Raw genomic sequence first — 57,671 nt, 5'->3', positions numbered from 1 at the left:
AAATGATGACGATTTTACAACTGCCGATGGAATTAATGGCTCATTAGAAGCTATCAATGTTTTAAAGAATGATAAATTAAATGGTCTTCCGGTAAATCCTGTGGATGTTATTCTAACAGCAGACAAGTTCCCGCAAGGAATTACCCTGAATCAGGACGGAACTATTGACGTTGCTCCAGGAACAAAAGGCGGCGATTATATTTTGACATATCAAATCTGTGAGAAAGCAAATCCAGGTAACTGCAGTTCAGCAACTGTCCGCATTTTTGTTGAAAAACCTTCAGTATCTCTTGTTATGAAAGTGAAACTCAACGATGAAAACGGAAACGGAAATGTTGAAGCAGGCGAAACTCTGACTTATACTTTCACAGTTACAAATACAGGAAATGCTACTCTAAATAATGTGCTAATTTCTGATATTCTTCCAGGAATTACGATTACGGGAGGTCCAATATCATTAGGTGTAGGGCAGAGTGATAGCTTGACATTTACTGGAACATATACTTTAACTCAGGCAGATATAAATGCTGGTCACTTAAGCAATCAAGCAACAGTTTCAGGAAGCACGCAGAGTGGCATTGTTGCGACAGACCAGTCTGATTCTGAGAACATAAACGGAGATAATCCGACAGTTATAGAGCTGAATGGCTGTAGCATAAAAATTTATAATGCTGTTTCTTTAAATGGCGATGGTATGAATGAGAGATTCTACATCAAAGGAATTGAGTGCTATCCAGACAATACAGTCCAGATTTACAACAGATGGGGAGTTCTGGTATTTGATAGAGATCATTACAACAATAATGATATTGTATTTAAAGGCTATTCAGAAGGAAGAACAACTGTAAAAGGATCAGAAGGACTGCCTGAAGGAACTTATTATTACATTCTGAAGTATAAAGACAGCGCTTCTAAACCAAAGCAGGAAGCAGGATATCTTTATCTGGCTAAATAATATTTCCATATAAACAAAAATGGCTCGGCCATGTCTGAGCCATTGTTTTAAAAATATATAAATGAAAAAAATAACTTTACTATTATTGTTTTGTTCAGCAGTTGGTTTTGCGCAGCAGGATGCGCAGTACACCCAATATATGCATAACACAATTAGCATTAATCCTGCTTATGCGGGTTCTAGGGGCGTTATGAGTATTTTCGGGCTTTACCGTACCCAATGGGTAGGACTCGATGGAGCTCCTGAAACAAGTACTTTGTCGTTAAATGCGCCAATTAACAGCAGCGGTTTAGGATTGGGCTTCTCTTTGGTTAATGATAAGATCGGCCCCACAAACGAAACTAACTTTTCAGCGGACATTTCCTATTCTATCCAGACATCGGCTGAAGCTAAATTATCTTTTGGTATCAAAGGATCAGCTAATGTTTTCAATCTGGATCCAAACAAGCTGACCATGGAAAACCAAGGCGATCAGCAGTTTTCGAATTTTAAAAATAAGTTTACTCCTAACATTGGAGCAGGGGTTTACTATCATTCTGACAAAGGATATGTAGGCTTGTCAGTTCCGAATTTTATTCAGACAAACCGTTACAATGATAATGATTATGCCATTTACAAAGAACGCATCAATTATTATTTAATAGCTGGATATGTATTTAATCTGGACCGTTACGAAGAGATTAAGTTCAAACCTGCAGCACTTCTTAAAATGGTCGATGGGTCGCCGCTCCAGTTGGATGTTTCCGCAAACTTTTTATTCAACGACAAGTTTGCAGCAGGTTTGTCTTATAGATGGAGTGCAGCTTTAAGTGCCATGGCTGGATTTCAGATCAGTAAAAGTTTGTACGTTGGATATGCTTATGACCATGAAACTACCCAGCTGAGGCATTATAATTCAGGCTCTCACGAGATCTTTCTGCGCTTTGAGTTCATGAAGGGCTATAACCGAATCACATCACCAAGATTTTTCTAATTATGGACTTTAAAAAAATACTGTACACGATTATGCTGTCTTTTTGCTTTTTGAGCGCTACAGCGCAGAAAGCACTATTAGAGAAGGCAGAAAAAGAATATAATAATTATGCCTATGCTGATGCTATAAACATTTATGAAAAGCTGGCAGCAAAAGGAGTTGAAGATGAAAAGATGTTCCAAAGATTAGGAAATGCTTATTATTTTAATGCAGAATTGCCTAAAGCAGCTCTGTGGTACGACAGACTTTTTGCCCTAAACCCAAATCAGGAGCCAGAATACCTATACCGTTATGCACAGTGCCTCAAATCAGCTGCCGATTATGCAAAGGCCGACAAAATTTTGGAGCAGTTCAATAAGAAGAATGCAACGGATAGTAGAGGAATTCTCTTTGAAAACAATAGAAATTATCTGGAACAGATACAGATGAGCTCTGGACGGTTTGAAATTTCTCCTGCGTCGGTAAACTCAGAGAGTTCAGACTTTGGAAGCGCCTTTTTAGGAAATAATCTAGTATTCAGTTCTGCAAGACAGATTGATAGTAAGGACGGAAAAACATTTAAGTGGACCAATAAGAATTTTACCAATTTATATATTGCCCCAATCAATCCTGACGCGAGTACAGGCAGTCCGATTCTGTTAATTAAAGAAATTAATTCTAAGTTTAACGAATCGACTCCTGTATTTACAAAAGACGGAAAGACGATGTATTTTACGAGAAACAATTATCTGGACGGAAAACGAGGTAAGGACGATAAAAATATTACGCTCCTAAAATTGTATAAAGCAAGTTTAATCGATGGGAAATGGACCAATATAGTGGAACTTCCTTTCAATAGCGACAAATATAGCACAGCGCACCCAGCCCTAAGTCTAGATGATAAAAAGCTATATTTTGCATCTGATATGCCGGGGACTCTAGGCCAGTCGGATTTGTTTTGCGTCCTGATCAGACCAGACGGATCATATGGCAAGCCGGAGAACCTCGGCCCTCAGATCAACACAGAGGGCAGAGAAACCTTTCCATTCATTTCAGATGACAATGAACTTTATTTTGCGACTGATGGGCGTCCGGGGCTTGGGGGACTTGATGTAGTGGTTTCAAAAATTCTTGAAAACGGAAGTTTTGACCAAGTTCAAAATATTGGAGAACCAATAAATACAAAGTTTGATGATTTTGCTTTTATTATAAATAGTACTAACCGTAAAGGATATTTCTCTTCAAATAGAAAAGGAAGCATGGGAAGTGATGATATTTACAGTTTTACAGAAACCAGAAAACTCGTTTGCGAGAGAACTCTGATCGGTACTATTTTTGACAGCAAGTCACAAATGCCTATTGAAGGAGCAACGGTTACGCTCCTTGACCAGAACAATCAGGCACTTGAAACAGCAGAAACAGGAAAAGACGGAAACTACAGCTTTAAAGTAAACTGCAGTAAAAAGTATTTTGTGACAGTGGTGCGAAAAATGTATCCTCGAAAAGAGAACGTTATTGCAATTGGCACTGCACTAGACAATAGATTAGATTTTACCCTAGAAAAAGAACAGATTGCAGCTATAGCGATTCCAGAGATAAAGACGGTTAAAGTAGGAACGGATCTTGCTAAAACACTGAACATCTCTATGATTTATTTTGATTTAGGAAAATGGAATATCACAGATCAGGCAGCCATTGAACTGGAAAAAATCTTGGCAGTTATGCAAGAATATCCAAATATGAAAATCGATATACGCTCGCATACTGACAGCCGTTCTTCTGCCCAATCTAATATGGTTTTATCAGACAAAAGAGCAAAATCTATTATGGCATGGTTCAAAACAAAAGGCATTGCCGCTGATCGCCTTAAAGGAAAAGGGTATGGTGAGAGCAGGCTTCTTAACAGATGCAAGGATGGGGTTAAATGTTCGGAGCAGGAGCATCTTAAAAACCGTAGAAGCGAATTTTTGATTTCTTCTATGTAATGGCATCAACGATAATGTAATTTAGGTGTCTGCATCATTATAGAAAAGATAGTACTATTGCAAAAATATGCTCTAAAGAGGGCAGATATAAAAAAAAGCAGGAATCATTTCCTGCTTTTTTTGTTTAAAATCGTATAGAATGAGATTGCAGAGATCTTTTTAATGAATACCTGTATATAATATTGAGACTTATACTTTTTTCAGCTCAGTAGGGGAGCAGCCAAACTGTTTTTTGAAGGCAAATGAAAAATGGGATAGATTCTCAAATCCTATTTCATAATAGACATCAGAGGGCTTCCTGTTTTTTTCAGTTAGCTGATAGTATGCGGCGTCCAATCTTTTCTTAGTAAGCCAACGCTGAGGTGTAAGACTAAAGGCTTTGTAGAAATCGCGTTTAAAGGTAGTTAAGCTTCTGCCGGTTAGATAGCCAAATTTTTCCAAAGGCATATTAAACATAAAATTTTTTTCCATAAAAGCGGCTAAGTCAATCTTGCCTGGCACTGCAAAGTCTGTCAGAATGGAGTCAATATCTGCGTTGATGGTTCTGAGGATCGAAATGGCTTCAGTGATTTTCAATGAAGCTATGTTTTCGGGAAAATTGTCCTGCATTTCAAAATAAGGAATGAGCGAAGCCATACAGCTTGAAAGCAGAGGATGACTTCCAAAGTCTAAGATGTGTGATTTGGAGGTCTTGGGTGCTGAATCTGCATGGCTGTAAAAATCTCTAAGTCTTTGAGTAGACAGATGCATGGCAACTGCCTTGTGCGGTAGACCGTCTTTAGGAATATTGATTATGGTGGCCAGCTGGTTTCGTGGCAGCAGAAAAGTGCTGCCCGCGCCAAATATAAAGCTTTGATCTGTTTGGATGATTTTTGTTTCCCCTGAGATTAGCCACACAAGTAGATGGTCATCAAAGGCAGCCTCTGTTTTAAAGAGTCTGCCTGTATAATTAGAAAGTTTTATTTCCCTTGTGATATAATTTACCTGATAATCCATAATGACTCTATGGTTTAAAGATACCAATTTTAGCTGATATTAAATGTTAGGCCCGTCATTTCTTCACTTAAAGTCCATAATTTTTCTGCATTTGCCTTATCCAGAGAATACGGTTTTATGCCGCCGATTATAGACGTGTCAGAACTTAAATCTGCGATGTCTGCATTTTCACAATATACCCCGCCAATGTTGTCAAGAAGTTTGCTGGTAGCTGCCCATACGGTTGTAGCTGCGCCTTGCTGAATGGTTTTTAAGGATGAGGCAACTTCTTGCAGGATGTTTCCCTGCGCATCACTGAATCCCAGTTTGTGAAATAGATCAGCAGGAGCTTCTCTTGCTAATTCTGTTTCGCCCACAGCTCCCGGACATAAGGCATAGACACGCACGTTATGATGTTCTGCCCTTTTGTCGAGTTCTATTGAAAAAAGGTTTACAGCTGTTTTGGATTGTCCGTATGCCTTTAAAGTCTCATATTCTCTGTTTAGGAAATTGGGGTCTAGGAAATCAAAATCTGAAAATTGATGGCCACTCGAAGAAACATTCACCACTCGGGCTCCCTCCGCTTTTTTGAGTGCTTCCCAAAGTCTGGCTGTAAGCTGAAAGACTGCAAGATAATTGGTTGCAAGCTGCGATTCGTATCCGCGGCGGTCTCTTCTTAAAGGCACCCACATAATTCCTGCATTGTTTATCAGCAAATGCAGTGGTTTGCCTGTAAGGAGAAACTTTTCAGCAAAAGCATCTATGGAGTGGGGGTTCATAAGATCCATTTCTTCAATCGTTACATTAGGTATCCCAACGAGATTTCTTGCGGCTTTTTTTATGTCTCTTGCAGGCACGACAACTTGAGCGCCTGCTTGGCAAAGCGTTTTGACAGTCTGCAGTCCGATCCCTGTATTTCCTCCTGTTACAATAGCGGTTTTTCCCTGAAGATCAATCCCTCTAATTACTTCCTGTGCTGTTGATGAAGCATTAAATCCTGAGCCTATGGCTTTTTGAAGTGCACCATAATAATTACTGTGTTCCATTTTAAATTTGTTTTTTAAATTTTATAATGGACAAAGTTAGCTTATGCCGCCTGTGCTCATTTTGTTTAAACGTCCGAATATATTTTGTTTAAAAGTCCAGATTTGAGCTGTTTGTATATCTTAGTTCTATTTAAAATTAACAGAAAAACATTAGTAAGCTGTAAAAGTCAAATAGTCTAAATTCATATTACCGTTTTCTATGATATGAAGTGTGAGTGTTTGTTGGCCTTTTTTAAGGGTTATGCTTCCTATATTGTCAGAGCTGCTCCAATGGTGCCACTGTCGCCAAGGCACGGGATCGCTATCATCATGTGTAGAAATTATTTTCATCTTTCCAGTGGCGTCCTTTCCATTGGCATCAATAGAGATGGCGCCGTCTCCATTAGCAGTGTAGAGAAGACCTATTTTATACCTGCCTGCTTTTTTTACCTCAACAGTGTATTTGAGCCATTCTGCAGGTTGTGTCCAGCCTACATAAAGCTGTTCTAGTTTTACTGGGATTTTGCTGTAGGAGCTATTGTCGATGCTGTCCGATTTGGTATACGAAATATCAACTCCTTCATTGATTCGGAATTCATTCAGAGGATTTCCATTTACAGGATTTAGTTTTCCGCTTCCATTATTGACACTGTCCAAATCAGAGTAAGCTATACCTTGACCGCCCAGATCATAGAATTCGCATTCTATTTTTCCGGGTATTTCCTGAGCTGCGTATGCATGGGATTCTCTGGCTGTCTGGCTACCTAAAAAAACATAAACGCTTAGCATTAACAGCCCTTTTTTTGGAGCATTTAGTTTTTGATACACAAGGCTTGTGAAGCAGTGGAAACGGTTCTTATTTGCATCTTTGATTTTTTCCATTATAGAATGTCTAGAAGTTGTTTTAATAAGATATTAGCAATCATATCGCTTAGATTCAGAAGGTTAGTTTTACTGAAAAGCTTTTGATATAAAATTAGCATTTTTTTCTTTCGAGAAAACATTGAAATCAATTCAACAGATCTTTCAGATCATGTATCGAGGTAAAAAAGTAAATGTTTTGACTAAACGATAGTCATTTTTAAGTAATAGAACAAACTTGTTTTTTACATTTTCAAAACGATTATTTGTTAAAATTTTTTGCTATATTAGTTGTTGATATTTAGATACTTAGGTGTATGTAGGAGCTTTACATTGTTTAAGTAGTCAAAACGAGCCAATAAATTAATTCAGTGATGCACCCAGATCAAATTTATAAATGGATTTCGTATGAAAAAAATTCTACTTATAATGCTGCTCTGCACAACTTTTGCTTTTGGACAGACAGTCGGTGATTACAGATCGGTAAATTCGGGAGACTGGCAAGCGCTTATCACTTGGGAGTATTATGATGGGAGCCAATGGGTGATACCTTCAGGAAAAGCTCCGCAGGGATATCCTGGTGAGTTTGATGGCACTCATAATGTTCACATTCAATTTAGTAAAAACATTGATATTTCAAGTGCAGGCATTACAACGAAACCTTTCAACCAATTACTCATTGATGGTGCTTTAATCTTAAACGGATCAAATGCCAATCCTTCCTTTGCCATTAATGCCAGCGAAATAATAGTAACCAAAAATCTTCAGCCCAAAGCCCACATTGAATTTATTAATCAGGCAAGTTTAAGGCTTCCTCAAAACAGCAGTCTTCAAGTTGACAAAGTAGGATTAACGGGAAATTGCGTTACAGATCAGGCACTGTTTATTGACTCTATAAAATATGCCATCTGCGATTATATAAATGACGATAGTCCTACAGGGTTAAACTTTTTAGATTTAATGAATACAGGAGGTTCTCTAACAGCGATCCCTACAGCCAATCCTACTGTATTCGTGGGGGAAACCATTTTTTTGAATGGAGAATATACTGGTGCTCCCGGAGATGATCTCAGTTTTCAATGGAGTATAACTGATCCTCTGGGTGATGTTGCTACTGCAAACATTCAAAATTTTTTAATTCCAAATGCATTGCCAGGGGTTTATACACTTAAATTTACCGCTTTTACCATCTACAGAGGACAATTTCGTGATATTGATTACAAACATTCTAAGACTATAGAAGTAACTGTAAGTAGAGGCCAATCACCGGATGCGCCAACAGCGATTGCAGGAACAGGTGCCACTTGTAGTGAAATAACCGCCAATTGGGAGGCTTCAGCCAGTGCGACAAAATATTATCTGGATGTGGCTACAGACATTAATTTCACCAATTTTGTAGCGGGTTATGATAATTTGGATGTTGGAAATGTGTTATCAAAAAAAGTTACGGGCCTTACGAATGGAACCACTTATTATTATCGTGTTTATGCCCAAAACGACAATGTTTTAAGTCCAAGATCGAACACTATAAATTATGCTACATTAACAACTCCCAACGGGTTATCTGCAACAGTTACAGCTCAGCCTACTTGCAGCGTGCCTACAGGAACTGTGACTTTAAACTCTTCTTACTTGGGAGATAGCCGTTATGAATACAATGCAGACGGCGGAGCGTATCAAAGCTCTAATGTGTTTACGGGATTGAAACCGGGAAATCATGTATTTACTGTTCGGTTTTTAGGTCAGGAGTCATGTGTTTCAGATCCGGCAACGGCTACTATAAACGAATCTCTCCAAATACCAATTGCAGATGCAGGAACTGATTTTACAAAAACGTGCAATTCTAACCCTTCAGGGAAACAGATTGGGGCAGTTCCAGTTGACGGAGTAACGTATAGCTGGAGTCCAACATTAGGTCTATCTGATGCTACAGTTGCTAATCCAATTGCTAACCCGACAGCTACAACCACTTATACTCTGACAGCTACTCAAATTGTTGGAGGATGTACGGCTACAGATACTGTTGTAGCTACCGTTGCCATTACTCCTCCAAATGCTATTGCTGGAAATGATTTTACAAAAAGCTGCACTTCCTTCGCAAATGGAAATAAAATTGGTTCTGCCTCAGAACTTGGAATTAGTTATAGTTGGACTCCAAGCGCGGGATTATCCGACAGTACCATTTCAGACCCAATTGCCAATCCTGACATCACCACAACTTATACGTTGACGGCAGTAAACACAGCAACAGGATGTGCTGTAACCGATGCTGTTTTGGTAACCGTAAATACTGAAAAACCTATTGCCAATGCTGGCATTGATTTTACTAAAACCTGTTCGGCGAACCAAAATGGAAAAGCTATTGGAGAACAAGCCATGCCCGACACGCAATATGTATGGAGCCCAGTAACAGGACTTTCAGCTGCTGATATAGCCAACCCAATAGCCAATCCGTCAGTTACCACTGTTTACACATTAGAAGCCATCAATATGACAAATGGCTGTAAAGCTACCGACACCGTTTTGGTAACGGTAGATCTAACAGCGCCTATTGCAAATGCAGGAACGCCTTTTGCCAAAACCTGTACGCAATTTAGCAGCGGTAAAGAAATTGGTTCACAGCCAGAACCCGAAACAGTTTATAGTTGGAGTCCGTCTGAGGGGTTATCAAGCACAACAATATCCAATCCTATAGCAAATCCTGCTGCTACCACAACTTATACGGTAAAAGCAACAAATAGCAGAACTGGCTGTATTGCTACGGATGATGTTACGGTAAGCGTATATTCGGCAATTCCAATTGCAGATGCAGGAACTGATTTTACCAAATCGTGTATTGCCAATAGTTCTGGGAGAATTATCGGGACTGATGCCTTAGCGGGAACTGTCTATAGCTGGAGTCCATTGGCAGGTTTATCAAATGCTAATATTTCTAGCCCAATAGCCAATCCGACAGAAACGACTCTTTACACGCTTACTGCAACCAATTTGGAAAGCGGCTGTACGGCTACAGACCAAGTAATTGTAACCGTCGATACCGCAGCACCTGAAGCAAACGCTGGTTTAGATTTTACAAAATCCTGTACGATAAACCCAACAGGAGCTTTAATTGGAGCTGCGCCAATAACTGGAGTGCTATATAATTGGAGTCCTTCGACAGGTCTATCTGATCCAACAATTTCAAATCCGACAGCAAATCCTAATGTGTCAACCATTTATACACTTACCACGACATCTACAATCAATGGCTGTACAAATTCAGATACTGTTTTAGTTACAGTCGATACAGATAATCCTATTGCAGATGCAGGAATTGATTTTACCAAAACCTGCACGTCCAATGTTTCTGGCAAAACTATAGGAGTTTCTCCTGTGGTAGGAAACACCTACAGTTGGAGTCCGGTGGCAGGGTTATCGAGTGCTAGTATTTCCAATCCAATAGCCAATCCGACTGCAACTACAGTTTATACTTTAACAGTAACAGGAATCAATGGATGCTCGGCGACTGACGAAATTGTGGTAACAGTCAACAACACCTCTCAAAGTTCAGGAGCTGCAGGAATTGACAAAACTATAAATTGCAATGTCCTGACGGCTAGTATTGGTTCTATTGCCGAAGCAGAAACTGCTTATAGCTGGAGTCCATCCACTGGATTATCGGATGCGTCAATCTCCAGCCCAATTGCATCTCCAACAGTAACCACTACATATACACTTACGGCAACCAATACTGTAAGCGGCTGCGAAACTAAGGATAGTGTGACGGTAACCGTTGACAATGAATTGCCTGCTACTCCGATACCTGTAATTGGATACCAGCCCAGCTGTATGATCCCTTCAGGAAAAATAATTTTAAACGGTCTGCCTTTGGGAAATTGGACAGTAACCGTTTACCGAAATAACTTAAGATTCTTATCTATACCGGGTTCAGGAAGCAGCATTTCCATGAGCAATTTTAGTCCTGCAACGTATTATTTTACAGTAACCGTGACAGAAACTGGATGTATTTCTGCCGCTACTGCTGATGTGGTAATCACACCTCAACCGCCTACACCATCTGTACCCGCAATTGGTGCTATCACTCAGCCTACTTGCGCTACTGGAGGATCTGTCGTTTTGAATGATTTACCCGCAACAGGAACTTGGACTTTACGGCAAAGCGGAACAAGCGATAACCAAATAACAGGATCGGGGAGCAGCACAACAGTTTCTGGATTGTTGCCTGGAACCTATCAATTTAAAGTGGTTTCAGATGCAGGCTGCGTTTCGGCCACGACGGCTGATGTGGTTATGAATGCTATTTCTTCGGGAGCTACGTTGGGCACAGTAATTCATCCAACCTGTACAGTTTCAACTGGAAGCGTCACTATCAACAATTTGCCAGCAACTGGATGGACCATTACCCAAACGGGACCAATTAACGCCACAATAACAGAACCATCGCCAAGTCCCACTACTTACATTGCATCAGCATTAACGGCAGGAGTCTATAATTTTGTATTGGACAGCGGCACAATATGTTTAGCGCAAGATGGCAATGTTACAATCAATGCTCAACCGTCGACACCATTGGCGCCAACGGCAACGATTACATCAAATCCTTCTTGTAGTGATAGTGAAACATCTATTTTAATTAGCAATCTGCCTTCAGGAAATTGGTCGCTTAATGTGTTTGACAGCACTTCGTCATTAATAGAAACGATTACGGGAACAGGAACAAGTTATAGCATAGTTGGCACATTCGTACCGGGCAATTATACTCTTGGTGTTACCAATGAACAGGGGTGTAATTCGGAAGCAAGTACTTCATTTACCATTATCGCGCAGCCATTGCCACTGGCTACACCTGCTATCGGCACAATAACACAACCCATTTGCGGTACTCCAACGGGAAGCGTTGTTATAAATGGATTGCCTGCATCAGGAACTTGGACACTCAATCAAAGTGGTACGGCTAATGCTTCATATTCAGGTTCAGGAACTTCTTTTACTGTTTCATCTTTGGCAGAAGGATCTTATAGTTTTACTGTTTCCGGAATTTCTGGCACTTGCAGTTCAGAAGCTTCTGTAACGGTAGCCATTGAGAAAGCTAAGATAGTGCCAGCAGCTCCGACAATCGTAAAAGTCACACAGTCAACCTGTAATTCCAATAGCGGAAGCATTGAATTGAGCGATTTGCCTTCGGGTTCTTGGACTATTTATGCCACGCCTTCCATTGGAGACGGAACGGGATTAAGCGGTTCGGGAACAACGGCGATTTTAACTGGAGTTCTTGTGGGAACCTATACCATTACGGTAAAAAACGATGATGATTGTCTGTCTGCATCTTCATTGCCAGTTACACTCAATCCGCAACCTATTTCTCCAGCAATTCCATTGTTAAGCATTCCTATACAGCCAACTTGTACAGTAGCCACAGGAAGTTTTACCATTACAAATTATGATTCCAGCAGCATTTATGTGGTGAGCCCAAATAGCGGAGTAACAATTTCTGGCAATACCATAACTGCTCCAAGAGGAAATTACACAGTTACAGCTACTCTGGCGGATTGCACTTCGAACGCATCGGCCGTTGCAGTCATAAACAAACAGCCTGAAACACCAAGCGCTCCAGTAATTGTCAGGGTAACACAGCCTACTTGTGAATCCAATATTAGCAGTATCGAATTAAGCGGTTTGCCAGTTGGTTCATGGACACTTTTTGCATCGCCCGCAATTGGGAACGGAACAGGACTAAACGGTTCTGGTACTACAGCAATTCTTACAGGCGCTCTTGCAGGCACATATACCCTTACGGTAAAAAAATCTGATGGCTGTAGCTCTTCTTCTTCTTTACCGTTTACTTTAAATGATCAACCGACAACTCCAGAAGTTCCTGTGTTAAGTGTTCCTATTCAGCCTAGCTGTACAGTGGCTACAGGAAGCTTCACCATTACCAATTACAATTCAAATTATACTTATGCTATACATCCGAATACTGGAGTTACACTCTCAGGAAATAATGTTACGGCCCCAAAAGGCAATTACACTGTGACAGCGACATTAGGAAACTGTACTTCAGGAATATCAGCTGAGGTCGAGATTTTGGAACAGCCCATGACTCCGTCTCCTCCAATTATAGGGAACATAGTCCATCCAAATTGTGATTCAAATAGAGGAAGTGTAGAAGTGAGCGGTTTGCCTTCTGGGGCATGGACACTCTACGCTTCTCCCGAAATAGTAGTTGGAAACCCAGGACAGGAAGGGGTAGGGCCAACTGCATTTTTCAGCAGTATGCCTCCGGGAAGCTATACATTAACAGTAAAAAATTCAGAAGGATGCATTTCTGAAAAATCCATTCTTTTTACTATTAATTCTCAACCCGTTACCCCTGACAAACCTGTGCTAAGCTCAGTTGCGCAGCCAACCTGTACAGTAAGCACGGGAAATTTTAGCATAACAAATTATGATGCAGATAACAGCTATACTGTTGTTCCAAACACAGGAGTTGTCATTTCTGGAAACCTAATCACGGCACCAGCTGGAAATTATACTGTATCTGCTACGCTGGGAAATTGCAGTTCAGTCCCGTCAGAAATGGTTACAATCAATTCGCAGCCAATTATGCCGACTCCTCCCATAATTGATTTTGTGACCCAAGCAACCTGCGAATCTAATTCAGGCAGTGTCGGCCTAAGCGGATTACCCACTGGAAGCTGGACTCTAACATCTTCAGGAGGCAGAACTTTGACGGGCATGGGAACAACAGCAATTTTAAGTGGAAATACTGTTCCAGGCACTTATACAATTACCGTTACTAACGCTGACGGCTGTATTTCAATGCCATCATCTCAAGTTGTTTTATATGCACAACCGAGCGTTCCAAATGCTCCTACAGTTGGTTCTATAATACAGCCAGACTGTATTGTAAACACGGGTACTGTTGTTATAAGCATTCCTGCTGAAGGAACTGGTTTTGAATACAATATTGACGGAGGTTTGTATCAGGCTTCGGCAACTTTTTCTAATATTCCCTCAGGAACCCATCAATTCAGCTGTCGTTCCATTACCGTGGGTTCCTGTATTTCAGATCCAACACTTGTGGAAATTAAAAAGCCATTATTTGTAAATCCCCCAATCATAAAAAACATTATTCAGCCTACTTGCAGCACAAACGGAAGCATTTTGTTAGAAGGACTTCCTGCTGGCAGCTGGACACTTTACCAAAGCGGCACTTCAACCGAAACAATACTGGGTTCGGGAAGCACTGCTACAATTTCAAATCTCAAAATAGGAACCTACAGCTATAGGGTTTTTGACGGAAGCTGTTTATCTAAAGCTACGCCCAATGTACTTTTAAAACCATTAGAATCTACAGCTTGGACAGGAGCAAAATGGACAAACGGTCTGCCTAGCATAGACAAGTACATTTATATGAAGGGTAATTATACTTTCAGCATTGATACGGAAATGTGCAAATGTCAGGCAATTACGGGTTTTATCGATGTCTCTGAAGGCATTACAATGGCATTGGCCAATGAACTTGAAGTATTGGACGGAGCAACCTTTAGTTTTGCCAACACATCTAGTTTAATTCAGAAAAATGAAGTGGCTAATATTGGAAAAATTATTTACAGCCGATTTACAACTCCTGTATTGCAATCCGATTATGTCTATTGGTCCTCCCCAGTAGAATCTCAGCAGCTGGGAATAGCATCTCCTAATACTCCTTCTGATAAATTTTTCTCATTTGATGCTAACGCTAATAATTGGAAAGAGGAAAAACCGACGGAACATATGAAAATTTCTAAAGGATACAGCATTGGCAGTCCGACAGGTTTTAATAAAGAAAACATTTATAGTTATCCAATCCATTTTAGAGGTATTCCGAACAACGGAACCATAACGACTGAAGGGATAGAGGCAGGTAAATCATATCTCATCGGAAACCCATATCCATCAGCGGTCAATGCCGATCAGTTTTTGGAAACCAATAGAACTGTTCTAAACGGAACCCTTTATTTTTGGTCTCACAACCCGCAAAGCGCAACTTTGCCAAACGCCTCCAATGACTATGCTTCTTACAATGCCACAGGAGGTGTTGGAATTGGCCCCAAAGATCCCGTTACCCATATTAATAATACGATTCCTAAGGGATTTATTACAGCGGGGCAATCCTTTTTTATTCAAGGAAAAGAAGGTGTTTTTGGAACCAATGCCAAGTTTGATAATACGATGCGAATTGGTGGCAACAATTCTCAATTTTTTAAATTCAATACCACAAAAAAAATCTCTGACCCAGTAGAAAAAAATAGAGTTTGGCTAAATGTTTACAATAATCAAGGGGCATTCAAACAAACTCTTGTTGGCTATATCACAGGGGCTACCAATGAATTTGACAGCACTTTTGACGGAGTTGTTTTTAATGGAAATAAATACATCGATTTTTACAGCATCAACCAGAGTAAAAATTTTGCCATACAGGGAAGAGCCCTGCCTTTTGACGTAAATGATACAGTGCTATTAGGCTTTAGCACAACAATCGGAGGCATCTTTGAAATTAGCATTGAACAAACAGAAGGATTGCTTGCCAATCAGGATATTTATTTGGAAGATAAAGAAGCCTTTGTTTTTTTCAATCTAAAAAAATCCCCATATCGATTTAATACTTCAAAAGGGACTTTCGATGACCGATTTGTATTGCATTATAAAAATGAAACCCCAAGTCAGGAAAAATTAGATCATCCTGTCATTGTTTCTATAAAAGATGGAATCATAAAAGTCAATTCTTTTTTTGAAGTGATTGATAAGCTCGAGATTTATGATATTTTGGGAAGGCTTATATACAAAAAGGAAAATGTAAATATCAGCGAATATTATATTATGGATTTCCATTCCAGCGATCAGCAATTGATTGTAAAAACGTTTCTAATGAATAAGGATATTGTTTCAACTAAAGTTATCTACACTTCGTACGGCTATTAGAGCAAGTCAAAAAATAATTTATAAATCTGGTTTTATACTTTTTGAAATGATTCATCTCATCAATCCAGGAAACCATCTTTGCAGACCTACAGCTATTTTGCCGTGGCCAGTGAAAATGTAATTTCGCTTTCGCTTTAAGATAGCCTTTACCATTACTTTTGCGGCTTTATCTGTAGGCCACATCAAATTTGCTGGCCGTGGATCTTGCTGTTCGGGATGCCAGACTCCATCATTGTCAGTTCGTGCAATTTCCGAAACTACAAATCCTGGGTGCAGCGTAGTGCAGCTCACGCCTGTACCCATTAATTCGACCTGCAAAGTCTGGCCAATAGAGTTTACAGCAGCTTTTGAAGCCCCGTATGCGCCTACATTAGGATTAGGAAGATATGCCGCTACACTAGCAACCAAACCTATTCTGCCTTTATTTTTCTTTAAATGCGGCAGTGCATATTTAACAGTGAGGGCGAGGCCGGTAACATTGCCCTGCAATTGTCTGTTCCAATCCTTAGCCGTCAATTTTTCGATGCTTCCAAAAACACCAAAACCAGCATTTGCGATAACTGCATCCAGTCGCGCCCAGTCTGTAATGATTTGCTGGACAGCTTTTTCAATAGCGGTTTCCTGCATAATATCACACGGAACGACCAATGCGATACCGCCTGTGAGTTTAATCTCTTCTGCCACTTTATCCAATAATTCTTTACGTCTTGAGGAAAGAACCACTTTATACCCTAATCTAGCCCATTCAAAGGCCAGTGCTTTCCCAATGCCAGAAGAAGCACCAGTGATCCAGATTACGTTTTCTTTGGGATTTGTCATTTTAAGCGTTTTTAGGAAGATGTTATTGTGTTGATATGTAAGTGTTTGCACTTTTATGGAGCAATGTAAAGCTACCTAAATTATGACAGATAGCTGTGATGAAAAATTATTTTTTTACTCTCATTTTATTTGGAACAATCGCACAAATTCATTGAAGATTTTGGAGAGCAAGAACTTTACTCTATTTATTTTCTGTAAATTTGGATGTATTTGCAGGAGAAAAACTGTACTGCCAATTTTAGAAAAACAACTTATCAATTATTTATTTTAGTATCATAAATGCATATTCTTTATCAAAGCCCAAAAATAATTATACGCGAATTTTTGCCTCAAGAGAAACAAACATTCTTAGATCTTTTCAAAGATGAGCAGGTTACACAATATCTTCCCGACACTTCACCCGAAAGGTATGTCGAAATGTTTAACGAATTGCTTGAAAATTATGAAAAGAAAAACCTTAGCCGATGGGCGATATTTAGTGCTGTAGATAATGGTTTTATAGGGATGTGTGTGGCCCGTATTTTTGTGCACAACACGAGCCAGGTAGAGATTGGGTATGTGCTTAGCAGAGAATATTGGGGCAAGGGTATTGCCACAGAAGTGTGTAAAGCCCTTACACAATATAGTTTTAGAGCTACAGAAACCAAAGAAGTTGTGGCCATAACAGATCTTGATAACACTGGATCACAAAATGTGCTGCAAAAAGTCGGATTTGTAAGATTAGACAATTTGGTGAGAAATGACGAAGAGCTTGCTTATTTTAAAATCGAAAGAATATAATTTTGCTCTTTTGAAGAATACTGTAAAGGCCTTCATAATCAATTTAAAAGTTAAAGCTTCAGATTTGTCTGAAGCTTTTTTATTTTCTCAATTTTCTTAGAAGTTTTTATATTGGTTGAATGCATTAATTCTTTTGAAATTTGTTTGCTGCTTCATCTTACAATTTTTTGGGTTCGAACAGTATTTTAATGCGCATTCTCCTTAATTCATCCGTTTTTTTCCCGCACTCATTGTTTTGTTGTTGAGTATGGAATAACACCGCCATACTTTTGCCTCATCAAACAACTAACATAAAAAAGAAATGAATAGAGAACTTACGTTTTTAAGAACATTTGCCGCAGTTACGGCTATTGGTGTAATTATGCTTGCGACATCTGCATTCAAAAAATCAGACAACCAAAGAGCGCTATAATAAAAACACCTTGGCGATCAAGTTAAAAGATGGCAAAACGCTTCTCAAAACAAGTCAAAGCCAAACCGCTGCATTTCGGGAATGGGTTGAGAAATAGGCAATGCTTGATAGAGAGTATATTTTTACCCTGTTTGGTGCCACACTGTATCTATCCAGTTGTTCTGCAGCTTTAGTCTGCTCGATAAATCGACAGGCAGAAACTGCATTTTTTTTAGGAATGTGTTTGCTTTATTTCTTGAATCAGAACAATCGGCTATAAAAAACAGCTCTTCTTTTTTCTGTTTTTCTGTAGTGTCCAAGTGCGAACTGCAAGGCATTGGACTGAAAAGTTTTACCACATTAGCGGCAGGAAATAGTGCCGCAGCAGTTTTGTATGCCATGGCATTGCTGATTCCCGAGAGAAGAGATTGGGGATCAGAAATGAGACCGCTGGTATGCAGTACGGTTTTTCCAGACATATCGGGCATTTTTCGGATCGTATCTTCCAGATTTTCCTTTGGCAGAAAAATTACTACCAAGTCAGGAGCAGCCGCTTCATTGAGAGAACCCAAGTGTATGTCTGTTCCCATTTTTTCGATACAGTCTCTTACAAGACTGCTGCCTTTTGGATTGTTTATAATAACCTTAAATCCTGCTTTTGTTGCCCTGTTGGCTAAATCTATGGTGAGACTGTTTATTCCTATGATTCCAATTTCCATAACTTTCTTCTTTGAATAATAGTAGGTCTATAAAAGGTAAATCTGACGCTATCAAATGATGTGGTAAAAAGTATGATTCGCAGAAAAATTTTGACATTTAAATTTATTGCAATTATTTGACCTGAGTTCAGGTGTTTTTACTTGTTTTAGATGTCAGTAAGTTTTATCTGTTTTTTTATTAAATTTTCAGCGTGATTTGCCAGTATTGAAGAAATCGATTAGGAGTGTTTTTTATGTAATGATTTGTAAATCAATAAATAAATAGGCTGAATAAATAAATTGGATTTAGTTAGGCAGGATTTAAAGACCGTATTTAGCATTTAGTGCAGAAAGTGATTCTTTTGGATAGGGCATAAAAAGGGAGGACGAAAACCAGGCCTGTAATTAAAATTGGCCTAGCTGCCAAACAGAAACCATGATACCAAATGTTTTCGTATGTGCCCCATGATGTTTGTCTATCGACAAATATTTGTGTGTCTATTATTAAGCACGATACTAATAAGACAAAAATAGTAACTGCTGTAGATAGAATGCGGTCACTTGTTATCGTAAAGAATGAAATAGTAAGGATAAAAATAAAAGATATGGGAGGCAATGACATTATAAACAAATCGATAAGAATATCACAATCAAGCCAGTTGCAAACTCTTGCTGAGTGATAATCCCAAAGGGCCCAGAAACCTTGTATCAGCACAGCCAGAACCATAAATACAAAATGGTAAAATAGTAAAATCCAATTTTGAAAAAACACTTTTTTCATATAGGCGCTTCCAATTACATTAACAGTTAATTATCTAGAAAAAATGTAAAAAATGTAAAAAAAGCAGCTCAAAAATGAGCTGCTGAATGTTCGCTCAAAAATGAGCTGTCTAAAATTTAGGGCAAAATTTTATCGACGTAAAGACGGACTTTCATTTGCCGAGTCCTCTCTTCTAATTTTTTTTAAGTCTTTAGAAATCAGCTTGATCTCATGTCTAACTGTTTTTTCTCTGCTGGCTACTTCCAAGTAGTAGATTCCGTCAGAGAATCCAGCTAAACTAATTGTTTTTAGAACATCTAGTTTGTTTACTGCTGATTCATAAATTAGATTGTACTGCTGATCGTAAATAGATAAAGATGTTTCTTCATCAGGAGTTAGGATAAAGCTGATCGCTTTTCCATTTCCAGTTTCAATCTTTAAAGTGCAGCCTTTTTCCCTATTGGAGGCGTAAGCAAAAGAAAACAGCAATAGGGTGGCTGTAAGCAAGAATATTTTAGTGGTATTTGTTATTATTTTCATTCTGGCGATTTATTCTCTGGTTAAATTTGTGGCGCAAAATTATATATAAATTAACAAGAATCAATATGTAAGATGTTGAATTGTAAATAATTGATTATCTCGGTTGAATTATTTGTAAAAAATTTAATGTTTAAGCGGTTTTTTTTGCATTTTATTTATTTTTGAGCGCATTCTACTGTATACTAAACTACTAGGGAAAAAGAAATAAGAATCTTCTTTCTCTTATTTGTGAGATAAAAAAATGCAGAAGTCTGCTTCTAAAGCTTCACAAATAAAAATTATTCGTTGCAATGAAAAAAAAACTCTCATAATCAGCTGCAAATTTGTGTAAATACCTAAGCTGCGACATCCTTGAAAGCAATTATAATTGGGAGGCTGCAAAAGCTTGATAATATTGATTTTATTAAATTATAGAATAATAGTACAGCGTTGCCGACAGAGACAATAGGATAAAAAAAGAACCAGCCTTAAGAATATCTTTAGACTGGTTCTCTGTTTTTTAAGCAGATAAGTGCGTTTATCCTAATATTTATAAAAAAAATGGTAAAGGGATCGGATTTTTATCTGTAATAAGGCAAAACCTGAAGATCATTGCCATATTCAATAAACATTTTTTGAGTTAGTTTAGCATCTGGCAAATTATTCTTTCTCATAAGCAGCTGGTAATCCTCTCCAATTTTAATCGAATCTCCTTTTTTAGCTGGCTTAAATTTTAAAAGCCAGTTTTTGAAATTCTGTGCCGAATCATAAGAATCAAATACAAGCTCATAAATATCGCTAGGCTCAATTAAGCTCTGAATCACTATGCGTGTCCTTTCTTCAGAAGGGGTTTGGTCTTCTCCCTTTTTAGAAATAGTGTAAAAATCAGGAGCAAAGTCTTTTCTTCTAAAAAGAACGATGTCTTTTTCTTCATCTTTACAGTTATAATATTCAATGACATCATCCCATTCATAAAAAGTTTCCGCACCTTTTTTCACGTGCCTGTATGCGTACGAGTATTTCAGTTTGGCTGTAATTGAATCAGGATAAGCCTGCATATCGGGAACCATAACAGTATAAGGCTCAGCTTTTAACTCTTCTTCTGAACTGTAAGTTCCGTTTGCTTTTTTGTAGTCTGATATTTTAAAGAGAATTTGTGGCATTTCATCAAATTTCATAGACAGATCAGTGGCAATATTTCCTGTGAGATCGATTTCACGCATTCCTTCTTGTTCTATATCAATGCTTTTTTCCTGCATTTTTCCGTTTAAGGCAACGTATCTGTATTTAACTTTCTGCACTTCATTTTTTGTAATTGTTCCTTTCACGCTCACATATGGTGTTGTGCCGCCAGATGCAGTAGTTTTAGAAGAACCGTCTGTTTTTTCGCTTGTTGTCGCTGTAGAAATCCCTGTACCTGCGGTAGCTTCTAAAGATTGATTAAAAGTCAGGTCTGCTACATCTGCAGAACCATACTCTGTAACAAACTTATTCCACTTTACAAATTTTAAGGGTATCGACTTTGGAATTGTCAGACTGAATTGCAAATATTCAATTCGGTCTGCGGAGGTGTACGGGGGATTGCTGTCTTTAATTTTTACAAAATCACGATTTTTTTTAACGCTGAAAATCATCTGAATATTTTTTGAAGTAAAATCAGAAGATGGTTTCTCGCTAGCTTTTAAATATTTTGTGTTTAATAGTGCGGTGAGCTTATCGGTGTCAGTGGATCTTAATGCAAAATTTTTAATCAGTTCAGCTTGTCCTTCCCCAGAAAGATCCCATAATGTTTTGCTATTGTCTACAGCAGTGGCAGGTTCTATTTTCAATCCGAAAATAGATAAATCCACACGTGATGCATTGTCCTCTTTAGAATCAGCAATAGATTTATATCTTTTAACTGTTGTGCATCCGGTAATCACGAAAAGCAAGCATAAGTAAAAATATCGCATAGAGTAATTTTTTTTAGATCAGGTTTTCTTTTTTAGCTGTTGTATAATCGCAATATACTTGGGCTGTACTTGAATTGGTGCTTTGCAAACATCGGATAGGGATATCTTTCACCAAAACGATATTTGAAGGAAATTTAAGGCTGCCCGTGCATTTAATGTTCATATTCGGAGTGTAGATATCGGAAGGATTCTTGTCAATGCAGGTTTTTTGGCCACCTGTAGTTTTAAATAGATAATACATATTAATTATTTTTAGGATTTAACGGTTTAAGATGAAAAGATTCTAAAAAATGCAATCGTATTTAGTTGCTGGTCAGGTAGTGCGCAGTATGCTGGCGAATAGATAAGAATACGTTTTTGCTGCTATCACAAATAGCTTTAGGATGAGGTAAAAATATAAAAATGGAATTAGATGCTTATAAGTACAAATACGGTTTTTTACGAATTTCCCTATTTTTTTTCTAAACGAATAAGAGAACCTCTCATCAAGTTTATTGCAACTATAATAACTGCAAAAGCCTGAAAATTACTTTACATATTGAAGCGATCATTTCAAATTAAGCTATAAATGGGAAGTTGTAAAAATTACAATCCGTGGGTCTAAAGATAACAATGCCCAGAGGCTTCTGCCTTACTTGCAGCCTATAATTTTATGGAATATCTTTGGGTTTTATGAGAGGAAATATCAAGAATTTCATGGCAAGCAGGCCAATAAGAAATCCTCCGCCCAATATTTTTAAAACGGTTATAAAACTGGTTTCGCATTTTCCTGATTTCGACAATCCAAATCCAGAAAAGCCGGGATTAAGAAATAAACACAATACGACAGAAATGGTAAGTAAGACACTCAACAATGTGAGAATTCCGTAAAACATTTTGCTTTTTGTCCAGTCATCGCCCAATTGTTTTTGCTGTCTTAAACAAAACAAAGCAACAAGAACCAATGCAGCAAAAAGTATTTCTGTAATTACAATGATTAAATCATCAGAAAACATTTTTTTGCTGTCCTCCTTGGTAAAATCGCAGGGATGATTAAAAAGCTTTTTGTACAATCCAATTTCCTGCAAGATTCTTCTTTTCCAAGAAGCCATTCTTCCTTCTTTTACAGGTGGTTTTAGTATCGTGGTTTTGACCTTTATGTACATGGTTTTGTCTATCAGGGCATTCCACATTTCTGGTCTTCCATCATCAGAACCCAGCCCCCATATGCCAATTCCTCCAACTCCTTTATTCAGAATAAAATCATATTTTTCGGAGATAGTCTGTACATCATCAAACCATAATTGGCTGATAGTGTCTTTTTTATTTTTGATGATATTTATTAATGCTCCATTGTTTTTATCATACAGCGGAGTATACTTATTGAGGTAATCTTTTACAATGGTATTGTAGAACTTAAACTCAGATCTTTTTGATTTATACTGCCACAGTATTCCGTCGTATGTCAGGCAGGCAATAACTTTTTTTGGAGAAATGTTTTTATTGAGGTAGCGGTCAATGCCAGCATCAAGACTGTAGTTAGAACCTTTAATAGGCGCTATAGGGCCATAATTGTTTTTCTTTGAAAAATCTATAATAAACCGATCCACATACGGATTTATTTCTTCTATGTCGTAATTATGATAAGCATCAATTACTGGAAGTGTGATGGTAAGCTGATAAGAACGATTTTCAGCTTTCAGCTTTTTGTGAAACAGGCTTATGAATTCAATAAAATTAGCACGGTTTCCTTCTCCAAAATTTTCAAAGAAAATGTTGATTCCATCCGCTTTTTTTTCTTTTAAGAGAAATTTTGTTTCGCTAATGAGGCGCAATTGAGAGTCGGTGTTTTTAAGAAACGCATCTAAACTTTTTTGGCTTTTATCATAGACGCACAAAATCACCTTGCACCCTTCTTTTTTGGCTTTGGTTACTACTTCTGCCGTATCCCAATTGTTGATCGTTTTGTAGCCTCCTGTTTTTCCATTTAGCTCATACCCATAATAGATTAAAGTATTTAATGCTTTGTAGTTGTAATTGAGATAATATTTATTCATCCAGTATGGATGAAACCCATATACTTCGCTGTTTCGGGCTACTTGCTCAGTTATGGTTTTTACGGGGACGTTATTTACTTTTATGGTCGTTATAATGCCGTACGGGTATTGTAGTAAATCGCGTATTTCCTTTATTTTAGCCTGCCTTTTTTCTTCTTCTTTTTCCAGATCAATTTTTTTTTGAACCATCGGAAGAAGTTTATCGACTAGATTATTGATGTCAATGTTTGAAATTTTGGTCGAATCTACAGAATTTGTAAAATCAAGAAACAGACTGTCGATTTGTTTCTGTATAGTGCTTATCGGTACATTATTGTTGGTAACATACGTGTTGTGTATTGTGGTATCTCTTGGCTGTTCGGGTTTTTGAAGCCTATTGATAATCGCTATGACACGTTTTTCTTCGCCTTTTCTAAAATTGGCTCTGAATTTAAAAGCATCAGTAATTTTTTTAATCAGCGACTTTTTTACTTTGGCAGAATCTGCTGCGATCTCAGTGCTTACTTTTTTCTTATCAGTAGGAGCAGTGCTTTTTTCTTGAGCAAAAGAAATTGCACAAGAAAAGGAGCAAAACACGACAAGTATTATATAAATAAGACGCATTGTTGGACCAAAATGTTAAGGATTTGTTTGTTGATGAATTTTTAAAATTTTCCAAAAATACACTTTAATCTGATTGAAAATTTGTAGTTATGTTATTTTTTTTATAATAAATTAACACGAAATTATTTAAACAACTGTAAAACAGTGTTTTATGTGTTTTTAATGTTATTTGTAAATAAAAGATTATATATTTTTGCGTAAAAAAATTTTTTTTTTGAAAAAGAAATACTACGTTTGCTGAAATTTCGCATTGTATGTATTTGATTTGTAATGTATTATAAAATTCAAAAAAAATGCTATGATTTATCAAGCTCTATCGTGTCTCGCAGAAGAATTAAACAGCTTCTTTAAACTCAAATTGAGCATCGCCGAAGAAAAAGTGATACTATCCGGATTAATTAATGCCGATGGTACAATTGCAATTCCAGGAGAAAATAAGATAGTCATTACACTTGTTAACCTAGAAAAAGAAACATTACAAAAATTACCCTCAAAAGCAGTAACAAACTCTTTTGGAAACCAAAATGCACCTCTGCAAATTAATATTTACGTTTTATTCTCCGCCTATTTTAGCAGTAACAATTATGAAGAGTCACTGCGTTTTATATCGTTTATAATGGCCTATTTTCAAGGCAAAAATGTTTTTACCCAAAGCAATACACCCAATATGGATCCTAAAATGGAGAAATTGAGCATTGAGATTGTAGATTTGAGTATGGATGCATTAAGCAATCTATGGTCATTGTTGGGCGCTAAATATATGCCATCAGTTTTATACAAAGTTCGTATGCTGCATTTTGACGAATCGGTAATAAGAGAGTTTAGACCTGGCATATCAAAAATTGACAATCAAAGTAAAACTAATTAAGAGACAAAGTGATTGCTGAATACGAAATATTAACACAAGTAGAATTTAAGCATCGCTATTTTTTAGACAATAAATTAGAATGTTTTAGCATACAGCCAGATCCTAACACACAGCATTTTTTTTTGAGATCGGGGCTTCTTTTTAAGCCATTCAACAATGGTTTTAAATTGTTTTTTAATTCATTCAATAGTCAGGAAACCATCAAAAGAAGTGACATTCTGGACGATTTTGTTTTGCGGTTTCACATCGTATTAAACGATCCGTATTTTTTTAATTATACCGATTGTGGAATAAAAAAATGGGATTCTGACCTTTACCACTTTAATAATTTCAGAGGGACAAAAGATAGATTTAGTATTAAAAATTTACATAATGAAGAATTTGTATCAGTCGAAGATACTGTTGAGGAAAGTGCGTTTGGGCAAAAGTTTTTAAGAAAACCGTTTGGAATTATAGAGCTGCAATTGCGATATGATTTGCAAACAGCATATGTGTTGCATTTTAGAGAGATAGAAAGTTATTGGCGTTATATAATTGTTGGTGATCATTTTAAAAATTTGTCTCAATTAGCAATTATAGGAAAAGATGTTGCATTTGAAGGTCCTGGAAATATTACGCTTCCTGATAATCGGGAAGGATTAAGTTTTGTTTCTGTGTTGCCAATTGGCCATAAACAAAGGCCTGACCAGTATTTTAAATTAGTTGATCATTATAAAGAAGAGGAAAGCACATTTAATGTTTTAATTAATGCGCTTCCGGTTCCAGATACAAGGCATATATCGTCAATAATCGAGAATAAAAACGATAAAAAGTATTATTCAGAAATTTTTATTTACTAAACAAAAACACATATTTATGATAAACAACCCTATGACCCCCGGTGTTTATATTGATGAGAAGAACGCTTTTCCTAGTTCTGCAGTATCAGTAGAAACAGCTATTCCTGTCTTTATCGGCTATACAGAAAAAGCCGTGTGGAATGGCAAATCATTAGTAAATGTTCCAACCAGAGTTACCTCATTTGCAGAATATGTAGAGCGTTTTGGTGGAGGATTTAAAGCAAAATTTAAAATTGCGGATGCTAATCCAGCTATCAAACAAGAAACCTTTTCGCTTGACGGGAAAAACAAAGTAGTCGAAATAAACAAAGACAATACGCTGTATTTGTTTAATTCTATTCGCTTGTTTTATGCCAATGGAGGAGGCCCTTGTTATATCTTAACTGTCGATACTTTTAAAGATAAGGCAACATTAGAAATAAAGGCTGACGACTTTTTGGGTTCTACAACAAAATTGGATCCTTTTGAAATTCTAAAAAAAGAGTTTGAGCCTACGCTTATAGTGGTTCCAGATGCAATTGCGTTAGGCGAAGCGTGCTACAATTCAATTTACACCAAAATTTTAAGCCATTGCGCAGCCATGCAAAGCCGTTTTGGACTTTTTGATTTGGTAAAGCAATTGCCTTCTGAAGATACTACGCCAATCGTTAAAAGTTTTCGCGAAGGCATCGGAATGAATGATTTAAAATACGGAGCAGCTTATTATCCGTGGCTTAAATCGGGAGTTGTGCAGCCTGGCGAAGTAACTTTTGAAAACTTGGATGATAGCATCGATCTAGCGACTATTTTGCCGAAAAAAGAAGAAGCCGCTTTGAATATCATTAAAATATACAAAACTGCAATAGAAGCCGCAGAAGACAATCCGCCTGCTGTATACAAAGCAATAAAGGATGTTGAAAAGGCAGAAAAAGCATTTGAAGATGCCAAATTTTTGGAAGCCAACACCAAAAAAATAGCTATCGATAAAGCAAAAGCAGATTTGGCAGCGGCACAAAATGCTGATCCTGCAGATGATGCTAAGGTTAAAGAAGCCGAAAAAGCTTTGGCAGATTTAGTCGATAATACCGATCAAAGTGATGCATTAAAAGAACTAGATAAAGCAAAATCTGATGCAGAAGAGGCTTTGGCTGCGGCCAAAACAACGGCCGTAAAAGCATTAGAAACTGCAAAAGCAGAATTGGAAACCGCTAAAAATGCAGAACCAGTTGATGCTGATAAGGTTAAAGCTGCTGAGAAAAAAGTAGCAAATGCAACTAATGATCTTTCAGAAAAAGTAATTTTTCCTTCGGATAATGATAAACTAAATTATCATCAATCACTAAAAGCTACCAGTCCAACATACACTAACATCCTTGAAGAAATCAGATCAAAATTGAATGAGCTTCCGCCAAGTGCTGCAATGGCTGGTATTTATACCGCTGTAGACAGTAGCCGCGGTGTTTGGAAATCTCCAGCAAATGTATCTGTGAGTATGGTAAACGCTCCATCGGTAAACATTTCAAACGAGCAGCAAGAGAGTCTGAATGTTGATGTTGTGGCAGGAAAATCAATTAATGTTATCCGTACTTTTCCAGGAATCGGAACTTTAGTTTGGGGTGCCAGAACTTTAGATGGCAATAGTCAGGATTGGCGCTACATTAATGTTAGAAGAACTTTAATCATGATCGAGCAATCTTTAAAACTAGCAGCACGATCTTATGTATTTGAACCTAATGATGCCAATACATGGGTAACGGTAAAAAGCATGATGTCTAATTTCTTGACTAATTTATGGAAACAAGGCGCTTTGGCAGGAGCAGTTCCTGAGCAGGCGTTTGATGTTCAGATTGGTTTGGGGTCTACCATGACACCTACAGATATTCTAGACGGAAAAATGCTAATTACAGTAAAAGTGGCAATTGTACGTCCTGCGGAGTTCATTATTATAACATTCCAGCAGCAAATGCAGCAATCTTAAATTAAACTATAATCAATTAAAAAATATTTATTATGGCAGACGATGGTTCAACACAATCAGCGGCCACCTGGCCTTTAGTTAAATTTTCATTTCAAGTAAAATGGGATGATGCCGAACTAATTTTTCAGGAGGTAACAGGTTTATCATCAGAAACACAGGTGATAGAATATCGCGGAGGCAGCAGTAAGGTATACTCTACCGTAAAGATGCCGGGAATACAAAAATTTGGAAATGTGACTTTAAAAAAAGGAATGTTTTTAGGTGATAAGGCTTTATGGGATAAGTACAATATTATTGCCATGAATACTTACAAAAGATCGACTATTACCATAAGCTTGCTGGACGAGAAAAATGAAGTAGCGATGAGCTGGACTTTGGCGAATGCTTTTCCAGTAAAAATTACGGTTACGGATATGAAATCTGACGGTAATGAAGTAGCAGTAGAATCTATTGAATTGGCACATGAAAAATTAACGATAGTGAAATAATTAAATGGCATACGTAGCTAAAACACCACCATTTTTTCCTGCAGCATTTTCTTTTAAGGTAAATGTTGTAGGAATTACTGGTGTTTACGAGGGCAGTTTTCAGGAAGTCACAGGGCTTGGAGCCAAATTGGGAGTTGAAACCATAAAAGAAGGCGGCGAGAACCGATTCGAACATCGTTTGCCAAATCCTGTCAAATATGATAATTTAATTTTAAAAAGAGGAATGGTATTAAATTCGGGCCTCATTACGTGGGCACGAAATTCTATCGAGTCTTTTAATTTTATTACAAAAACCGTAATTGTCAATTTATTAGACGAGACTAGCGCTCCAATTGCTTCATGGTCATTTAATGCTGCCTATCCTGTTGCTTTAAAAATATCCGATTTAAAAGCTCAGGATAATGCTATTGTTATAGAAACTCTCGAGTTGTCGTACAGTTATTTTACGAGGATTTTTTAATTATAATTATCTAAAACTTAGGCTATGCCAATTGAAATTCGTGAATTAGTTATAAAAGTCAATATCGTTGAAGATAACAAAACAGCAGACGCTGTAGAAACTCAAAATTTATCTGATCTGAAAAGACAGATTATAAAGGAGTGTACAGAAAGGGTTATTGCGAAACTAGAAAAAAAATCGGAGCGATAATATGGCATTACTCAAACTTAAAATTGAAGCTTTTTCTGATCCCGAATGCACAAGTTCTGTAGGCGATCCTATAGAAGCCATGTTTAACCCAAATACGTATACCCGTAAATATAAGGCGCAGTATAATGCTCCAAAAGTTATCGGACAAAACGATAGAACGCTTATTTTTCAGGCATTAGTCGGAAACGATATGACCTTAAAATTAATTGCCGATGGTACTGGTGTTGTGCCATTGCCCAAAGGAGTTTTGGATGTTGACGATTATATTAAAAAAATTAAACAGCTTACCTATTCTTATAATGGTTTAAAGCACAGGCCCAATTACCTCACTATAGTATGGGGAAGTTTGTCTATGATTTGTGTCTGCAAAGGATTAAATGTTAGCTATAATTTATTTAAAGAAGACGGTACAGCGCTTCGAGCTTCTATTGAGCTTATGTTATCGGGAACGACTGATTTTGTTACGGTAGCTAAAGAAGCCAAAAAGAGTTCGCCTGACTTAACGCACATGAGAACAGTGAAAGCAGGAGATACTTTGCCCTTAATGACTTTTAGAATATACGGAGACAGTTCCTATTATATGGAAGTTGCCAAAATAAATAATCTAACCAGTATAAATGCGATAAAACCAGGAGATCAGTTGTATTTTCCCCCAATAAAAAAATAATAATAAATGCCAGCAAAATCACCATTAGATATTTCTGATCCTACCTTAAGGCTGACGATTAAAGCAAATGGAAGCCCAATAAAAGATTCGTACCCTGTAGAATCTGTATACATTACACATGAATTAAACAGAATATCATATGCTGAAATTAGTCTTATTGACGGAACAGTAGAATCTGCTGATTTTCCTATTAGCGATAGCGCCGATCTGATTCCGGGCAATACAATTGAAATTACAGCAGGTTACGGATCAGATGCCGAAACATCTATTTTTAAGGGGGTAATTGTAAAACAAGCGATCCGTATAAATGATGGAGAGCCTTTTGCCTTAATTATTACCTGCAAACATAAAGCAGTTACGATGTGCTACAATAAAACGGAAGCACAATTTAGCAGTAAAACTGATAGTGCAATTATGAATTCCATTGCCAGCAATTACGGCGTTACTGCAACGGTTGACAGTACAACGGCCGTTTCTGAAGCCATGTTCCAAAAACTAGCTACAGATTGGGATTTTGTTTTGGCGCGTGCAGATTTTAATGGTTTTGTTATTGCATTAGATGGCGACGAAATGACAATCGGTAAACCAAAAGTTGACGGGGATGCTGTGCTTCGCATTGGTTTTGGAGAATCTATTCTTTCCTTTGATGCAGAATTATCGGCAGAGAAACAGCCTACAGCTTTGCAGGTAAGCAGTTGGGATATTAAACAGCAAAGTCTATTGGTGTCGAACGCAGCCGAGCCTTCTCTCAATGCACAAGGAAATTTGAGCGCTAAAACATTATCGGGCCAGCTAAATCAAAAAGAATTAAAGCTCACTTCAAATACGCCGCTTACAAATGAAGATTTAACGGTTTGGGGAAATTCAAGTTTATTAAAAATCAGATTGGCCGCCATAAGAGGAGTGGTCAGTTTTATAGGCAATGGAACAGTAAAGCCAAACACTGTAATTGAATTGGCAGGAGTAGGAGACCGTTTTAACGGAAATGCCTATGTGACAATGGTGAATCACGTTTTAGAGAGCGGCAACTGGACGACCAAAGTAAAATTTGGACTTGACGAAAAGTTTGCCTACGAAAATAAAGATTTCGCTTATCCTAATGCATCTGGTCAGCTTCCGCCCATTAACGGTTTACAGGTTGCTACAGTAAAAAAAATATTTGGAGACCCAGATTCTCAATTCCGCATTTTGATCACATTGCCAAGCAATGCTGAAAATCAAGACGGAATATGGGCCAGAATGGCCAATTTTCATGCGACAAATAAGGCAGGAGCAGGTTTTTTGCCAGAAGTTGGAGATGAAGTCATAATTGGATTTTTAGAAAATGATCCGCGTTACCCAGTTATTTTGGGATCGTTATACAGCACTGCCAAAACCGCAGCAGCAACCGCAGCAGACAATAACAATTATATCAAAACGATTATCACAAAAAGTCAGCTCAAAATGACATTTGATGATGAGAAAAAGATATTGAAGTTAGAAACGCCGGCAGGAAATTATATCACTTTTAGCGATGATGCCAAATCTATAGAAATTAAAGATCAGCACAGCAATTCAATAACAATGGACTCCAATGGCATTTCTGTGCAAAGTTCTAAAGACATTGTTCTAGATGCAAAAGGAAAAATTTCGTTAACAGCCGTGCAGAATGTTGAGATTGAGGCTCAGATGGATGTAAAAATGACGGGTTTAAACATAAACAATAATGCCAACATAGGATTTGTGGCTAAAGGAGCCGCTACAGCAGAATTATCTGCCAGCGGACAAACCACCGTAAAAGGTGCAATAGTAATGATAAATTAACTTTAAATGTAAAAAAATATGGGAGCTCCAGCCGCTAGAATAACAGATATGCATACTTGTCCAATGGTAACGCCAGGACTGCCGCCAATACCGCACGTAGGCGGACCAATTGTAGCAGGTGCTCCAACCGTTTTAATAGGTTCTTTGCCTGCTGCTCGAGTAGGCGATATGCTCGTATGCGTAGGACCGCCTGACAGTATTGTAAAAGGTTCATCGACAGTACTTATTTGTGGTATGCCTGCCGCTCGTATGGGCGATACGACCGCACATGGAGGCTCGATTGTTTTGGGTTTGCCAACCGTTTTGATAGGAGGATAAGCAATGGAATTAAAATCATTTTTAGGAACAGGATGGAAATTTCCTCCTTCATTTAGCAAAGAAACTAAAAATGTAACATTAGTCTCAGACGAAACCGATATTGCAGAAAGTCTCCATATTTTATTGAGCACAGATCCAGGAGAAAGATTAATGAGACCTGAGTATGGCTGCAATCTTCGAAAATTTATGTTTGAGCGTCATGACGCATCTTTTGTTACAGGTTTGAACAATACCATTAGCAAGGCAATTTTAAATTTTGAAGCGCGTGTCGATTTTATTGATGCCAAAGTAGTAACCCGCAACGAATTGGACGGAGTGCTGCATATCGAAGTCAATTATAAAATCATTATAACAAACACTAGACACAATATTGTATTTCCCTTTTACCTTCTTGAGGGGACTAATTTATAGTAAAGAATATGAACAGCGAAATATTTATGACATCAAATCAAGGGCTTAGCCAGGCACAGCGAATGCTTGATACTTTGATGCCTGATTATTTTAAAATTGATTCGCGGGATATTCCTGAAATGATCAGTTACATTCATAAAATTTCAGCTCAGTTTAATTATTACAATGCGCAAACCAATGAGATAGATGGAACTTGGGAAGATTTTCTGTATAATGATCCTTATCTCGCTGCCCTCTTAATCAGCAGAATAGATGTTGTCGATTTAAGCAGTCAGTTTGGCGCCATTAAAAAAACAATTGAGCATGACAGCCACAGTAACCTATTATCTGAGCGATTGGACAAATTGACTCGATTGATAGACTTTTTATTTGATGTAATTGCCCAATTAACAAAACTCCAGCATCTATTGAATGCTTTGCCTTTCCCGAATGATTTAGGAGAGTTATTGATCAATATTCAATCAACTCATAAAGAATCAGCCAATTTAAAAAACTTTTGCGAAGAGGCTTCTTTAGTATTTATCAGCTTCAAAAACCCTGACCCGCATCCGAAATTATCGGGACTTAAAAAAAAAGAAGAGGTCAGTTTGCCAATGCTTTTAGAAAGCTCTAACAAGGAAAAAATAAATGGATCTATCCGCTATTTATCTGCTTTGTTTGAATCTGTCATTGCAAAATTCAATAATTTAGTGCGAGCATCAAGATCCTATATTTCAAGAAATAGCATACTAGAAGCCCAATTTTTGCCGCAGATCGCGCTATTAATTGGTTTTTTGGATTTGTATAAGTCAGCGCAAGTAAAAATTAATGATTTTAATCGCAGGCATCTTGAGTATTATTATAAAAATGTTTTAGAGCTAAAGCCCAAAAAAGGACATCGCGATCAGCTTAACATCATTATCGAACCGGAAATAGGAGTAAAGCGATTAGAAATTTCGCCTTCAGAATTATTGATAGCAGAAATTCCGAATGAAGAACAGCCTATAATTTATGAGTTAAGCAATCCTATTACGTTGTCTGCAGCCACAATAGTGGAGACCAAAACTATTTTTGTCAGCCAGTTTGCCCAAGTTGCTTCTAAGAAACTTGACATCAGTAATATAATTGAAAATCAGGTTTATCAAGCTTCTCCAAAGGTTTTTTCGGTAGCCGATTATCAAAAAAACAAAGATAGTTATATTTCGTGGCCATGTCTTGGCGAAGATCAGCAGGGAAAGCTCGGTAATATGCGAACGATGGATAATGCGAATTTAGGCATATACGTAGCATCACCGCTCTTGTACTTGCCCGAAGGAGAAAGAACCATTAACATAAAATTCAAATTAGAGACAAAAAGTTTTGAAGCTATGTATGAGTACTTTTCATCGTACAGAGACACTATTAATGACAACAAATATTACTACGGCAAGAATATAAATGAATCTGAAAAAAGTGCAAAAACGATTGAAACGATTATCTACGAGCTTTTATCAAGCGCATTTGTCATAACCTATACTTCAACAAAAGGCTGGGAAAACATAAAAAAATATTTTGTAAAGTTTCATGCACCGCCCAATGGAGCCGAATCAATAGAGATTATTTTGAAATTAAATGCTATTGAAGAACCCATTGACAATTACAATCAGGGAGTTCATAATCTCAATTTTGATTCTAAGTTTCCAATTGTTCGCATAGGGCTCAACAATTTCAGCAAACATTATGCTTATAGTTTTCTGCAAGATATAGTAATAGAACGCATTACAATTAAAAGCGAAGTAAAAGGATTCCGTTCGCTGCTCTTGCAAAACAGTATCGGTTTGGTAAGTCCAACGAGCCCTTTTCAAATATTTGGTCCGCAGCCAATCTTAGGATCGTTTTTGGATATCAAGAATACCAATGTTTTTAATCGATATTTAACTGATTTTTCTATAAACATCAGCTGGTTGAACTTGCCTCGAGACTACGGAGGATTTGAAACTTACTATAAAGAATATCCAGATCCTTTTAGGAACAATTCTTTTAAGGTCAGCATTAAGGCGCTAAAAACGCAGAATTTATATTTGAATACCAAAAATCAGCAGCAAAAAGAATTGTTTGCCATTAACAGCAATGGATTCTTAAGTGATTTTACGGTAATCGATAAGATAGATTTTAGCAAGCTTGATTTTATTAATGAACCATCGCTGGTAGCTTCCGACAACAATAATCCGTTTGCTGTAGATGGAACTTTAAGGCTAGAGCTTTCTTCTCCGCAGGAAACATTTGGACAAGAAGTTTTTACTAAAATTTTTCCCGAAGCGGTTATGAGCCAGGCTAAAAAAAAAGCATTAAAGCAAGCTTTGCCCAATCAGCCTATTATTCCAATTATAAAATCAATTGCAATAGATTATACGCTTGAATATTCAGAAATTCTGGATGGAGCGGCAAATCGTGAAAACTGTAAAATTCAGCTGATTCATGATTACCCGTTTGGATATGATTACATCTATCCCAACAAGTATAAAAAGCAGACTAAGTTTATGCCTGAATTTTTGGATTACGATAATTTATGCATTGGTTTAAAGGATGTTGAGCCAAAATCTGAACTGAACCTTTTGTTTAAATTCGAAGATTCCAGCTTTCATTATACGTTGCAAAAAACAGAATTGATATGGAGCTATCTTAAAAACAATACTTGGATTCCTTTTTCAGACAAAGACATTATTTTTGATACAACTAATGATTTTATGGGATCTGGAATTATTAGGCTTTTTGCGCCATCCAGCATCCCGTCGGGAAATACCATTATGAATCCAGATTTATTTTGGATTAAAGCAACAACGGTAGATGGCGTGGCCACTAAACCAAATTTATTAGGCATTGCTTGCAATGGCGTGGTTGCGACAAGAAAATATCTGCCCGAAAATTATACGAAGAAAACCGTTTCTATTCCCCCTTATTCAATTAAGGGATTTGAAAAAACAATAAAAGGCGTTAGCGCTTTATGGCAATTGTTTAGCTCCATTAATGGCGAACCGCCAGAAAGCACAGATAAGTTCTACACGAGAGTAAGCGAAAGGCTGAGACACAAACAAAGGCCTGTTCAAAACCGAGATATTGAGCAAGTTGTATTAGAAAATTTTCCAGAAATAATGATGGTAAAATGTTTTAATACAGAAATAGAAGGGTATGAAATTGTAGAAGGAACAAATTTACATTTGGTATTGATTCCGAAAGAATCGAGGAACAACCACCCTTTTAAAGATGTGCCGAGAGTAAGCTTGTTGACATTATTTGATGTAAAGTCATTTCTCGACAAAATCATTTCTCCCTTTATAACGATAGAAGTAGGAAATCCTATTTACGAAAGGGTAAAAGTAGTCTGCGAAGTTGTTTTGACCGATAAGGCGAAAGAGGATTCTGGGAATTATGTGCGTAAGCTGAACAAAGACATTAATAATTATATAGCGCCTTGGCTTTATGACAAATACGATGATTTTAAAATAGGAAACCGTATCTACAAATCAGATTTGCTGCTGTTTATCAAAACACGTCCTTATATTGAGTATGTAACCGGATTTTCATTGATTCATTTTTATAAAGAAAGGCAATCGTCAAATGATGTGCTGGTTTCAAGAGTAGTTGATAGCGCTTTGTATGATATAAAATACATCGAATGTTCTTCTCCAGCTTCGGTATTTGTGCCTTCAGAGTACCATATGCTAAAGGTGTTGGACAAACCGATCCATAAAACGGCAGTGCCGCTTGGTATTGCCGATTTCTTAGTGGGCGACGAACTTTTAATAGAAGAAGATCCGGGCATTAATACGCCAGACAATGATGCCTCAGATACTGAATATGACGATGATGATGAACTTTTTAATTTTATTATTAATCCTAACATTTAAAGAATATGGCAGATAACGATATAAAAAAATTACACGGAAGAGCCGAGTTAATAGAATACTTTAGAAATGGAAGAATTCCGAACGAAACTCATTTTAAATCACTGATCGATTCTGTAATTATTCAGCACGATGATGGAATATCCAAAGACGAGGAAAACGGTTATAGCATAACTTCTTTAGGAACATCGTCCAGATTAATTACTTTTTACAAAAACATTGACCGTTTAGAGCCTTTTTTTTATGTTGAAAAAGATTTGCTGGACAAGCCGAGCCTTAAATTCCGATCAGATACATTAAAATCTGAGGCAACAGATGAAGAGAAATCATTTTACTTTCATAACGACGGAAGTTTAGGAATTGGGAATAAAAGTAAAAATAACTTTAAGCTGGATGTAAATGGTTTTACCGCTTCTAAAGGAAGAACGGGAACTTACAACAAAAACAAAGAAATTCCCGCCGATGGTGAATGGCACGACATCACTCCTGAGTTGGATAATTGCCAAGCATTTGAAATTGTGGCACGCGCAGGAATAAAACACTCCGGAAGATTTTCTATCATGCACGCTATAGCGCTAAGCACATTTGGAAAATCACGGTCTAAAATTAGAAAAACCCGTGCTTATTATGGATCATTTTGGTCGATTTGGAACAAATTGAACTTACGCTGGCATGGCACCACGCATAATTACAAACTGCAAATGCGTTCGAATTCGAATTTTGGTTCTGGTGCAATGATATACTACACCATTTGTGAACTTTGGGATGATGAACTTTTTGTGCCTGCCAATTGCTATTATCCGAAGAAACAAGATAGTTTTATTGATAAGGAGAATCAGAATAAGAGAATTTAATTGCGACATCAGAATACTGAATACATAAAAACATGATTGAACCTCGGTTTATAAATAAAAACATAGATCCTACATCTGATTTTGAAGTTATTTTAAAACAGGCAATAGATTTAGTGCAGCGACTAACAGGGCATCTATGGACAGACTATAATATTCATGATCCGGGCATTACCCTTTTGGAGCAGTTGTGTTTTGCACTAACCGATTTGCATTATAAGGCAAATTTAAGCACCGAAGATATCCTAACCAATAGCAGAGGGCTGATAAACAGGAACCAGCACGCCTTTTTTGAAAAAGAACATATTTTGACGTGCAATCCTGTAACGGTTAGTGACTTTAGAAAAGTTATTTTAGACAAAGTAAAGGAAGTAAACAACATCATGTTTAATCCAGTTCTTTCTGTGCACGGCAGCCATTACATAAAAGGGCTTTATAGAATTGTAGTAAGAGCCAATGAAACCATAACCAATCAGTTTGTTACCGATAAAGAAGCGGAAGAAAAGTTTAAAGAAAAGATTAGAAAACTAACGCTCTCCAAACGCAATATTTGTGAAGATATAATGGGAGATGTCATTATCTTAAAATGTCAAAATATAGCCATTCATGCAAATATTAGCATTAAATACACCTCAGCTCCCGAAGAAATATTGCTTAGAATCTACAATAAGATCGAATCTTTGCTAAACCCTAAAATCCGATTTTATTCTAAATCCGAACTGCTGGACATGGGATATGCTATCGAACAGATTTACGACGGCCCCTTATTAACCAACGGAATACTATTAGAAAAAGATTTAAAACCTATTGCTACAGAAATAGATCCGATAGATGTTACCAATACCATAACGGTGCTGGATGGTGTTAGTTACATTCAAAATCTAACCATAGAGAATCTTGACGATTGCGATACTGAAGAAACAGCTTCTGATGAAAATGATGTAACAGAAAAAACAGATAGTTTGCCGTTTCGGTTAAAGAAAGATCATTTTGCTTATTTAGATAAAGATACTTTTTTAAAAAACGTAAAATTATATTCAGACGACTATCGCATTCCGATCAATGAAGCGCTTTTTTTAGAGTTGTATGAGCACAGAGAGCCTTTAAAAACTCAAATAAAAAAAGAGTATGCAGACAAAAAACACAGCCGTGATATTAAAGCAGGCACTTACAAAGACGTGGGAACTTACTATTCGATACAAAATTACTTTCCCGCTGTCTATGGCATAGGCGCAAACGGATTATCTAAATCTGAAACAAAAGAGCGTAAAGCAGTTGCCAAACAGCTCAAAGCCTATTTGCTTTTTTTTGAACAGATACTCGCAAATTATTCGGCGCAATTGGCAAATTTAGGAAACCTGTATGCGACCGACTTAAGCAGAAAGAATCAGAAGTCATATTATACCCAAGATCTTTATGCGGTTCCTGATATTCGAGAGATATTAAAAGAATACAATCAGAATGGTGATAATCGCGCTTCGTTTGTAAATGAAATGAAGTGGGAAAATTTTCAAAGCGATGAAGACAATGGCTACATGAAAGCCTTGTTAAGCGCTGTAGAGACGCCAGAAATCTACATAGACAGAAAGAATAAAATATTAGACCATTTACTGGGACGATTTAATCGTAAACTCAGCATTTATCCTATACTGCAGTATTTTAATAGTTATATTGGAGGAAGCAATTTGGAGCGCGATACCTTTGTGCTGCAGTGGAAAGCTAATGTTTTAAACCATTTGCTCCATATCGATCAAGGCAAAATTAAAGGTTACGACTATTCGTCTCAGGTTAACCTAATGTCTGGTTTTGAATATAAAATATCCTTGTACCTCAATATCAACCATCTGGAATACCCTAGTTTAACAAAGTTTAAATCAAGGAAAGAAAGTCTCATGCGACGAAGACTGACAGATGTTTTTAACAATGCAGACAAAAAATATATCATTACGCCAGTGAAACCAGAACCAGCCGCCGAGCAGGAGCAGGAAATAGATATTGTCGAATTTAATGATGAGAATCTTGCTGTAGTAAGCAATGTGATAGAAAATATAGAAGGAGCCGAAAACTTAGAGATAGACAGCATAAATCAATCCTATATATTCAATTCGCAGACTATTTCGGTCTTAGAGTTCGGAATTATGAAGGAGAACTACAAAATAATTCCTAAAGATGGCAAATACATCATTATATACAAACCGCCTCAAAAAGATAGTATAAGCCCAGAAGAAAAATGGCAGGCAATTGGCAGCTATAAAATAAAAAGCATGGCAATGAATGCCTTGAATGATGTAATAGAATCCTTAAAGAGACTAAGCATAGAGTCCGAAGGGTTTCATCTGGTCGAACATTTATTGATGCGCCCCAAACTAGATCAGCCTAATTTTGGATTCAGCTATTATGAAAGCGAAGACAGCATACTTTTTAAAAATGATGAATGGACTAGTTTTGAAGAAAGAGAGAGACGCTTGACAAAACTAAAAAATGCAGTAAAAAACCTAGGAAAGAAAACGCCAGGAGACGATTTTGATTTTAAAGTTAAATTTCTTGACGACGAAGAATTTACTCTTGTCAATACAGCCATATTCAGTAAAAAAAGTCAAGATTTTGACGGAGATCTTAAAAAGGTCATAGCTGAAATCCATAAAATGCAGGAAAATAAAATTTTCAGATATCCGTGCATCGAACTTCTTGCAAAACTATCAGGCAATGGAGTGGTTAATGAAAATTTTTACAGTTTAAAAGCCACTATTGTTTTGCCTGCATGGCCAGCCCGTTTTCAGGATAAGGAATTTAAAATGTTTGCTGAGGATTTGATAAAAGCAATTGCACCGGGCTATCTGACTTTAAATTTTAAATGGCTGGGCATTTCGAGAATGCAAAAGTTTGAAGCGCTTTATTTTGAATGGCTCGACGCAATAAAAACTGATGCAGATCCTCAGGCGAGATTAGCATCATGTGAGGCTTTAACAAATTGGCTGCGGGAAACGAATATCAATAAGCAGAAATAAAAACATATTTTTAAATGAACCCCCAGAAACACATCATACAGCAGCAAGTTGTTGAGGTAGATTTTTATGATAAATCTGCCACACAAGATGTGTTTGCACAATTCAGCCGACTCTTTAAAACGAAACTGGGAGATATTACCAACACACTTTTAGACAATACGGTAAATGCTCATAATTTTATTAAGATAGACCAGCTAGAATTAAACATTGGCACATTAACCTATCCGTTTACCGATGATGAATTTGCCGATCTCTATGAGCAGGCATTAGAAAAAGCGCTGTTTGATTATGCTACTCTGCATAACATCAGCAATAGCGGTTCAGCAATAGAAAACAATCAAAATGTTCAAAATTTTCTAATAAGCTGTATGGAGCTGCTGCATTTTTTTTTGAGCAATGGCGTATTGCCGTGGTGGGCGAGCGGGGAGGTGTTTACACAGCCTGACAAAACTTTTTTGAAGCTGTTTAAAGAAAATCCTGAACAGCTAAGAGGTTTAATTCTTAAAACAGGAGTAGAAGAGCAAGTCAGAAAACGTTTGGCGCAACAGTTTAATGATGAGATTATCAAAAACATTATCACTCTTCTAATACCGCTGCAGGCCAATTTTATCAGCCGCTATTTTGATAATGTAGTGAAGATTCAAAAGCAGAAAGAGATTATAAAAACGCCACAGAAAGCATTTGGACAAGCATTATGGTATTTTATTCTGACCTACCTGCTAGTAGATATGGGAGGACATTTTGAACGCAGGTTTTTTGTAAAAAGAACATTATCGCAAATGGCCTCTCACTTTAATGTATCGTACGAGAGCATTTTAAAATTATTGGCAGATGCCATTGAAACCAATCCAGAATTAATACGGTCAGATAAAAATTTCACGATATATATAAAAGAGCTTAGAGAAGAAGTAAGAACTGGTTTGGAAATAAACGAATCCTTTGATTTTGAGAAGCATTTAGAAGAAGAAAAGGCAAAAAATCAGTTTGAAGCACTGCATTATTATTTCTTTTTTGGGTCATTGCCTTTAGAGTACGGTTATTACACACCTCAAAAAATCAGTTTGCTGCTAGATGCCATCATCCAAAAGCATCCAGAAGAATTGATCAATATATTTAGCAGACAGCACAACATAACACAATTTACAGAACGACTAATGGCGGTGGCGCCAGAAAGTGCTTTACTGGCTATAATACGCATTATGCAACCTGCAAACGCTGATTTTATCATTAACTATTACCAAACTACCGTAAAAATTCAAAACAAAAAAAATCTCATAAAAACCAATGAGCGAGAGCTGAAAAAAGCAATCTTAAAATTTATTTTTTCTTTTCTTTTGACTTCGCATAGCAGTTTGTTTAGCGCTAAAATGTTTGTAGAAAATAATATTAAAAAGCTCGCACAACATTATAATATAGATTATCAGACCTTATTGCTATTGATGGCGCAGGGTATGGCAGAAGCTCATGCTATTGTAAAAGACCAATCTTCGCTATTTTTTATTTTCACCGAAATTTTGGGCGAAATGCGAACTGGCTCAGTAAACAAACTGGTTGAAGAGGACATGGTTACAGAACTGAGAAAGGAAGGAAGAAACATAACAAAAAACAGAAAAGAAAAGATAGATGCAAAATACGCTGATAACCTTGTATTGCAAGATTTATTTTTGTTTTGGTTTACGCAGGGCACTATACCGTGGTGGGCAAAAGAGCAAAAAATAACAGTTACAGCCGAATTATTTCAGGAACTGGTAAACAAAGAACCAACCATTGCTTTATTGGTTATGAAGCAAGCTGCGCATCTGGGCTTTAAAAAGCAGGAAATACTGAATAGCATATCTAAATCGGTATTGCAGCTTTTGGAAAAGCTTCCAGAGAATGAAAACGTTTTTAAAATATGGAGTGAATTCCAGAAACTGGAAGCAATTTCTGAAATGGGTATTTCGGCAGACCTTTTGCGCGGTGTTTTGCTAAAGTCAATACTCGAAACGTACCATCAGTTGCAGTTTAATTCTTTCGATGTGCAGCTTTTTTATGCAATCTTGATTAACTTCCTTAAAAAAACGGCAAGAGTGCCTGAAGAAAAAATAGAGCAATTCTTTGCAGCTCAATTCAAAGAAAATAAATTGTCTTATCTGAAAAACGTTATAAAAGACGCTGTTCAAGAAAAAGACAGTCCATTTGATATTGATAAATCGGTTTTGTTTCTAGATAGAAATGCGTTATCTGCTGCCAGCGATCTAGAGAAAAATTACCAATTTTCATTTGATGAGTTTAAGCTGTTGACAAAATCAAACGATATGCTTAAAATGTCATTGAGTAAACTGGTCAATAGAGCCTATGAAATTCTAAAATATTACCTGCTGCATAACAAACTTCCCGATGATATAAAGATTGACGACCAATTGGTAATGGCAAATTTTATCGAGAGACTGGCAATCGTAATTTTTGAACAGGATCAGAATTTGCTGCACAACCTGATGCGTCAGGATAATGCGTCGGCTGAAGCGAAAATATCGCTACACAACAATTTCTCAAAACATAGCAGTCAGCAGGGACGAAATATTGCAAATTTGCTTGGCGAATACGAAGAGAAGGATTTTTTAATCTATATAAAACAAATCTGGAAACAAGATCAGGCTTTTGCCAATTTTACTGAAATAATTCATTTTATTAAACATCAAAGCAGTGATCTTGCACAGCAGCAATTGCATAAACAAGTGCTGCAATTGGGGAATGCCAGTTTGCATTATGCGGGCATATATAAAGGAGCAGAATTTGCGGCCATGATAAAATCATTGGCAGACAACACATTTTATGAGCTCATCACCAAACATATTTATATTTTGAACATAGCGGTTAAAGACTCTTTTGAACGGGAAAAGCTGTTATTATATTTTAGAGAGTTTGGCTTTTATTGGGTAGCGCAAAAAAACGCAGAAAATGTAAATCTGTTTTTTTATAGATTTCTGGCATTTTTGAGTCATAAAAAAAACTGGGACATCAAACATCTCTATCAACAGCTTGCAAATGTTTCAGAAGATATAAAACTGCTTAATAATGTCTCGCTGCAAAATGTAGTTTCAACTATGCAAAAAGAGGCGCAAACTTATCTGGCACAATATAAATACAGGCAAGAAATTTTGAACAATGTTAAAGATGAGGTTTTAAAACAGCTAAATATGGAGAACAACGCCACAGCAATGGAAGAAAAGAAACCGGATGCAATAATGGATCAGGATGAAACTATAAAATTAAAAGAAGGAGAGAAGGTTTATATCGAAAATGCAGGACTGGTTTTGCTGCATCCGTTTTTGAGCACCTTGTTTGATCGTACCGGTTTAGTGAAAAATGGCGAATTTGTAAATGATGAAGCCAAATTTAGAGCCCCGCATTTATTGCAATATCTTGTTAATTTCGAACAGGAAAGTCCAGAACACGCCTTACTGCTTAATAAAATTTTATGCGGTATAGAGTATCAAGAAGCAGTAGCATCGGGCATTGTTTTAACCGAATTAGAAATGAATACCGCCAATGAACTGCTTTATGTGGTAACGCAGCACTGGGAAAAATTAAAGAATACTTCGATTAGCGGACTTCAGGAAAGTTTTTTGCAGCGCAGCGGTTCTTTATGTTTATCCAGTGAAGGATGGACTCTGGTAGTAGAGAACAAAGCTTATGATGTATTGCTGCAAACACTCCCTTGGGGATTAAGTTTTATTAAAAATTCATGGATGACCGAACCAATATTTGTAGAATGGAGCTAGACACCTTAAAACAAAACGCAGAGACGCTTACAGCAGAATTACAATGGTTAGAAGAGATTATCAGCGTAAGCATGAAATTGTACTGGAATGAAGAATGCAATTATAAAAGCATTGCAGAAATACTTCCTCCAGATTTATCGGGGAATGATTCTCCATACGCTGGAATTTTAAAGCACTATCAGATAAATTTTTCAGAACGCGTGGTTTTATTGCTCGCTTTGGCAACGCACATACAGCCCAAATTGCTGGATGTTTTCCTAATTAAAAATGCCGCTTATGATAAAGGTTTTACAGAATTTGGAGGTTTAAAAGGCCAAAATTTTGGAGGCTTTATACCAACAGGAGAGACAGCAGCTTTTTTATTGGCTTCTAATGATCTTGAAAAACGTTTTAGAATTTCGGAGCTATTCTCTGATACTCATAAATTTAAAAAGTTTAATATTTTAAGCCTTGAACCCAGTCCTGCAAACGAACCTTTTTTAAGTGGCGCGCTGACGCTGTCATTAGAATATTTGAGCTATTTTACTAAAGGAACTTCGCATAAACCTGATTTTAATGCCAGTTTTCCAGCCAAAAGAATCACAACTCAAGCAGTATGGGAAGATTTGGTTATCGAGCATACCACGATGACAGAAGTAATGGAAATTAAGGATTGGATCGTATACGGACCAACACTGCTGAACGATTGGGGCTTGCATAAAAAAATTAAACCAGGGTACAGATCTTTGTTTTATGGACCGCCGGGAACAGGTAAGACAATGACGGCTTCATTATTAGGGAAGTCAACCGGATTAGAAGTCTATCGAATTGATTTGTCTATGGTGGTCTCTAAATATATTGGGGAAACGGAGAAAAACCTGTCCAATATTTTTGATCAGGCCGAACATAAAAACTGGATTTTGTTTTTTGATGAAGCCGATGCGCTTTTTGGCAAACGTACCCAAACGAGCAGTTCAAACGATAGATATGCCAATCAGGAAGTATCGTATTTGCTGCAGCGTATCGAAGACTTTCCGGGGGTTGTTATTTTGGCAACCAACCTCAAAGCCAATCTTGACGAAGCCTTCAGCCGACGTTTTCAATCGATGATTCATTTTCCAATGCCAAGCCCGCCTCAGCGAAAAAAGCTATGGGAAAAAGCTTTTGCTGAAAAGATTGTTTTAGATAGTGATGTTAATCTCGACGAAATTGCCCAAAAGTTTGAACTAGCAGGCGGAGCCATAATAAACGTACTTCGATATGTATCGCTAATAGCCATAAAACGAGGAGACAGCAAGGTTGCAAAAAAAGACATTATAAGCAGTATTAGAAAAGAATTTGGCAAAGAAGGAAAGATAGTGCAGTAGATGCAAAATCGTGCAGTGGTTTTGTTTCCCGCTTGCGATATTTCCTTTTCTAATTATGCTTAACCTCAAAATTTAGTTAGAAAAATTAAAAGTCTTGCAGCTCGACTTCTGCCATGCTGCTTTTAGAACTATGGTAATGAGGAAGAGGATTAGTGACTCTAATGATTAATCGATTCGCATTTCCGCCATTGATGTGATGATAACTTCCATCGACATTCAATATTGAAAAAGGAAAACCTAAAAAGTCTGAGATTAACATTGGAGTCATATCGCCGCCAAGATTGAAAAATGAACCTGGCTTCTTAATTTGCATCACCAGCTGTTCTTGCGAGATGCCTGTAACAAATCCAGAATACTTGTGATAATGCGAGTTAAGGTAATTTCCTAACTCCCTTCGGAAAAGATCTACACTGCCAATTGGTGCGCCTAGATATTTTAAGGCATTAAAAAGACAATCGCCATTTGGATCAATCCAGACAGCTTCGCGTCCTAATGTTAGTAATCTATCTCTTTGGATATCTGTCGGTCTATAGGAGCGTTCTCTTCTTTCTTCTATCGCTTCAATTCCATTTTTAGAAGTTTTGAGATCGAGTTCTTTGTTCATCGGGCGAAACTCTTGGAGTTCCATAGTTAAACCGTTAAACACTTTGTAATGAAATGGCCTGTATTCAACTCCGTATTTTCTAGCGACATCCATTACTTCATGATAGGTATGGATAGGGGTTAATGACTGATTGTATTGGGCAGCCCAATAAGCAAAGATACCTTGTGCCAAAGCATCAAGTTCTGATTCTCCTTTTGAGTGCAATTCTCTTCCTTCCGGATTATCATTCAAAGCCAGCGTGCAAAGTTCTAGCATTCTCGCAGTTGTCATCGATCTTCCAGCTTCAATAGGAACGCCATTGGCTCTGGCAAGTACAGTAACAGGGTCATATTCATCGCGCGTACCTACGTTGTGTCTTCCTTTTGATCGCTTATTTAGTTTATCCGTATCAGAGGGCTTAAAGCTAGCCTTTAAATCAAGTCCCATTAAAATAGAGTCTCGGAGCCTTTCCAATGCCGTTTCTGGCGGGCGTCTTTTATAAGCCATGGCTTTAGAAAGTTTTTCGCCTTTTTTTCCAGAATATCTATCTGATAGCTCTCTAGATTTTGGGTCAAGCTCATCTTCAACAGGCTCATCAAAATCAACCAGCTCTATTTCGTCAAGATCTCTTTCAGACATTCTGGTTTTAAATGAATTAAGTTCAACCTCGTATATTTTCAAAATGAAATGTTTAGATGCTTTCCATGCAGAACCCCCAGGACCGTGATCTGACTTTGTCATCATGGGCACCATTTCATAAAGTTCTCCGTTCTCATTCACTCCAATTTGGTTATAGGCTTCTTTTTTTACCTCTGGAGCAATAACTTTTCCAAATTTTTGAAATATACTTCCAGCGCCTTGATCAGACGTGATTTCCATTAAGTCATGCAATATTTCTATATTATCGATAACGGAAAGACCAGAAGTTACAAGCAAAGCATCAAAATCTCTCGAAACAGAACTGCTTCCCGAAAAGTTATACGAACCCCCCAGTTTGAATTTCATTTTAAAAGTGGCCAATGCGCTTCCAGTGCTGCTATATTGCCTAACGATCCATTGCATTAGGGTAATTCTTAATGAGTTTAATTTTTGGGCGATCTCATCATTTCTTATGATTTGAGATCCAAGCTCTACCTCAAATTCTTGATTTTCTTTAAGATGCGGATCTAATTCATAACCTACCGCCAGTGCCAGCTCAAAATAATCGTCAAATTCTTTCCATTCGGCTTTGTTTCCTCTCACACCTGTTATTTTACTCGATACACTTTCAGATATTACTGCCATTCCAACTCCTGAAGCAGCTGCCCATCTGGCAACAATTTCCGCCACTTTCTTCGTATTATTGATGAGAAGAAGCGGTATTCCTCGTTGAAATGCAACATATGATGGATTGTTGAGAAGAGGTTTTTCAGCATTTTCCCAAATTGTCATTATTTTGACAGCTTCCTCAATAATTTTACTGACAATAAAGTCTACAGCATCTTCCTCAACAATCACTGGGCCTATTTTTAAATAGCGCTGCACGGCAGCATTTTGCGAAGATGAGGTTGTAGACTTCAGTTGATTTGCCGAAGTATTGTTGGCGCTTAAGTTTAAAGCGTTTTGCCCCATCACATCTGCTTCATTCTCCAACCCAGCATCATCATTCACATTTACATTGCCTTTCATCTGTAAGGTAGGCTGTACACGACCTTGCTTTTGCTGCACGACGTGCCAAGCTTCATGAGGCAAATGCTTTTCTTGCCCAGATGCAATATGGATATCAGTTCCCTGCGCATAAGCGTGTGCCTGCAATTGCGCTGGTTTGTCAGAGTTGTAATGGACCTTTACGTCATCCATACTATAACCCGAAAGGTTTTCAATGCCAGATTTTAGATTGTCGGGCAAGCCAGTGCTGTTTTCTTTTTTTTGTATGGGTAAAGCAAATTTGCCTTGCAGCGGTTCTTCTTCCTCAATACTTTGTTTTTGCACCGGAATAGGTTTCATCTGTAGTTCTTCCTCAACATCTTTCTTCTGTATAGACAAGGGAGAATTAGCGATAGCTTGCAATTGCAAAGCTTGTGTTACCTGTTCACTGTTATTTGCGGTATTTTGCAGTTGCATTTGAACAGCAGCTGCAGGATCTAGGCTAGAAAAGTCCGAAGTAAGATTATCGTTGTTTTTCTTTTGAGTAACGTTTAATGCCTTTTTATTTTTATTTTCCTGTTCTTTATTAACGTAAGAATTCATAATTTGCTTTTAAAAGTTTGATTATTGAGTCTATATGAAATTCCAGTATAATTTTATTAAAAATATTTTTTACGGATAAGCATATTCATAGGTATAACGGTAACTGAGATAGAAGATTGATCAAAATTAAGCATCTCTTTCTTTAGTTTAACATTTTTAGGTTTAGTTATAAAAGACCGTGGCATAACGCTTTCCCTTATGTTCCAACCTCACCTCAAGTTTTAATTTTATACCTGACCCTTTTGTAGTGGCATTTATACGCTCGATAAGTTTATTATTTATAGCATCCTGATCTTTAAAATCTATGACATCTGTATCGGTATATGGATATTTATTTGCAGGATGGTCATTATGAACCGTCAGCAGAAGGCTAGTATACTTGCCTGTTGCTTCTCTTTTTTGCAGCTGAGCCAATCCCTCTTGTACAAGTTTTGCCACATTTTGCTGACCTGCCGTTGTACAAGTTTTCAACTCGGTTGCTCGTCGATCTGAAGCAATCTGCCCATCGCTATGCTGTCCTACTTCGAGTGATTGCATATCAGGTTCTTTATCTGTGTCTTGTCCTAATCTTGCCAGAATCCATCTTGATAAAGTTGATCCTACAATTGTGTGATCATTTGTTTTTTGCGCTTCATATAAATTAGCTTGTGCTTTATTGTAATAATTTGCGGCCCAAGCCTTAAGCCCTCCGGCCATTTCTATAACTTCTGCAGGCAAAGCGGGATGACTTGTTTTATTGTTGTCAACGAAATAAATTTTTTCAGCATATTCAGTGACCCCTGCCAATACGCTTTTGGCGTATCCTTCTGTGTTTTGAATGTCTCCTTTAGCCTCAACGATATCTTCGTTTACTCCACGCTGTGCCACATTAGATACTGGACTAGCGTATTTGCGGTCTTCCTGAGAAAAATTCGATCTTTCTATTTCATAGCTTTGAGTAACGTCAACACCAGTTGTCACAGCCTTTGCACCCATCACATCCGCTTCATTCTCCAAACCTGCATCATCATTTACGTTCACATTGCCTTTCATTTGAAGAGTAGGCTGTACACGTCCTTGTTTTTGCTGCACGACGTGCCAAGCTTCGTGAGGCAAATGCTTTTCTTGCCCAGATGCGATATGGATGTCAGTTCCCTGCGCATAAGCGTGTGCCTGCAATTGCGCTGGTTTGTCAGAGTTGTAATGAACCTTTACGTCGTCCATGCTATAACCCGAAAGGTTTTCAATTCCAGATTTTAGATTGTCAGGCAGGCCGGTGTTGTTTTCTTTTTTTTGTATTGGTGAGGCAAATTTGCCTTGCAGGGGCTCCTCCTCTTCAATGCCTTTTTTCTGAATAGGAATAGCCTTTTTTTGCAGCGGTTCTTCTTCCTCAATACTTTGCCTTTGTACAGGAATGTCTTTTTTTTGCAAGGGGTCTTCTTCTTCAATAGTTTGTCTTTGGACGGGAATAGATTTCATCTGAAGTTCTTCCTCTTCAATGCCTTTTTTCTGTATAGCCGAGGAAGAATTAGTATTGGCCATTTCCTGCAATTGCACTGCGTATTTTACCTGTTCGCTCTTGTTTGCGATTTCCTGCAATTGAATTTGAGCTGTTGAAGAGATGTCTGTGTGAGTTAGAGCAGTATTCTTCTTCTTTTGAGTGGCCGTATGTGGTGTAGTTTGTTTTTTGTTTTGCTGTATTTTATCGGAGTAAGAATTCATAGTCTACTTTTTTAGCTTTACTATTCTTTAAGCAATCTCAATACTGATGGAAATTTGTGTGAACAGATGTTAACTATGTCAAATATAGTGTATTATGATTGATTTGTATAGGAAAATTACAACAAAATGAAAACTATTTTTATGATTGATAAACTCTTTTTAACGTTTTTGAGTGATCGGAGAATTTTTTTAGTGCGTTCTTTTGTATTGATTTGTGTTTCGGATTTTGAAATGATATTTGTTTGATATATTTTTTATAAATTTCACAATCCATTTAGTATTTCTGTTGAGGTTTTTTAGCACAGAAAAACTTTAGAGAAAAATCAATTCCCTTAGTTATGAGCAAATCTGAAAAAAGCCGTTCTGTATCGGTAATTGGCATACAGGAGTTTAGAGAAGGTCAGCTTGCCGGCAGGGAAGAGATTTTGTTTAATGAACTGCATGGAGAAAGAATTATAGAAAAACCTCATTCTCACGATTTCTTTATCATCAGCCTTTTTGACCAAGCCCAAGGGCTGCATTCCATCGATTCTGTAGATTATCCTATTGGCAATTTTCAAGTTCATGTATTATTTCCGGGACAGATGCACAAGTGGGATATTAAGGCAGGTACAATTGGTTATCAGCTTATGATAGAACGTACATTTTTTGAAAAATTTGCTCCCTATTTTAGATTTTCTTTTACCAATTATCAAAATCATCCGGTGATACAATTGTCGGCTGCTGCTTTTGAAATGCTGCAATATGAATTTGATGCAATCAAAAACGAACTCAAACGGGAAGATTCCTTAGAAAACCTTATTAATGCACGCGCGGCAGTGATAGCCTCTATAATAAGCAGAGAAGCAGAAAATGCTTTTACAGAATTTAAAGTTTATCAGTCCAATGCGCGATTGGCCGCTTTTAATATGCTGATAGACGAGTTTTTTAAACAGGAGAAGTTTGTGGCATTTTACGCTGCTAAACTAAACGTCTCAGCCAATTATCTTAATATTCTTTGCAAAAAGCATTTGAAAATATCTGCCACACAGCTCATACAGCAGCGCGTAGAGACAGAAGCTAAAAGGCAGCTGCAGCGTACAGATTTGTCTATTAAAGAAATTGCCTTTGAACTGGGGTTTGTCGATCATGCCTATTTTTCTAATTTCTTTAAAAGCCATACTGGGATATCGCCTTCTGAATTTCGAAAAAAGAGATAAATTCTTCAAGCACCTAGAGAAATCCTGCAAGTTTTCCTTGTCTGTAAATGTCTACATTTGAAAAAGCGATCTTCTTTATCGCTTAAACAAAGAAAGCTTTACTTAATTAAACAAACGCAAATATGGAAAAGCCAAGCATTTCTCGTAAAGATTTCATTAAGAATTCTGGACTAGGTTTTATCGGCATGGCATTTATGCCAGCTGTATTACAGGGGCAAAATAACGATTTAAAGATAGATCAAATGGCAGCAGCAGGAAATTCTTATATGCTGAAAAATGTCCGTTTGGAAACCGGTTTTGAGTTTGAAGGAGAAGAAGTGGTAGGAACCAGAACCGAACTTTTTTCTGTAGAAATTGAGAAGGGAAAAATAAAAAAAATTAGCCCTAACGAAGTTGGCATAAAAGCAATAGATGCAAAAGGAATGTTGATGCTGCCTTCTTTCAAGGATATGCATATTCATTTGGATAAAACGCTTTATGCTGAAAAATGGCGCGCTGTACGTCGTTCGGGAGGCATAAAAGGAATGATTGCACTCGAGCAGAAAACGATGCCCGATATGCTGAAAAATTCTACTTATAAAGCTGAAAAGCTGATTGAACTTCTGCAATCGCATGGTACGGGATTTGCCCGCAGCCACGTCAATATTGAACCGACATCTAAACTGGACTCGCTTAAAAATCTGGAAAAAGCATTGGCCAGCAAAAAGAATGGTTTTGGAGCTGAGCTTGTTGCTTTTCCTCAACATGGTCTGTATTACACAGATTCGCTTCCCTATATGAAAGAAGCTGCAAAAATGGGTATTGATTTTATTGGAGGTTTGGACCCTACAAATGTAGACGGCTCTATTCAAAAAACAATGGATACGACTGTTCAGCTTGCTCTGGATCATGGTAAAGGGATTGATATTCACTTGCACGAATCGGGAAAATCAGGTGTCGATACTATTGAATATCTGATAAATAAGGTGAATGAAAACCCTGTTTTAAAAGGAAAAACCTTTGTCAGCCATGCCTTTGCTCTTGCTGCTTTAGACAAAAGCGCACAGGAGACAATGGCTGAAAAATTGGCCAATGCACAGGTAGGCATTATTTCTACAATACCTTTTGGCGGTACGATTATGCCGATTCCTACATTATTAAAGCACGGCGTAACTGTTATGACGGGAAATGACAGCATTGTAGATTATTGGAGCACTATGGGAACTGGAAGCGTGCTGCAGAAGGCTAATCTTGCTGCACAATTATACGGACAGGTTTCAGAATTTGGTTTATCCAGAATGCTAAGATTGGCAACAGCAGGACCTATCCCATTGGATGATAAGGGCGTACAGCAATGGCCAAAAGCAGGCGATGAGGCAAATTTGGTGCTTGTAGATGCCAGCTGTTCTGCAGAAGCAGTTTCCCGCATTTCGCCAATAAAATCTCTGATTTACAAAGGAAATATTGTCTATTAATCGGTTTTATGAAAAGTATTATTGTTTTTTTAGTGGCAGTAATGATTCCTGCTGGTTCTTGCCACTCAGCATTGGATTTAAAAGAAAATGAAATTATGGATAAAGATATTTTGCAGTTGGTGCAACAAAATGATATTTCGGGGGTTACGAAAGCTTTGGAAAATGGAGCGAATGTAAATGCCACTGATAGCGATAGACGTTCTTTACTGCTTATTGCTACTATCGGCAAACAAATCGAAATGGCAAAGCTTTTGGTAAAATATAAAGCAGACGTCAATCTGCAGGCATACAACAAAGACAATGCTTTTTTGTATGCTGGCGCAAGCGGACAGACTGAATTGGTTCAGCTGTATTTAAATAATGGTGCCCGTTTTGATGTTTTTAACCGCTATAATGGATCGGCACTCATACCAGCCTGTGAACGCGGTCACATAGAAACGGTGAGGCTTCTTGCCAATACGAAGAATTTTCCAATAGATCATATTAACCGTTTAGGATGGACTGCTTTAATGGAAGCCATTGTGTTGGGAGACGGAAGCAGAAAATATCAGGAAATTGTCCAAATCTTAAAAGATGCAGGAGCAAAAATGGATATTCCCGACCACGATGGGGTAACTCCGCTGCAGCACGCCCAGTCAAAAGGATTTAAAGAAATTGCAGCTATTATAAAGTCATAATAGTTTAGCTAAAATTAATTGCTGATTGAGAAAGAAGGGTTTTTGTGCTCTTTTTGATCTGTTCTCCAAATGGCTGTAATTTCTGCCATAATAGATAATGCTATTTCTTCTGGCGTCTTGCTTCCAATGGATAAACCTGCAGGACCATGAATTTTATCAAATAGAGCATCATCAAAATTTAAATCTGTTTCGAGGACAGCATTTAATAGTTTTTCTCTTCTATGCACTGGGCCGAGAAGGCCTATGTAACGCACTTTTGAGGAAATGATGCTGAGTACAAAACGAAGATCTTTAGAATAATTATGGCTCATGACCATAATGGCGGTATTGCTGCAGAAAAGGTTTTGGTCAAGATCTTCCGGTCTCATTGTTAAGACTGATTTTGCAAATGGAAAATCACTTTCGTTTACAGTACTAAATTCTGAACCAATTATAATGACTTCCCAACCCAAGAAGAATGCGAGCTGACTTAATTTCTCGGCGTCATGTTCGATTCCAAAGATGCATAACCGATTTAGGGGCTCTATCAGCTGTTTAAAAAGTTGATTATTAGAATTTGTATTATAATTGGAGTGATAAAAGGTGCTGTCCTTAAATTCAAAAGAAGTTCCAAAACTAGGATGGCTTATTTCGTCTGTTGTGAATGACGATATTAAATGAAAAGATTGTCTTTGCTCAATGGCATTTTCAATAAAACCAATGAGTTCATCATTAGGGGTAAAGAGCTCTATTAAAATATAAATGTTTCCTTCACAGCCTAATCTGTAGCGTCCGTCATATTTGAATACTTTTGGGCACCCCGAAGCAAATACAGTGCGTGACTGCCTGATTACTTCTTGCTCAACACAGCCTCCGCTCAATGCTCCCGTTGCATTGTCATATTGGTCAATGAGCATTCGGGTTCCTTGTTTTCGATAAGAAGAACCTTCTGTATAGACAATGGTTGCCAGAACTGTCTGCACATTTCTTTTGACAGCCTTTTTGTATGAGTCTATTATTTTTAAAAATTCGTGAGTCATTTATGCTGTGATTTGAATTTTGCCTGCCATAAGTATGGCAGGCAAAATTTTTAATTCTAAATGAAAAATTATTTGTTCGGAGCAATATCCCCTCGACGGATAGGCACATGAACCGCTTTGTACTGTGAAGCAAATTTTCCGTTTTCTGAAGCAGCTTTGGCAGTAAAGAAGTTTTCTAAAGCAATAGCAACTTGGAAAGAGAAATCGGTTGAGTATACATTCGGATCCATAGAGGTTCCGCACTCTATATTTTGAAACCATTCCATCCATTTTTTGTCACCGCCTCCTACAGGTGGTGTTTTGCCGCCATCTGGAGCTGCATTTGGAGGAACAAGCGATGTTACAGCAGGATATTGCGCAGCATTATGGCATGACATACAAGAAACTGTATTAAGATCAGCAGGTCCGTCTAGTCTGCCATTCCATCCAAGATGCTGAGGAGGCAAATTAGGACCGTCAAAAATTACCGTTTCTTTTAGATCTTTGTTTACTTCGGTTTTGATTGGCGGATACGGAGATGTTTTGTTGATTTTGTTTTCAGGATCATTCCCCCATGTAAGTCCGACAGGAACAAGATTCATTAATTTGTTTTTGTTGTTCAGCTTACCGTTGTAGCAGAAAGTGCCAAATACCCATCCAGTTCCCTGAGGATTGCTCGGGCTTCTGTCTGCTCTAGGATCGCGAACAGAAATATCCATCTGCAAAAGATGCACATCAGAAACGACTCTCTTATCTGATTTCCAAAAATTTTCAGTTATATAAGCTTTCCAAGTCAGCGGATTTACAAGATAATCTACAAAATCTGTTCCTTTAGGAGCGTCTGTGAAAAGCAGTTTTACAAAGACAGTACCCGTTGGGAATCCGCCATTGTCATAACGTTTGTCCAATACTTTTATATTAGGATTTTGCGGAGATTTCCACATTTTCCCCATAGCATAACCCGCTTTATCATTGATTAGAGTTATGGCGTAAACCGAATAGTCGCCTTCAATTCCTTTAAGACCAGGCCCTAGCTGAAGAGGTCCAAGGGGAGCTTCTTTAATTAAGCCGTGAAAACCTTCTGTACCACCGTTTGGAGGATAAGCATTTGGCCCTTCAACACTTGGATGCAGCCATGGTATGTGATACCAGTTGCGAACTTTGTTTTTATACGGATTCCATTCTTCAGTGTTTCCTTCAAAGCCATAATCGCGCACAGCTTCAATGTACTTTAAAGGCTCTTTTTTGAAATCGATATCAAGAAATTTAGGCATTTCCTCAGGCAATTCAGTTGGGAAATCTGTTTTTAGGCGAAAGATAGGCTGATCAGAATATTTTTCGCGGTATTCTTGAGGACTTACCATGTAACCGAAGTCGGGAAAGCCATCTTCTTCATAATTTCGCTGCTCCAATGCGGCTAAAGCACTGTTCTTTTTTTCTGCAGCAGGTTCTTCACGCTTTTTGTCGCACGACGCAAACAAAATGGAGATTGCTATAATAAGCGGTTTTAATTGTTTCATAAATAGAAGATTGGGTTAATAGTTTATTTATTGATTAAATTTTTCTCAGTAATCTCACAAGCTCTTCGCACTTCCTGTACGGTAGCAGGAGCATCTAATCGGAATAGGGGAGATAGTCCGCGCTCTACTCTTGAGGCTCTTATGGCATCTTTTATAGCAAAGAAGACACTATTGGCTAGAACTAAAGGCGGTTCTCCGACCTCTTTGGCAGAAAATATCTGATTAGGATCTGGCGGGATGCTTTCTACAGACTTTTCATCTCTTGGGAAAAGGAATGTATTCATTTCCAGAGGAATTGTTGTAATGGCTGGGATTTTATAGCGCCAAGTATTGGTTGAATTTAACCTTCCTTGATCAGGACCTTTTGTTTCAGATACTAGCTTTTCAGTTAGAAGATATCCGATTCCTTGAACAAAAGCACCTTCAATCTGTCCGATGTCTATAGCAGGATTTAGACTCCATCCCATATCGTAAATAATATCAGAGCTGATGATTTTTACTTCTCCGGTCAGAATATCCACTTCGGTAACAGAAACTGCCACAGAATAGGTAAAGCCTACAAATGAATCAACGCCACCGCCAAGAGATGCATTTTTTATACGCTCTATGCCTGGAATGTTGGGCTGGTCACTTTCAGGTTTAAATGTCATTACAGGAATTTGAACCTCACCGCCTTTTATTTTAGCGTTAAAAGAAGCAATAAGGTTTACCCTTTGAGAAGCAGCCAAACTGATAAGGTTTTGCCAAATCATAGATTTATTTCCTTCATTTGGGTTAATTTTTGTAGCCCAGCCTTTATTTTCTCCAGCACCGTAATTCCAGAAATCTATATTTCTTTTCATGCACCAATCTTCACCATTTTCGTTCAGCATCTGATAGCCAAATTCCATAAGCCTAGCTCGCATTTCTTCGCAGGTTTGTTTTACGGCTTCGCATGAATAAGGCGTACCTGTCGAACCTCCCGTACTTGTTGGGTTGGGAGTAATGCTTGTATTGACATTGTCAATGAATATCATTTCCATCGGGATTCCTAAGACGTACGAAGCTACTTGCTGTGCTTGCGTAACCAGACCTTGTCCGATTTCGACACCTCCCTGATGGATAACAACTGTTCCGTCTCCCGGGTTGATAGCCATAATGGCAGCGGACTGTTCTAGCGCAAGAAGATTATATCCTGAGCCATATTTTACAGGAATTATAGAAATCCCTCTTTTGAACCATTTGTTTTCCTTATTGAAATCTTGCACTTGCTTGTATTTAGCCTCAAAATTGGAGACATCTTTGGCATAAGCCCATACCTGCTTCATGTAGCAGTAAGTAAGTGCTTGGCCAAAAGGAGTGACATCACCGCGGTCGTACAAGTTTTTTTCGCGCAGATCTTCTGGTCTCATACCAATGGAAATAGCTGCATCATCAATGGCATTTTCGACAATGTTCTTGCCTTGCACATCCCCGAAGGCGCGCATTGCCGTGCTAGGCGCAGTATTGGTTCGGCACACATCAATCTGGCTTTCAAAGTTTTTAATTCTATAGGCATTGTCGGTGCGAAGCTGGACACAATTGGAGACAATAAAAGAGCAGTCATAAAAAGCACCGCCATCTCCCCACATTTTGAGCTGGAAGCCATGAATGATTCCTTTATTTTCAAGTTTGGCTTCGCCTGTATCAACTGCAATTTCGTATTCGCCGTAATAGGCATGGCGTTTGCCTATCATAGCAGTATCTTCGTCGCGAGGCATGGCTATTCTGACTGGTTTTTTAACTGCTTTTGCAGCAACTGCAGCAGGTCCGGCAACAAAACGTGTCTGCTCTGTTTTTCCTCCAAATCCTCCTCCAACAGGCGGAACATTCACTTCTACCTGATGATGATACATCGCTAATGCTGATGCAACTGTATCGTGCATTCCTCCCGGACTTTGGACAGATGGCTGCACTTTTATGCGCCCTTCATCTATAGGAGTGGCAATACAGGCTTGAGGCTCCATGTAAAAATGAGCCTGCCCGCCGCAAAGCTGCGAAGAGTTAACCACCGTGCAGGGAATATTATCTACTTTTTCCTCTCTTTGGGTTATTGACTGCTTTTCTTTGCGCAATAGAGTTTTAGGTTGGTCTGGCTGTTCTTTTGTCCAATCAAATTGGCTTCCCGGACGTGTTATTTTCCAAATATGAGATATGAATGGAGTTGAAGTTGGCGCATCAGGAA

The 57,671-nt window shown here is 37.7% G+C and carries 37 protein-coding genes (2 of these 37 only partly in view); 23 read left to right on the top strand and 14 right to left on the bottom strand.

Features of this window, described 5'->3' with window-relative positions:
• The 3 genes from N4T20_RS17105 to N4T20_RS17095 all read left to right on the top strand — a co-directional run.
• Positions 1-955 carry the end of an Ig-like domain-containing protein gene (locus N4T20_RS17105; protein ID WP_260670332.1) on the top strand. 5,246 nt of this gene lie to the left of the window's left edge, so 955 of the gene's 6,201 nt are visible here — the last part of the coding sequence; its start codon lies beyond the left edge, outside the window; the stop codon is at positions 953-955.
• Between the two features lie 61 nt (positions 956-1,016).
• A complete protein-coding gene (locus N4T20_RS17100; protein WP_260670331.1) occupies positions 1,017-1,928 on the top strand; it encodes a type IX secretion system membrane protein PorP/SprF in 912 nt (303 codons plus the stop codon).
• Between the two features lie 2 nt (positions 1,929-1,930).
• Positions 1,931-3,892, top strand: coding sequence for an OmpA family protein (locus tag N4T20_RS17095; RefSeq protein WP_260670330.1), 1,962 nt, complete (start codon positions 1,931-1,933; stop codon positions 3,890-3,892).
• A gap of 189 nt (positions 3,893-4,081) precedes the next feature.
• On the opposite strand, the gene N4T20_RS17090 is transcribed toward N4T20_RS17095, so the two are convergent.
• The 3 genes from N4T20_RS17090 to N4T20_RS17080 all read right to left on the bottom strand — a co-directional run bounded on the left by N4T20_RS17090 (position 4,082) and on the right by N4T20_RS17080 (position 6,774).
• Positions 4,082-4,888, bottom strand: a complete 807-nt coding sequence (locus N4T20_RS17090; protein ID WP_260670329.1) for a helix-turn-helix domain-containing protein — start codon at positions 4,886-4,888, stop codon at positions 4,082-4,084.
• Between the two features lie 29 nt (positions 4,889-4,917).
• Positions 4,918-5,913 carry an SDR family NAD(P)-dependent oxidoreductase gene (locus tag N4T20_RS17085; protein WP_260670328.1) on the bottom strand — a complete coding sequence of 332 codons (996 nt, stop codon included), beginning with the start codon at positions 5,911-5,913 and terminating at the stop codon, positions 4,918-4,920.
• Positions 5,914-6,063: 150 nt separating this feature from the next.
• A complete protein-coding gene (locus tag N4T20_RS17080; RefSeq protein ID WP_260670327.1) occupies positions 6,064-6,774 on the bottom strand; it encodes a hypothetical protein in 711 nt (236 codons plus the stop codon).
• 387 nt (positions 6,775-7,161) lie between these two features.
• On the opposite strand from N4T20_RS17080, the gene N4T20_RS17075 reads away from it, so the two are divergent.
• Positions 7,162-15,717 carry a T9SS sorting signal type C domain-containing protein gene (locus N4T20_RS17075; RefSeq protein ID WP_260670326.1) on the top strand — a complete coding sequence of 2,852 codons (8,556 nt, stop codon included), beginning with the start codon at positions 7,162-7,164 and terminating at the stop codon, positions 15,715-15,717.
• Positions 15,718-15,768: 51 nt separating this feature from the next.
• On the opposite strand, the gene N4T20_RS17070 is transcribed toward N4T20_RS17075, so the two are convergent.
• Positions 15,769-16,536: an SDR family NAD(P)-dependent oxidoreductase gene (locus N4T20_RS17070; RefSeq protein WP_260670325.1), complete on the bottom strand. Its 768-nt coding sequence runs from the start codon at positions 16,534-16,536 to the stop codon at positions 15,769-15,771.
• 279 nt (positions 16,537-16,815) lie between these two features.
• On the opposite strand from N4T20_RS17070, the gene N4T20_RS17065 reads away from it, so the two are divergent.
• Positions 16,816-17,316, top strand: coding sequence for a GNAT family N-acetyltransferase (locus tag N4T20_RS17065; protein ID WP_260670324.1), 501 nt, complete (start codon positions 16,816-16,818; stop codon positions 17,314-17,316).
• A gap of 534 nt (positions 17,317-17,850) precedes the next feature.
• Here N4T20_RS17065 and N4T20_RS17060 read toward each other — a convergent pair.
• The 5 genes from N4T20_RS17060 to N4T20_RS17040 form a co-directional block, all read right to left on the bottom strand.
• Complete coding sequence (locus N4T20_RS17060) at positions 17,851-18,426, bottom strand: NAD(P)-binding domain-containing protein (protein ID WP_260670323.1); 576 nt, start codon at positions 18,424-18,426, stop codon at positions 17,851-17,853.
• 889 nt (positions 18,427-19,315) lie between these two features.
• A complete protein-coding gene (locus N4T20_RS17055) occupies positions 19,316-19,705 on the bottom strand; it encodes a secretion protein (protein WP_260670322.1) in 390 nt (129 codons plus the stop codon).
• Positions 19,706-20,265: 560 nt separating this feature from the next.
• The gene (locus tag N4T20_RS17050) at positions 20,266-21,636 is read right to left on the bottom strand and encodes a hypothetical protein (RefSeq protein ID WP_260670321.1); all 1,371 of its coding nucleotides are present in this window, start codon (positions 21,634-21,636) and stop codon (positions 20,266-20,268) included.
• Positions 21,637-21,649: 13 nt separating this feature from the next.
• Complete coding sequence (locus N4T20_RS17045) at positions 21,650-21,877, bottom strand: hypothetical protein (protein WP_260670320.1); 228 nt, start codon at positions 21,875-21,877, stop codon at positions 21,650-21,652.
• Positions 21,878-22,286: 409 nt separating this feature from the next.
• Positions 22,287-24,275 (bottom strand): glycoside hydrolase family 18 protein, encoded by a 1,989-nt coding sequence (locus N4T20_RS17040; protein WP_260670319.1) that lies wholly within the window; start codon positions 24,273-24,275, stop codon positions 22,287-22,289.
• A gap of 298 nt (positions 24,276-24,573) precedes the next feature.
• On the opposite strand from N4T20_RS17040, the gene N4T20_RS17035 reads away from it, so the two are divergent.
• Genes N4T20_RS17035 through N4T20_RS16965 form a run of 15 tightly spaced genes read left to right on the top strand, consistent with a single transcriptional unit; the run spans position 24,574 to position 45,107 of the window.
• Positions 24,574-25,143, top strand: coding sequence for a DUF4255 domain-containing protein (locus tag N4T20_RS17035; protein ID WP_260670318.1), 570 nt, complete (start codon positions 24,574-24,576; stop codon positions 25,141-25,143).
• A gap of 8 nt (positions 25,144-25,151) precedes the next feature.
• Positions 25,152-25,982 (top strand): hypothetical protein, encoded by an 831-nt coding sequence (locus N4T20_RS17030; protein ID WP_260670317.1) that lies wholly within the window; start codon positions 25,152-25,154, stop codon positions 25,980-25,982.
• 16 nt (positions 25,983-25,998) lie between these two features.
• A complete protein-coding gene (locus tag N4T20_RS17025; RefSeq protein WP_260670316.1) occupies positions 25,999-27,939 on the top strand; it encodes a phage tail sheath C-terminal domain-containing protein in 1,941 nt (646 codons plus the stop codon).
• Between the two features lie 32 nt (positions 27,940-27,971).
• A complete protein-coding gene (locus N4T20_RS17020; protein ID WP_068842357.1) occupies positions 27,972-28,427 on the top strand; it encodes a phage tail protein in 456 nt (151 codons plus the stop codon).
• Between the two features lie 4 nt (positions 28,428-28,431).
• Entirely contained in the window at positions 28,432-28,887 is a 456-nt protein-coding gene (locus N4T20_RS17015) for a phage tail protein (RefSeq protein ID WP_260670315.1), read from the top strand.
• 24 nt (positions 28,888-28,911) lie between these two features.
• The gene (locus N4T20_RS17010) at positions 28,912-29,076 is read left to right on the top strand and encodes a DUF5908 family protein (protein WP_260670314.1); all 165 of its coding nucleotides are present in this window, start codon (positions 28,912-28,914) and stop codon (positions 29,074-29,076) included.
• 1 nt (position 29,077) lies between these two features.
• Complete coding sequence (locus N4T20_RS17005) at positions 29,078-29,743, top strand: CIS tube protein (protein WP_260670313.1); 666 nt, start codon at positions 29,078-29,080, stop codon at positions 29,741-29,743.
• A 6-nt stretch (positions 29,744-29,749) separates the two neighbouring features.
• Positions 29,750-31,546 carry a type VI secretion system tip protein VgrG gene (gene vgrG / locus N4T20_RS17000; RefSeq protein ID WP_260670312.1) on the top strand — a complete coding sequence of 599 codons (1,797 nt, stop codon included), beginning with the start codon at positions 29,750-29,752 and terminating at the stop codon, positions 31,544-31,546.
• Positions 31,547-31,564: 18 nt separating this feature from the next.
• Positions 31,565-31,864 carry a PAAR domain-containing protein gene (locus N4T20_RS16995; protein ID WP_068842361.1) on the top strand — a complete coding sequence of 100 codons (300 nt, stop codon included), beginning with the start codon at positions 31,565-31,567 and terminating at the stop codon, positions 31,862-31,864.
• A 3-nt stretch (positions 31,865-31,867) separates the two neighbouring features.
• Positions 31,868-32,275, top strand: a complete 408-nt coding sequence (locus N4T20_RS16990; RefSeq protein ID WP_260670311.1) for a GPW/gp25 family protein — start codon at positions 31,868-31,870, stop codon at positions 32,273-32,275.
• A gap of 8 nt (positions 32,276-32,283) precedes the next feature.
• Entirely contained in the window at positions 32,284-36,141 is a 3,858-nt protein-coding gene (locus N4T20_RS16985) for a hypothetical protein (RefSeq protein ID WP_260670310.1), read from the top strand.
• Between the two features lie 5 nt (positions 36,142-36,146).
• A complete protein-coding gene (locus tag N4T20_RS16980; RefSeq protein ID WP_260670309.1) occupies positions 36,147-36,992 on the top strand; it encodes a hypothetical protein in 846 nt (281 codons plus the stop codon).
• Between the two features lie 32 nt (positions 36,993-37,024).
• The gene (locus tag N4T20_RS16975; RefSeq protein WP_260670308.1) at positions 37,025-39,997 is read left to right on the top strand and encodes a hypothetical protein; all 2,973 of its coding nucleotides are present in this window, start codon (positions 37,025-37,027) and stop codon (positions 39,995-39,997) included.
• Between the two features lie 14 nt (positions 39,998-40,011).
• Complete coding sequence (locus tag N4T20_RS16970) at positions 40,012-43,761, top strand: contractile injection system tape measure protein (protein WP_260670307.1); 3,750 nt, start codon at positions 40,012-40,014, stop codon at positions 43,759-43,761.
• The gene (locus tag N4T20_RS16965) at positions 43,752-45,107 is read left to right on the top strand and encodes an ATP-binding protein (protein WP_260670306.1); all 1,356 of its coding nucleotides are present in this window, start codon (positions 43,752-43,754) and stop codon (positions 45,105-45,107) included. The genes N4T20_RS16970 and N4T20_RS16965 overlap by 10 nt, the downstream gene beginning before the upstream one ends.
• A gap of 85 nt (positions 45,108-45,192) precedes the next feature.
• Here the strand turns inward: N4T20_RS16965 and N4T20_RS16960 are convergent, their stop codons facing one another.
• Complete coding sequence (locus N4T20_RS16960; RefSeq protein ID WP_260670305.1) at positions 45,193-47,919, bottom strand: DUF4157 domain-containing protein; 2,727 nt, start codon at positions 47,917-47,919, stop codon at positions 45,193-45,195.
• A 162-nt stretch (positions 47,920-48,081) separates the two neighbouring features.
• Positions 48,082-49,620 carry a DUF4157 domain-containing protein gene (locus tag N4T20_RS16955; protein WP_260670304.1) on the bottom strand — a complete coding sequence of 513 codons (1,539 nt, stop codon included), beginning with the start codon at positions 49,618-49,620 and terminating at the stop codon, positions 48,082-48,084.
• Between the two features lie 338 nt (positions 49,621-49,958).
• Here N4T20_RS16955 and N4T20_RS16950 point away from each other — a divergent pair, with 338 nt between their 5' ends.
• From N4T20_RS16950 to N4T20_RS16940, 3 genes are all read left to right on the top strand, one after another.
• Positions 49,959-50,819, top strand: a complete 861-nt coding sequence (locus N4T20_RS16950; protein ID WP_260670303.1) for an AraC family transcriptional regulator — start codon at positions 49,959-49,961, stop codon at positions 50,817-50,819.
• Positions 50,820-51,061: 242 nt separating this feature from the next.
• A complete protein-coding gene (locus tag N4T20_RS16945) occupies positions 51,062-52,273 on the top strand; it encodes an amidohydrolase (protein WP_409559635.1) in 1,212 nt (403 codons plus the stop codon).
• 8 nt (positions 52,274-52,281) lie between these two features.
• Positions 52,282-52,950, top strand: coding sequence for an ankyrin repeat domain-containing protein (locus N4T20_RS16940; RefSeq protein ID WP_260670301.1), 669 nt, complete (start codon positions 52,282-52,284; stop codon positions 52,948-52,950).
• Positions 52,951-52,964: 14 nt separating this feature from the next.
• Here the strand turns inward: N4T20_RS16940 and N4T20_RS16935 are convergent, their stop codons facing one another.
• The 3 genes from N4T20_RS16935 to N4T20_RS16925 all read right to left on the bottom strand — a co-directional run.
• Complete coding sequence (locus tag N4T20_RS16935) at positions 52,965-53,969, bottom strand: XdhC family protein (RefSeq protein WP_260670300.1); 1,005 nt, start codon at positions 53,967-53,969, stop codon at positions 52,965-52,967.
• Positions 53,970-54,037: 68 nt separating this feature from the next.
• Entirely contained in the window at positions 54,038-55,468 is a 1,431-nt protein-coding gene (locus N4T20_RS16930; protein ID WP_260670299.1) for a hypothetical protein, read from the bottom strand.
• Between the two features lie 23 nt (positions 55,469-55,491).
• Positions 55,492-57,671 carry the end of a molybdopterin cofactor-binding domain-containing protein gene (locus N4T20_RS16925; RefSeq protein ID WP_260670298.1) on the bottom strand. Its footprint extends 2,407 nt past the window's final position, so only the last 2,180 of its 4,587 coding nucleotides appear in the window; the start codon falls outside the window, past its right edge; its stop codon occupies positions 55,492-55,494.

It is taken from the genome of Flavobacterium sp. TR2, from assembly GCF_025252405.1.
GTDB lineage: Bacteria > Bacteroidota > Bacteroidia > Flavobacteriales > Flavobacteriaceae > Flavobacterium.
Note: the sequence above shows the minus strand (reverse complement) of the source record. Positions and strands in the feature narration are given on the sequence as shown.

What these genes read in the sequence shown, in the direction of transcription:
- N4T20_RS17100 (WP_260670331.1), top strand. Translation starts at nt 1,017, where the DNA reads ATGAAAAAAATAACTTTACTATTATTGTTTTGTTCAGCAGTTGGTTTT.
- N4T20_RS17005 (WP_260670313.1), top strand. Translation starts at nt 29,078, where the DNA reads ATGGCATTACTCAAACTTAAAATTGAAGCTTTTTCTGATCCCGAATGC.
- N4T20_RS17075 (WP_260670326.1), top strand. Translation starts at nt 7,162, where the DNA reads ATGAAAAAAATTCTACTTATAATGCTGCTCTGCACAACTTTTGCTTTT.
- N4T20_RS17035 (WP_260670318.1), top strand. Translation starts at nt 24,574, where the DNA reads ATGATTTATCAAGCTCTATCGTGTCTCGCAGAAGAATTAAACAGCTTC.
- N4T20_RS17065 (WP_260670324.1), top strand. Translation starts at nt 16,816, where the DNA reads ATGCATATTCTTTATCAAAGCCCAAAAATAATTATACGCGAATTTTTG.
- N4T20_RS17015 (WP_260670315.1), top strand. Translation starts at nt 28,432, where the DNA reads ATGGCATACGTAGCTAAAACACCACCATTTTTTCCTGCAGCATTTTCT.
- N4T20_RS16945 (WP_409559635.1), top strand. Translation starts at nt 51,062, where the DNA reads ATGGCAGCAGCAGGAAATTCTTATATGCTGAAAAATGTCCGTTTGGAA.
- N4T20_RS16995 (WP_068842361.1), top strand. Translation starts at nt 31,565, where the DNA reads ATGGGAGCTCCAGCCGCTAGAATAACAGATATGCATACTTGTCCAATG.
- vgrG (WP_260670312.1), top strand. Translation starts at nt 29,750, where the DNA reads ATGCCAGCAAAATCACCATTAGATATTTCTGATCCTACCTTAAGGCTG.
- N4T20_RS16985 (WP_260670310.1), top strand. Translation starts at nt 32,284, where the DNA reads ATGAACAGCGAAATATTTATGACATCAAATCAAGGGCTTAGCCAGGCA.
- N4T20_RS16940 (WP_260670301.1), top strand. Translation starts at nt 52,282, where the DNA reads ATGAAAAGTATTATTGTTTTTTTAGTGGCAGTAATGATTCCTGCTGGT.
- N4T20_RS16935 (WP_260670300.1), bottom strand. Translation starts at nt 53,969, where the DNA reads ATGACTCACGAATTTTTAAAAATAATAGACTCATACAAAAAGGCTGTC.
- N4T20_RS16990 (WP_260670311.1), top strand. Translation starts at nt 31,868, where the DNA reads ATGGAATTAAAATCATTTTTAGGAACAGGATGGAAATTTCCTCCTTCA.
- N4T20_RS16930 (WP_260670299.1), bottom strand. Translation starts at nt 55,468, where the DNA reads ATGAAACAATTAAAACCGCTTATTATAGCAATCTCCATTTTGTTTGCG.
- N4T20_RS17095 (WP_260670330.1), top strand. Translation starts at nt 1,931, where the DNA reads ATGGACTTTAAAAAAATACTGTACACGATTATGCTGTCTTTTTGCTTT.
- N4T20_RS17070 (WP_260670325.1), bottom strand. Translation starts at nt 16,536, where the DNA reads ATGACAAATCCCAAAGAAAACGTAATCTGGATCACTGGTGCTTCTTCT.
- N4T20_RS16950 (WP_260670303.1), top strand. Translation starts at nt 49,959, where the DNA reads ATGAGCAAATCTGAAAAAAGCCGTTCTGTATCGGTAATTGGCATACAG.
- N4T20_RS17045 (WP_260670320.1), bottom strand. Translation starts at nt 21,877, where the DNA reads ATGTATTATCTATTTAAAACTACAGGTGGCCAAAAAACCTGCATTGAC.
- N4T20_RS16960 (WP_260670305.1), bottom strand. Translation starts at nt 47,919, where the DNA reads ATGAATTCTTACGTTAATAAAGAACAGGAAAATAAAAATAAAAAGGCA.
- N4T20_RS16965 (WP_260670306.1), top strand. Translation starts at nt 43,752, where the DNA reads ATGGAGCTAGACACCTTAAAACAAAACGCAGAGACGCTTACAGCAGAA.
- N4T20_RS17085 (WP_260670328.1), bottom strand. Translation starts at nt 5,913, where the DNA reads ATGGAACACAGTAATTATTATGGTGCACTTCAAAAAGCCATAGGCTCA.
- N4T20_RS17090 (WP_260670329.1), bottom strand. Translation starts at nt 4,888, where the DNA reads ATGGATTATCAGGTAAATTATATCACAAGGGAAATAAAACTTTCTAAT.
- N4T20_RS17020 (WP_068842357.1), top strand. Translation starts at nt 27,972, where the DNA reads ATGGCAGACGATGGTTCAACACAATCAGCGGCCACCTGGCCTTTAGTT.
- N4T20_RS17055 (WP_260670322.1), bottom strand. Translation starts at nt 19,705, where the DNA reads ATGAAAATAATAACAAATACCACTAAAATATTCTTGCTTACAGCCACC.
- N4T20_RS16955 (WP_260670304.1), bottom strand. Translation starts at nt 49,620, where the DNA reads ATGAATTCTTACTCCGATAAAATACAGCAAAACAAAAAACAAACTACA.
- N4T20_RS17080 (WP_260670327.1), bottom strand. Translation starts at nt 6,774, where the DNA reads ATGGAAAAAATCAAAGATGCAAATAAGAACCGTTTCCACTGCTTCACA.
- N4T20_RS17025 (WP_260670316.1), top strand. Translation starts at nt 25,999, where the DNA reads ATGATAAACAACCCTATGACCCCCGGTGTTTATATTGATGAGAAGAAC.
- N4T20_RS16975 (WP_260670308.1), top strand. Translation starts at nt 37,025, where the DNA reads ATGATTGAACCTCGGTTTATAAATAAAAACATAGATCCTACATCTGAT.
- N4T20_RS16980 (WP_260670309.1), top strand. Translation starts at nt 36,147, where the DNA reads ATGGCAGATAACGATATAAAAAAATTACACGGAAGAGCCGAGTTAATA.
- N4T20_RS17040 (WP_260670319.1), bottom strand. Translation starts at nt 24,275, where the DNA reads ATGCGTCTTATTTATATAATACTTGTCGTGTTTTGCTCCTTTTCTTGT.
- N4T20_RS16970 (WP_260670307.1), top strand. Translation starts at nt 40,012, where the DNA reads ATGAACCCCCAGAAACACATCATACAGCAGCAAGTTGTTGAGGTAGAT.
- N4T20_RS17060 (WP_260670323.1), bottom strand. Translation starts at nt 18,426, where the DNA reads ATGGAAATTGGAATCATAGGAATAAACAGTCTCACCATAGATTTAGCC.
- N4T20_RS17010 (WP_260670314.1), top strand. Translation starts at nt 28,912, where the DNA reads ATGCCAATTGAAATTCGTGAATTAGTTATAAAAGTCAATATCGTTGAA.
- N4T20_RS17050 (WP_260670321.1), bottom strand. Translation starts at nt 21,636, where the DNA reads ATGCGATATTTTTACTTATGCTTGCTTTTCGTGATTACCGGATGCACA.